Source organism: Flavobacterium pectinovorum (assembly GCF_900142715.1).
Classification (GTDB): domain Bacteria; phylum Bacteroidota; class Bacteroidia; order Flavobacteriales; family Flavobacteriaceae; genus Flavobacterium; species Flavobacterium pectinovorum.
The window spans coordinates 57,672-115,048 of sequence record NZ_FRBX01000002.1 but is presented as its reverse complement, the minus strand read 5'-3'; the positions used below and the strand labels follow the sequence as shown (position 1 = coordinate 115,048).

At 33.9% G+C, this 57,377-nt stretch carries 59 protein-coding genes (2 of these 59 cut by a window edge); 24 read left to right on the top strand and 35 right to left on the bottom strand.

Annotated features, from left to right (window positions below):
* The 7 genes from BUE22_RS07105 to BUE22_RS07075 form a co-directional block, all read left to right on the top strand.
* On the top strand, positions 1-992 hold the 3' portion of the coding sequence (locus BUE22_RS07105; RefSeq protein ID WP_073394377.1) for a lycopene cyclase family protein. Its footprint begins 169 nt before the window's first position; 992 of the gene's 1,161 nt are visible here — the last part of the coding sequence; the start codon falls outside the window, past its left edge; its stop codon occupies positions 990-992.
* Positions 993-1,248: 256 nt separating this feature from the next.
* Positions 1,249-1,674 carry an ArsR/SmtB family transcription factor gene (locus tag BUE22_RS07100; RefSeq protein WP_159438468.1) on the top strand — a complete coding sequence of 142 codons (426 nt, stop codon included), beginning with the start codon at positions 1,249-1,251 and terminating at the stop codon, positions 1,672-1,674.
* Positions 1,675-1,839: 165 nt separating this feature from the next.
* Positions 1,840-2,250 (top strand): BrxA/BrxB family bacilliredoxin, encoded by a 411-nt coding sequence (locus BUE22_RS07095; RefSeq protein WP_029271207.1) that lies wholly within the window; start codon positions 1,840-1,842, stop codon positions 2,248-2,250.
* A 214-nt stretch (positions 2,251-2,464) separates the two neighbouring features.
* Complete coding sequence (trhO, locus tag BUE22_RS07090; RefSeq protein ID WP_073395006.1) at positions 2,465-3,823, top strand: oxygen-dependent tRNA uridine(34) hydroxylase TrhO; 1,359 nt, start codon at positions 2,465-2,467, stop codon at positions 3,821-3,823.
* 51 nt (positions 3,824-3,874) lie between these two features.
* Complete coding sequence (tnpA, locus tag BUE22_RS07085) at positions 3,875-4,282, top strand: IS200/IS605 family transposase (RefSeq protein ID WP_317043535.1); 408 nt, start codon at positions 3,875-3,877, stop codon at positions 4,280-4,282.
* A gap of 654 nt (positions 4,283-4,936) precedes the next feature.
* On the top strand, positions 4,937-6,178 hold the full coding sequence (locus BUE22_RS07080) for a peptidase U32 family protein (RefSeq protein WP_073394375.1): 1,242 nt from the start codon (positions 4,937-4,939) through the stop codon (positions 6,176-6,178).
* The gene (locus BUE22_RS07075) at positions 6,178-6,408 is read left to right on the top strand and encodes a ferredoxin (protein WP_042563582.1); all 231 of its coding nucleotides are present in this window, start codon (positions 6,178-6,180) and stop codon (positions 6,406-6,408) included. Before BUE22_RS07080 ends, BUE22_RS07075 begins: the two co-directional genes overlap by 1 nt.
* A 48-nt stretch (positions 6,409-6,456) precedes the next feature.
* Here the strand turns inward: BUE22_RS07075 and BUE22_RS07070 are convergent, their stop codons facing one another.
* From BUE22_RS07070 to BUE22_RS07060, 3 genes are all read right to left on the bottom strand, one after another.
* Positions 6,457-7,875 (bottom strand): hypothetical protein, encoded by a 1,419-nt coding sequence (locus BUE22_RS07070; RefSeq protein WP_073394374.1) that lies wholly within the window; start codon positions 7,873-7,875, stop codon positions 6,457-6,459.
* Positions 7,876-7,988: 113 nt separating this feature from the next.
* Entirely contained in the window at positions 7,989-9,326 is a 1,338-nt protein-coding gene (locus tag BUE22_RS07065) for an ankyrin repeat domain-containing protein (protein ID WP_243396773.1), read from the bottom strand.
* A gap of 32 nt (positions 9,327-9,358) precedes the next feature.
* Positions 9,359-10,534, bottom strand: coding sequence for an ankyrin repeat domain-containing protein (locus BUE22_RS07060; protein WP_073394372.1), 1,176 nt, complete (start codon positions 10,532-10,534; stop codon positions 9,359-9,361).
* A gap of 362 nt (positions 10,535-10,896) precedes the next feature.
* On the opposite strand from BUE22_RS07060, the gene BUE22_RS07055 reads away from it, so the two are divergent.
* The 6 genes from BUE22_RS07055 (at position 10,897) to BUE22_RS07030 (ending at position 19,986) form a co-directional block, all read left to right on the top strand.
* Positions 10,897-12,234 (top strand): PSP1 domain-containing protein, encoded by a 1,338-nt coding sequence (locus BUE22_RS07055; protein WP_073394371.1) that lies wholly within the window; start codon positions 10,897-10,899, stop codon positions 12,232-12,234.
* Complete coding sequence (locus tag BUE22_RS07050; protein WP_042563576.1) at positions 12,218-12,697, top strand: gliding motility lipoprotein GldH; 480 nt, start codon at positions 12,218-12,220, stop codon at positions 12,695-12,697. The genes BUE22_RS07055 and BUE22_RS07050 overlap by 17 nt, the downstream gene beginning before the upstream one ends.
* Positions 12,698-12,707: 10 nt before the next feature.
* Entirely contained in the window at positions 12,708-15,011 is a 2,304-nt protein-coding gene (locus tag BUE22_RS07045; RefSeq protein WP_073394370.1) for a penicillin-binding protein 1A, read from the top strand.
* A 262-nt stretch (positions 15,012-15,273) separates the two neighbouring features.
* Positions 15,274-15,975 carry a CoA transferase subunit A gene (locus BUE22_RS07040; RefSeq protein ID WP_073394369.1) on the top strand — a complete coding sequence of 234 codons (702 nt, stop codon included), beginning with the start codon at positions 15,274-15,276 and terminating at the stop codon, positions 15,973-15,975.
* 222 nt (positions 15,976-16,197) lie between these two features.
* Positions 16,198-16,851 carry a 3-oxoacid CoA-transferase subunit B gene (locus BUE22_RS07035; protein ID WP_073394368.1) on the top strand — a complete coding sequence of 218 codons (654 nt, stop codon included), beginning with the start codon at positions 16,198-16,200 and terminating at the stop codon, positions 16,849-16,851.
* A gap of 363 nt (positions 16,852-17,214) precedes the next feature.
* Positions 17,215-19,986, top strand: coding sequence for a M4 family metallopeptidase (locus BUE22_RS07030; protein WP_073394367.1), 2,772 nt, complete (start codon positions 17,215-17,217; stop codon positions 19,984-19,986).
* Between the two features lie 143 nt (positions 19,987-20,129).
* Here BUE22_RS07030 and BUE22_RS07025 read toward each other — a convergent pair whose 3' ends face one another.
* Both BUE22_RS07025 and BUE22_RS07020 read right to left on the bottom strand, forming a co-directional pair.
* On the bottom strand, positions 20,130-20,654 hold the full coding sequence (locus tag BUE22_RS07025) for a DUF6646 family protein (protein WP_073394366.1): 525 nt from the start codon (positions 20,652-20,654) through the stop codon (positions 20,130-20,132).
* A 47-nt stretch (positions 20,655-20,701) separates the two neighbouring features.
* A complete protein-coding gene (locus BUE22_RS07020) occupies positions 20,702-21,436 on the bottom strand; it encodes a metallophosphoesterase family protein (protein ID WP_073394365.1) in 735 nt (244 codons plus the stop codon).
* A 140-nt stretch (positions 21,437-21,576) separates the two neighbouring features.
* Between BUE22_RS07020 and dinB the strand changes: the two genes are divergently transcribed.
* Positions 21,577-22,659, top strand: coding sequence for a DNA polymerase IV (gene dinB / locus BUE22_RS07015; RefSeq protein WP_073394364.1), 1,083 nt, complete (start codon positions 21,577-21,579; stop codon positions 22,657-22,659).
* Between the two features lie 97 nt (positions 22,660-22,756).
* The gene (locus BUE22_RS07010; RefSeq protein WP_073394363.1) at positions 22,757-23,257 is read left to right on the top strand and encodes a PAS domain-containing protein; all 501 of its coding nucleotides are present in this window, start codon (positions 22,757-22,759) and stop codon (positions 23,255-23,257) included.
* Positions 23,258-23,370: 113 nt separating this feature from the next.
* Here the strand turns inward: BUE22_RS07010 and BUE22_RS07005 are convergent, their stop codons facing one another.
* From BUE22_RS07005 to BUE22_RS23870, 11 genes are all read right to left on the bottom strand, one after another.
* Positions 23,371-24,975, bottom strand: coding sequence for a fumarate hydratase (locus BUE22_RS07005; RefSeq protein ID WP_042563567.1), 1,605 nt, complete (start codon positions 24,973-24,975; stop codon positions 23,371-23,373).
* A gap of 70 nt (positions 24,976-25,045) precedes the next feature.
* The gene (locus BUE22_RS07000; RefSeq protein WP_073394362.1) at positions 25,046-25,780 is read right to left on the bottom strand and encodes a hypothetical protein; all 735 of its coding nucleotides are present in this window, start codon (positions 25,778-25,780) and stop codon (positions 25,046-25,048) included.
* A gap of 326 nt (positions 25,781-26,106) precedes the next feature.
* On the bottom strand, positions 26,107-26,568 hold the full coding sequence (gene tnpA, locus BUE22_RS06995; RefSeq protein ID WP_073394361.1) for an IS200/IS605 family transposase: 462 nt from the start codon (positions 26,566-26,568) through the stop codon (positions 26,107-26,109).
* A 287-nt stretch (positions 26,569-26,855) separates the two neighbouring features.
* Positions 26,856-28,295, bottom strand: coding sequence for a nucleoside recognition domain-containing protein (locus BUE22_RS06990; protein WP_073394360.1), 1,440 nt, complete (start codon positions 28,293-28,295; stop codon positions 26,856-26,858).
* A gap of 241 nt (positions 28,296-28,536) precedes the next feature.
* Positions 28,537-29,610, bottom strand: a complete 1,074-nt coding sequence (locus BUE22_RS06985) for a winged helix DNA-binding domain-containing protein (RefSeq protein ID WP_073394359.1) — start codon at positions 29,608-29,610, stop codon at positions 28,537-28,539.
* A 55-nt stretch (positions 29,611-29,665) separates the two neighbouring features.
* Complete coding sequence (locus BUE22_RS06980) at positions 29,666-30,379, bottom strand: 3'-5' exonuclease (RefSeq protein ID WP_073394358.1); 714 nt, start codon at positions 30,377-30,379, stop codon at positions 29,666-29,668.
* Between the two features lie 129 nt (positions 30,380-30,508).
* Positions 30,509-30,985, bottom strand: coding sequence for a methylated-DNA--[protein]-cysteine S-methyltransferase (locus BUE22_RS06975; protein WP_073394357.1), 477 nt, complete (start codon positions 30,983-30,985; stop codon positions 30,509-30,511).
* Positions 30,986-31,215: 230 nt separating this feature from the next.
* Complete coding sequence (locus tag BUE22_RS06970; protein WP_073394356.1) at positions 31,216-32,040, bottom strand: SDR family oxidoreductase; 825 nt, start codon at positions 32,038-32,040, stop codon at positions 31,216-31,218.
* A gap of 116 nt (positions 32,041-32,156) precedes the next feature.
* Complete coding sequence (locus BUE22_RS06965; protein WP_073394355.1) at positions 32,157-32,606, bottom strand: GNAT family N-acetyltransferase; 450 nt, start codon at positions 32,604-32,606, stop codon at positions 32,157-32,159.
* Complete coding sequence (locus BUE22_RS06960) at positions 32,603-33,343, bottom strand: LysR substrate-binding domain-containing protein (protein ID WP_243396772.1); 741 nt, start codon at positions 33,341-33,343, stop codon at positions 32,603-32,605. Before BUE22_RS06960 ends, BUE22_RS06965 begins: the two co-directional genes overlap by 4 nt.
* Positions 33,340-33,492, bottom strand: coding sequence for a LysR family transcriptional regulator (locus tag BUE22_RS23870; RefSeq protein ID WP_243396771.1), 153 nt, complete (start codon positions 33,490-33,492; stop codon positions 33,340-33,342). The genes BUE22_RS06960 and BUE22_RS23870 overlap by 4 nt, the downstream gene beginning before the upstream one ends.
* Positions 33,493-33,636: 144 nt before the next feature.
* On the opposite strand from BUE22_RS23870, the gene BUE22_RS06955 reads away from it, so the two are divergent.
* On the top strand, positions 33,637-34,032 hold the full coding sequence (locus BUE22_RS06955; protein ID WP_042563557.1) for a rhodanese-like domain-containing protein: 396 nt from the start codon (positions 33,637-33,639) through the stop codon (positions 34,030-34,032).
* Positions 34,033-34,091: 59 nt separating this feature from the next.
* Here BUE22_RS06955 and BUE22_RS06950 read toward each other — a convergent pair whose 3' ends face one another.
* From BUE22_RS06950 to BUE22_RS06940, 3 genes are read right to left on the bottom strand one after another with little or no spacing between them, the layout of a single operon-like run.
* Positions 34,092-36,485 carry a M28 family peptidase gene (locus tag BUE22_RS06950; RefSeq protein WP_073394354.1) on the bottom strand — a complete coding sequence of 798 codons (2,394 nt, stop codon included), beginning with the start codon at positions 36,483-36,485 and terminating at the stop codon, positions 34,092-34,094.
* 12 nt (positions 36,486-36,497) lie between these two features.
* Positions 36,498-36,845, bottom strand: coding sequence for a hypothetical protein (locus BUE22_RS06945; RefSeq protein ID WP_042563555.1), 348 nt, complete (start codon positions 36,843-36,845; stop codon positions 36,498-36,500).
* Entirely contained in the window at positions 36,842-38,371 is a 1,530-nt protein-coding gene (locus tag BUE22_RS06940; protein WP_073394353.1) for a bifunctional GNAT family N-acetyltransferase/carbon-nitrogen hydrolase family protein, read from the bottom strand. Before BUE22_RS06940 ends, BUE22_RS06945 begins: the two co-directional genes overlap by 4 nt.
* A 175-nt stretch (positions 38,372-38,546) precedes the next feature.
* Here BUE22_RS06940 and BUE22_RS06935 point away from each other — a divergent pair, with 175 nt between their 5' ends.
* Positions 38,547-38,876: a single-stranded DNA-binding protein gene (locus tag BUE22_RS06935; protein WP_042563553.1), complete on the top strand. Its 330-nt coding sequence runs from the start codon at positions 38,547-38,549 to the stop codon at positions 38,874-38,876.
* 77 nt (positions 38,877-38,953) lie between these two features.
* Here BUE22_RS06935 and BUE22_RS06930 read toward each other — a convergent pair whose 3' ends face one another.
* The 10 genes from BUE22_RS06930 to metG form a co-directional block, all read right to left on the bottom strand.
* Positions 38,954-39,646, bottom strand: coding sequence for a DUF2461 domain-containing protein (locus tag BUE22_RS06930; protein ID WP_073394352.1), 693 nt, complete (start codon positions 39,644-39,646; stop codon positions 38,954-38,956).
* 78 nt (positions 39,647-39,724) lie between these two features.
* Positions 39,725-39,910, bottom strand: coding sequence for a hypothetical protein (locus BUE22_RS06925; protein WP_042563551.1), 186 nt, complete (start codon positions 39,908-39,910; stop codon positions 39,725-39,727).
* A gap of 81 nt (positions 39,911-39,991) precedes the next feature.
* Positions 39,992-40,510 carry a ferritin gene (locus BUE22_RS06920; protein WP_042563550.1) on the bottom strand — a complete coding sequence of 173 codons (519 nt, stop codon included), beginning with the start codon at positions 40,508-40,510 and terminating at the stop codon, positions 39,992-39,994.
* A gap of 94 nt (positions 40,511-40,604) precedes the next feature.
* Positions 40,605-42,032, bottom strand: coding sequence for a hypothetical protein (locus BUE22_RS06915; RefSeq protein WP_073395005.1), 1,428 nt, complete (start codon positions 42,030-42,032; stop codon positions 40,605-40,607).
* 168 nt (positions 42,033-42,200) lie between these two features.
* Positions 42,201-43,346 (bottom strand): OmpA family protein, encoded by a 1,146-nt coding sequence (locus BUE22_RS06910; RefSeq protein ID WP_073394351.1) that lies wholly within the window; start codon positions 43,344-43,346, stop codon positions 42,201-42,203.
* Between the two features lie 106 nt (positions 43,347-43,452).
* On the bottom strand, positions 43,453-44,082 hold the full coding sequence (locus BUE22_RS06905; RefSeq protein WP_073394350.1) for a chloramphenicol acetyltransferase: 630 nt from the start codon (positions 44,080-44,082) through the stop codon (positions 43,453-43,455).
* Positions 44,082-44,789: an HAD family hydrolase gene (locus tag BUE22_RS06900; protein WP_073394349.1), complete on the bottom strand. Its 708-nt coding sequence runs from the start codon at positions 44,787-44,789 to the stop codon at positions 44,082-44,084. The genes BUE22_RS06905 and BUE22_RS06900 overlap by 1 nt, the downstream gene beginning before the upstream one ends.
* A 234-nt stretch (positions 44,790-45,023) precedes the next feature.
* Positions 45,024-45,911, bottom strand: coding sequence for a DMT family transporter (locus tag BUE22_RS06895; RefSeq protein WP_073394348.1), 888 nt, complete (start codon positions 45,909-45,911; stop codon positions 45,024-45,026).
* A 271-nt stretch (positions 45,912-46,182) separates the two neighbouring features.
* Positions 46,183-46,458, bottom strand: a complete 276-nt coding sequence (locus BUE22_RS06890) for a hypothetical protein (RefSeq protein WP_073394347.1) — start codon at positions 46,456-46,458, stop codon at positions 46,183-46,185.
* Positions 46,459-46,770: 312 nt separating this feature from the next.
* A complete protein-coding gene (gene metG, locus BUE22_RS06885) occupies positions 46,771-48,828 on the bottom strand; it encodes a methionine--tRNA ligase (protein ID WP_073394346.1) in 2,058 nt (685 codons plus the stop codon).
* Positions 48,829-49,313: 485 nt separating this feature from the next.
* On the opposite strand from metG, the gene BUE22_RS06880 reads away from it, so the two are divergent.
* The gene (locus BUE22_RS06880; RefSeq protein WP_073394345.1) at positions 49,314-49,541 is read left to right on the top strand and encodes a CDGSH iron-sulfur domain-containing protein; all 228 of its coding nucleotides are present in this window, start codon (positions 49,314-49,316) and stop codon (positions 49,539-49,541) included.
* 160 nt (positions 49,542-49,701) lie between these two features.
* Positions 49,702-50,832, top strand: coding sequence for a DinB family protein (locus tag BUE22_RS06875; protein WP_073394344.1), 1,131 nt, complete (start codon positions 49,702-49,704; stop codon positions 50,830-50,832).
* A gap of 38 nt (positions 50,833-50,870) precedes the next feature.
* Here BUE22_RS06875 and BUE22_RS06870 read toward each other — a convergent pair whose 3' ends face one another.
* The 4 genes from BUE22_RS06870 to BUE22_RS06855 all read right to left on the bottom strand — a co-directional run bounded on the left by BUE22_RS06870 (position 50,871) and on the right by BUE22_RS06855 (position 53,282).
* Complete coding sequence (locus BUE22_RS06870; RefSeq protein ID WP_073394343.1) at positions 50,871-51,773, bottom strand: PhzF family phenazine biosynthesis protein; 903 nt, start codon at positions 51,771-51,773, stop codon at positions 50,871-50,873.
* 129 nt (positions 51,774-51,902) lie between these two features.
* Positions 51,903-52,184: a hypothetical protein gene (locus tag BUE22_RS06865; protein WP_073394342.1), complete on the bottom strand. Its 282-nt coding sequence runs from the start codon at positions 52,182-52,184 to the stop codon at positions 51,903-51,905.
* A 14-nt stretch (positions 52,185-52,198) separates the two neighbouring features.
* On the bottom strand, positions 52,199-52,645 hold the full coding sequence (locus BUE22_RS06860; RefSeq protein ID WP_042563539.1) for a protease complex subunit PrcB family protein: 447 nt from the start codon (positions 52,643-52,645) through the stop codon (positions 52,199-52,201).
* A gap of 184 nt (positions 52,646-52,829) precedes the next feature.
* Positions 52,830-53,282 (bottom strand): hypothetical protein, encoded by a 453-nt coding sequence (locus BUE22_RS06855; RefSeq protein ID WP_073394341.1) that lies wholly within the window; start codon positions 53,280-53,282, stop codon positions 52,830-52,832.
* 250 nt (positions 53,283-53,532) lie between these two features.
* On the opposite strand from BUE22_RS06855, the gene BUE22_RS23695 reads away from it, so the two are divergent.
* The 4 genes from BUE22_RS23695 (at position 53,533) to BUE22_RS06840 (ending at position 55,515) form a co-directional block, all read left to right on the top strand.
* Positions 53,533-53,709, top strand: a complete 177-nt coding sequence (locus BUE22_RS23695) for a hypothetical protein (RefSeq protein WP_159438467.1) — start codon at positions 53,533-53,535, stop codon at positions 53,707-53,709.
* A 71-nt stretch (positions 53,710-53,780) separates the two neighbouring features.
* Positions 53,781-54,323 (top strand): DMP19 family protein, encoded by a 543-nt coding sequence (locus BUE22_RS06850; RefSeq protein WP_073394340.1) that lies wholly within the window; start codon positions 53,781-53,783, stop codon positions 54,321-54,323.
* A gap of 151 nt (positions 54,324-54,474) precedes the next feature.
* Positions 54,475-55,041, top strand: coding sequence for a hypothetical protein (locus BUE22_RS06845; RefSeq protein WP_073394339.1), 567 nt, complete (start codon positions 54,475-54,477; stop codon positions 55,039-55,041).
* Between the two features lie 93 nt (positions 55,042-55,134).
* Positions 55,135-55,515, top strand: a complete 381-nt coding sequence (locus BUE22_RS06840; RefSeq protein WP_073394338.1) for a PKD domain-containing protein — start codon at positions 55,135-55,137, stop codon at positions 55,513-55,515.
* Between the two features lie 33 nt (positions 55,516-55,548).
* Here BUE22_RS06840 and BUE22_RS06835 read toward each other — a convergent pair whose 3' ends face one another.
* Both BUE22_RS06835 and BUE22_RS06830 read right to left on the bottom strand, forming a co-directional pair.
* The gene (locus tag BUE22_RS06835; protein ID WP_073394337.1) at positions 55,549-56,103 is read right to left on the bottom strand and encodes a cysteine hydrolase family protein; all 555 of its coding nucleotides are present in this window, start codon (positions 56,101-56,103) and stop codon (positions 55,549-55,551) included.
* 25 nt (positions 56,104-56,128) lie between these two features.
* Positions 56,129-56,734, bottom strand: a complete 606-nt coding sequence (locus BUE22_RS06830) for a DapH/DapD/GlmU-related protein (protein WP_073394336.1) — start codon at positions 56,732-56,734, stop codon at positions 56,129-56,131.
* 255 nt (positions 56,735-56,989) lie between these two features.
* On the opposite strand from BUE22_RS06830, the gene serS reads away from it, so the two are divergent.
* Positions 56,990-57,377, top strand: the start of a protein-coding gene (gene serS, locus BUE22_RS06825) for a serine--tRNA ligase (protein WP_073394335.1). It continues 884 nt past the right edge of the window; the window shows 388 of its 1,272 coding nt (coding positions 1-388); the start codon lies at positions 56,990-56,992; its stop codon lies beyond the right edge, outside the window.

Sequence of the window (57,377 nt, the reverse complement as noted above, 5' to 3'; positions counted from 1 at the left end):
AAAAAGAAGAATCTGTATGGAATTCTGTCATCTCAAAAAAATGGGATTTGGCGTTATTTGCCAATGAGAATTTTAAACGTGATTTGGCGTTGAAGCCTTATCAATACAATCAAATTCGAGGTTTAGATTTTTATAATTTTGTTTTTGACAAACTTTCGAAACAATCCAATATTGTTTTTTCGCAAGAGAAAGTAACCGATATCAACGAACTTGAAACGCACGTTTTTATTGGAACAGAAGAAAATAGATACACTTGTAATTATCTCTTCAATAGCATTTACACTAAAGCTTTTGCTTTAACTCAAAGTAAATATCCGGTTTTGCAACAGCATTTTGTGGGTTGGTTTGTGAAAACTGAAGCTGAAATCTTCAATCCAAAACAAGCGACTTTCATGGATTTTTCGGTAGAGCAAAAAGGCAATACACGCTTTATGTACGTTTTGCCAACTTCTAAAACAGAAGCTTTGGTTGAATATACTTTGTTTTCAGAGAATCTGCTTTCAAAAGAAGAATATGAAAAAGAAATTCGGCTTTATCTACAAAAACTTGGGGCTCAACAATATGAAATTTCAGAAAAGGAGCAGGGAAGTATTCCAATGACATGTTATCCTTTTTGGGAGAAAAACACCAAACGCGTTCTGAATATTGGAACGGCCGGAGGCTGGACAAAAGCAAGTACGGGTTATACTTTTAAAAACTCTGATAAAAAATCAACCCAATTAGTAGCATTTCTTCAAGATAAAAATCTCAAAATGTCTTCCTTTCATAAAAAAAACCGCTTTTGGTTTTATGATTTATTGCTTTTGGATATTTTGTATCGTCATAACGAATTGGGAAGTGCTATTTTTTCTTCTTTATTCAGAAAAGGAAATCCTGCTTTGATTTTTAAATTTCTTGATGAAGAAACAAACTTAGCAGAAGATTTTAAGGTTATTTTAAAATGTCCTAAGATTCCATTTATTAAGGCTTTGTTTCGGGTAATATTTGCTTAGAATTTTTGTTTCACGCAGATTTAAGCAGATTTGTTTTGATTTTTTATGGAATAACTTTAAATGAATCTGTGGGCATCTGCTTAAATCTTCCAAATCTGCGTGCAACTTCTTTGCCTCTGTAAAAATGCCCTATTCTTTTATTTTAAGAACTTCTACAGGCGACTAAAGACTCATTTAACATCTAATTTTGCAGATGAAAACAATGTAAATCTAGCTTAATCGCTCATTTACGATAATGAATTTAATTGGCAAATTTATGGGAATTACAAAACACTTAAATTTTGATATAGAAACAAAGGCAATAGGAAAAATTTGCAAAGCACTTGGACATCCAACGCGAATTCAAATTATGACCCTTTTGTGGAAAAGAAACAATAGAACTTGTGGTGAAATTGTTGAACTGATTCCATTAGCACAATCAACAATTTCCAAGCATTTACTGGAATTAAAAAAAGCAAATCTGGTAAGTATAAAAAATGAAGGGAAGAAAACAATCTATTCTATCGACGTTGACAATATAGAAATACTTAAAAAATATTTGACCAGTTACCTTTCAACTATTGAAATTGCAGAACAAAATAAAGCAACTGTTTTAACTACACGACACAGAATAAGCAGAAACAGCCATTTGAAAGAACACAATTATCAATTTGCTCATAAAAAGATAAAAGAGGCAATTTAGATTTTACTAGTAGAATTATTGAAAAAACACTGCATGTATTTATATCATTTTGTTTGATTTAAATCTCATATCGAACTATAACAAAACTTTATACTTCAAATTTACTAGTTGCGAGTAATCTTTGTAACTTTGCAAGATCAAAAGTAAAATTTAAAAGATAAAAATATGTATCCAGAAGAAATGGTAAAACCAATGCAAGCTGAACTTACTGCTGCAGGTTTTCAAGATTTACATAGTGCTGACGCTGTAGATAATGCTATCAAAGCTGAAGGTACCACTTTAGTTGTTGTAAACTCTGTTTGTGGTTGTGCTGCAAGAAACGCACGTCCGGGAGCAAAAATGAGTTTAGAAGGAGCTAAAAAACCAGATCACTTAATTACTGTATTTGCAGGTGTAGATAAAGAAGCTGTTGATGCTGCAAGACAACATATGTTTCCTTTTCCTCCATCTTCGCCATCTATGGCTTTGTTCAAAAACGGAGAATTGGTTCACATGTTAGAGCGTCACCACATCGAAGGTCGCCCGGCAGAATTAATCGCTGAGAATTTGCAAGATGCGTTTAACGAGTATTGTTAATTAGGTTCAAAGAAGCAAAGGTACAGAGGTACAAAGATTTTAAAAAGCACTATTATTTTAGTGCTTTTTTATTTTTACTAAGTTTTGTTAAAGCTTAGAATCTTAGCAACTCAGTATCTCAGAACCTTTGTTCCTTTGAGACTTTGCTTCTTTGAACCTTTTTTGTACTTTTGCACCTCAAAAAATAATTTCTAAACTTAAAACTGTTTATAGCATGCAACTGTACAACACTTTGAGCGCAGAAGAAAGAGCCATCATGATTGATGATGCCGGTAAACAACGACTAACGTTGTCTTTCTATGCGTATGCCAAAATTCAAGATCCCAAAAAATTTCGCGACGATTTATTTTTAGCCTGGAATAAGCTCGATGCTTTAGGCCGAATTTATGTTGCCAATGAAGGAATAAATGCTCAAATGAGTATTCCTGAAGAAAATTTAGAAGCTTTTAGAGCAACTCTTGAAGTTTATGATTTCATGAAAGGCATACGATTAAATGAAGCCGTAGAACATGATGATCATTCCTTTTTAAAACTTACCATTAAAGTTCGCGATAAAATTGTTGCTGACGGTTTAAACGACGAAACTTTTGACGTTACCGATATAGGCGTTCACTTGAAAGCCAAAGAATTCAACGATATCCTTGATGATCCAAACACAATTGTAGTAGATTTTAGAAATCACTATGAAAGTGAAGTGGGGCATTTTAAAGGCGCGATTACTCCCGATGTTGAAACTTTTAGAGAGAGTTTACCAATAATCAACGAACAACTTCAAAATCATAAAGAAGATAAAAACCTTGTAATGTATTGTACAGGCGGAATTCGCTGTGAAAAAGCAAGTGCATATTTTAAACATCAGGGATTTAAAAATGTGTATCAATTAGAAGGTGGAATTATCAATTACGCCAAACAAATTGAGGCCGAAGGTTTAGAAAGCAAATTCATCGGAAAAAACTTTGTATTCGATAATCGTCTTGGCGAAAGAATTACCGATGATATTATCTCACAATGCCACCAATGCGGAAAACCTTGTGATAATCATACTAATTGCGAAAACGACGGATGCCATTTATTGTTTATTCAATGTGATGAATGTAAAACGGCAATGGAAAACTGCTGTTCTACAGAATGTCTAGACATTATTCATATGCCTTTGGTAGATCAAGTTCGTTTGAGAACCGGAAAACAGGTTGGAAACAAAGTGTTTAGAAAAGGAAAATCTGAGAATCTAAAATTCAAACATTCAGGTGAGTTACCAAATACTGCCTTGGCTTCATCCGAAAAGCCGGCTGATATTCGTCAAAAAATAAAAATCAAAAAAGTACTTCTTGGAAAAGCCGAACATTACTATGTAAAAGCGCAGGTTGGACAATTTACTATCGAAAATCAAGAACTAAACATTGGCGATAAAATCTTAATTTCCGGACCTACTACAGGTAATCAGGAATTGGTTTTAGAAAAAATGATCGTTGACGGCGCAGAAACTACGACTGCTAAAATTGGAGATAAAGTTACTTTTGAGATACCATTTCGCATTCGTTTGTCAGATAAATTGTATAAAATTGTAAATTAGCAAAAATTTTATGCTAATTTATTTATGTCACAGTCTTTTACCAAATTATGAATTCATGTAATTTGGGCAACAAAAAATCGTCAGGAATTAATTGATTATTCAATTGACAAAAAATTGTACGATTTCATTCATGAAGAGTTAATTCATCTAGGTTGCCCTGTTAGAATCATAAATGGAATGCCAGATCATGTGCATGTTTTATTTTTACAAAATCCACAAAAAACAATCTCAGACATTGTAAAGCAAATAAAAGGAAGTTCTTCTCATTTTATAAATAGAGGAGAATTTATCCTTGAAAAATTTGCTTGGCAAACAGGCTATGCGGCTTTTTCAGTCAGTGAATCTCAGTTAGATATCGTTTACCATTACATAAAAAATCAAAAGAAACATCATCTAAAGAAAAATGGACAAGATGAATTTGATGAATTTGTAAAATTACATGGATTGGGGAATAAATGAATGTTTAATAATCCGTCTCCCGTGTTTAAAACCACGGTCTATATTGAAATACCACACACAAAAGACAAAACATAGCCTGCGGTTTTAACCGCAGGGACGTAATGTATATCTACAACGATATTATTATTCCGAAAGGTTGATCGACATCGATACGTTTCCCGTGGTTGAAACCACGGTCTATATTGAAATACCACACGCAAAAGGGAAAATATAGCCTGCAGTTTTAACCGCAGGGACGTAATGTATATCTACAACGATATTAAATCCCGAAAGATTGATGGGCATCTATACATCTCCCGTGGTTGAAACCACGGTCTATATTGAAATACCACACGCAAAAGGGAAAATATAGCCTGCGGTTTTAACCGCAGGACGTAATGTATATCTACAACGATATTAAATCCCGAAAGATTGATGGGCATCGATACATCTCCCGTGGTTTCAACCACGGGCTATATTGAAAATACCACACACAAAAGCAAAATATAGCCTGCGGTTTCAACCGCAGGACGCAAAGAATATTTACAACGATACTAAATCTGGAAGGTTGATCGCGATCGATACGTTTCCCGTGGTTGAAACCACGCTATATTTAAAAAATACACACAAAAAGCATTGCCTGTGGTTTAGCCATTGAGCACAATACAAATAAAAATGACAACAAACAACAAAATCGAACTTATGGCTCCTGCGGGTAGCTTTGAGTCTCTTCAGGCTGCACTAGATAATGGCGCAGATTCTATCTATTTTGGTGTAGAACAACTTAACATGCGTGCGCGTTCGACAGTAAATTTCACTATGGATGATTTGCAGGAAATAGCTAATCGTTGTGAGGCTAAAAATGTTCGAAGTTATCTGACTTTAAACACCATTATTTACGATCATGATTTATCGGTGGTAAAAACACTTTTGAACAAAGCCAAAGAAGCCAATATTACTGCGGTTATTGCATCAGACCAAGCGGTTATCGCAATGGCAAAAAGTATTTCGATGGAAGTTCATATTTCTACACAACTGAATGTAACCAATATCGAAACTATAAAATTCTACAGTTTATTTGCAGACACAATGGTTTTAAGTCGCGAGTTGAGTTTGCGTCAGGTAAAGAAAATTACGGACCAAATTGAAAAAGAGCAGATAAAAGGACCGAACGGGAATTTGGTAGAAATTGAAATTTTTGGACACGGTGCATTATGTATGGCGGTTTCGGGAAAATGCTATTTGAGTTTGCATTCGCATAATTCATCAGCAAATCGTGGCGCTTGTAAGCAAAATTGCCGTAAAAAATATACCGTTATCGATCAGGAAACTGGTTTTGAAATTGAATTGGATAACGAATATATGATGTCGCCAAAAGATTTATGCACAATTGATTTTCTGGATCAGGTAATTGATTCCGGAATTCAGGTGCTGAAAATTGAAGGCCGTGGCCGTGCGCCGGAATATGTAGCAACGGTTATCAAAACGTATCGCGAAGCAATTGATTCTTATTATGACAAATCATTCTCTAAAGAAAAAATCAAAATTTGGATGGAAGCTTTGAATACGGTTTACAATCGCGGATTCTGGTCAGGATATTATTTGGGTCAGGAACTAGGCGAGTGGAGCGATATTCCGGGATCTGCAGCAACGCAAAAGAAGGTTTATGTTGGAAAAGGAACACATTATTTCCCAAAAGCAGAAGTTGGACAATTTAAAATTGAAGCTTATGATATAAAAATTGGGGACAAAATCCTGGTAACAGGACCAAGTACAGGTGCTCAGGAAATGATTATTGATGAAATGTTTGTGGGTGATATTACTGCTGAAAAAGCAACAAAAGGAGATGATTGTACTTTAAAACTTCCGTTCCGAATCAGAATGTCTGATAAATTATATAAAATTGTTGAAGCATAATGGTTATCGTAACTTTACAAAGAGACAAATGCATTGGCTGTAATTACTGTGTCGAAATGGATCCGGTACATTTTCAAATGTCCAAAAAAGACGGAAAATCAGTTTTGATTCATTCTGTAAATGCAAAAGGATTTTTTACCTTAAAGTCTCCCAATCACACCATTGTTGAAAGTTGTGAGTTGGCAGCAAAAGCTTGCCCGGTGAAGATTATTACGGTCAAGGAGACTTAGAAATGATATAGAAAAGAAAAGAGCCGCAACTTGCGGCTCTTTTTATGTTTAAACTTCTTCAATACTTTCCTCGATTTTATCCCATTCTTCGGCTGTCCAAAATAAGGCAATGTGAAGATTGTATAGGCCGATAGCGCCATAAATTAATGCACAAGTATAGTACAAACCAGTCGGCATATCTTGGTATAAAAAGTATATCGCCATTATGCCCAACAGTCCAAAAGCAATCCAAATACCAATTTTAAAATATAATATAAAAATATACAGTAAAATAACGGCTAAGATCAGATAAATTAAGTTTTCGCGGCTTAATCCGATTGCAATAAACTTGTAGATGCCATATACAGTTGCAAAAAATAAAATGAACAACTGAAGAAAAGATCGATTTTGCTGTTCTTTATCTTCCATTTCAAGATATTCAACATTACTTAATGGGATGCTCTTGCGGAAAAAAAGAAATAATGGAATCAAATTAATTACTGGGATAAAACTTAAAAAATAGATCCATAAGGGTCTTCTTCGTAATGCAGTTAATTGTAAAAGCAATAGCTGTGAAAACAGTAAGTATACAAATGCAACTTGAAAAATAATGCGAAAAAACTCAAATATACTATAGAAAATAATTTCAAATCTAGAATTCATATCTCCAAACCAATGTTGGGAGAAGTTTTCTGTGAAGTTCAAATGAAGAGCAAATAAAGAAGTAAATAGAATTATAAAGTGCGCCGTGAACTTTTTGTTTGTTATAAATGAAGCAGATGGCATTTTTATAAAATTCTTAAAAGAGAATCCGGCATCTGATAAAAATAGAAAATAGAAAAAAGATAGTGGGATAAAAACATTTGAAACCGCAGTTCCATAAGAATAAACAGGTATAAGTAAATCGTTATTCAGCATTAATGATCCAAGTTTTTGATATATTGGACTGATGCTTACTATGGCAATAATTCCAATCAAATATCCTATTAAGCTTATTTTTTTTTCATAAAGTATTTTTCCTCTTAATGCACCGTATAAAGCATATGTTGGGAAAAAACCCATGATGAAATAAATAGTAGACAATGATTTTGGAGTTCCTGATCCATAAAAATTGGAATAAACATTGATTACGTACAAAGTTGCATATGGTAAGCAGATTAAGAGAACAAACTTAATTTTATCATATTTTTTTTCATAGACTGTTTCCCAGCAAAGCATTATTATTGTAATTAATATGCCGATAAATCCATTAAGGATTTCTGCCCATATCGGTAATTCCTTAGCACTATTAAGAGGGTCAAATAATTCAAGCATTCCATAACCTCCCGGTCTTGAAATGTAAAAATTATTTGTGATAAACTGCCTGATGATAAAAAGAAAGGCAACAATAGCAAGAGGGTATAGAATATTTTTAAACTTTGAAAAATTAAAATGGTTAAAGTAGTTTGTTTCTTCGTTTAGTTCGTTTAATACAATTTGGTTGTTCATTAAGCTAAGGTTTGGTTTGGGACGGTTTTGGTTTTATGCTAAATCATAAATTATTGTAAACTTAACAAATTTTAGTACTTCTGGAATAAAAAAAGTAAAACCCTATTTGATTATTAACCTTTTAAAATTTTACTTTTTTCAGTATCAAATTCTTCTGAAGTTAATATTCCGGCATCTAAAAGTTCTTTCAAATCTAACAATGCTTTTTTCTTTCCTTCCATAGAATTTGAAACATCAGTTTTTTGAGGTTCTTGTTGGTGAATTGGAGTAACAACAGTTCCCGAAGGAGCATATTTTAGAATCATTTCGGTAATTTCATTAAAACCTTTCACATTCGAATAATCAATCGCTTTTTGTTCTTTTACGTTTACAATTGAGGCATCGGCTTTGTTATCAAGTAAATATTTTACCACATCTTTCTTTCCGTTTGCGGCACTGTAATGTAAAGGCGTGTTCCCGGATTCATCCTGAATATTGATGTTTGCTCCAGCTTCAATTAGTAATTTTACCATGCTCAAATTACCTTTTTTGGTAGCCACATGCAAAAGACTTTCTCCGCCATAATTATAAGTTGTGTTTAATGTAAAGCTAGATTCGTTAGAAATATTGGTAGCGCTAACAATCCAATCCAGATAATCATTCATTGAAGAAGTATCGCTGGCCAAAGGTTTGCTGTAGTTTACATCAACTCCATTTTCTAAAAACAAAGAAACAATTTCCTTTTGATTATTTGCGCAAGCGTACCAAATAGGCGAATATCCATTATTATTGGATACAAAAACATCGGCTCCTCTTTCAACTAAAAGCTTAGCAAGCATTCTGTTGGTTTCGTAACAGGCAATTAAAAGTGCGTTTTCGCCGGCATGATTTGCATGATTAATAGCTGCACCATTATCAAGAAGCAGTGTCACCATCGGGATCAATTTTGTATAACAAGCATAAAGTAAAGGTGTATTTCCTTGTTTGTCGGTTACATTTATATCGGCACCTTTGTCCAAAAGCAATTGAATAATTTCTCGGTTTAATTTTGCGGATGCCAGTAAAAGAGGAGTTTCACCATTGTTATTCAGTAAATTAACATCAATTCCTGCTTCAAGCAACTTTGTTGCAATTTCAATTTGAGCAGTCTGAACGACTAAATGCAAAAGGCTATTTCCGTATTTATCGTTTTTGGTAATTTCCGCACCATTTTCTAAAAGATACAAAGCAGTTTGTTTCTGTTTTTGCAAACAGGCAAAATATAACGGTGTTTCTCCCTGATGGTCTTCATAATTAATATCGGCGCCATCTTCGGTCAATATTTTTACAATATCCAAATATCCTCTGTGCGCGGCATAGTGTAATGCGGTTCTTCCTCTTTCGTCTGTATACTTTACATCGACTTCTTTATTTTGAAGAAGTAACTCGGCTATTTTTCTGTTGCCGTTTTCACAGGCAATTATAAATGACATTGACATGTATATGTTTTTTAGTAAATGATTATTTATTGTTTCATTAAAAGTTCAACCGTTTTAATTTTCAAATTATCGCCAGAAGCCAGCATTAAAGCTGTTTCATCTTTATCATTGGTGATCGTAATATCAGCGCCCTGATCTAGTAATAATTTTACTTTTCTATAGGTTTCCTTTGCCATTTCGGCATCATAATTAACATTATAGGCACAAACTTTATGCAAAATCGTGTTTCCTTGATTGTCTTGTTCGTTAATATCTAAAGAAACATTTTCTAAAACTGATTTCAGGATATCTGACTTCTTTTCCACAATAAAATCAATTCCGGATTTTGGCTGTCCGTAATGTTGAGCACAGAAATTCACATCGGCACCATCAGCTAACAATCTTTCAAGAAATGTAATATCTGTTGGCGAACCAGAAACAGAATTGATAAAATTAGTCAATAAAGTTCGTCCGTCTTTGTTTACAATATTAAAATCAGGTGAAGAAACAGCTGCTAAAGCATCGTACATATCATACGAAAACTGTTCAGCCACAGCATAATAAAAAGCAGTATTGTTGAGGTTGTCGGTTTCGTTAGGATCGGCGCCGTTTTCAAGCAAGAACGATAGAATATCTTTTCTGGCTCTTTTAACAGCGCACATTAACGGAGTTGTCCCAACAATATTTTTTTCGTTAATGTCAACACCGTTGTCTGTAAGTATAGAAATGTATTCTTTTGTTTTCTCTGTTTCCAAACCATAAGTATTTATAACAGAGTAGATGAGGTTTTCTTCGGCATTGTTTTTATACTGCGTATTTGCTCCAAAATTATCAATAAGGGTTTTTATGATTTTTGGAGGAGCACTTTTTTCCAGAAAATATCTTAGCAAAGTCTGATCGCTGATTTCATCATTAAGATTGTCCATTTTTGACATCAAAGCTTCGAAAAATGAAAGCGATTCGTCATCATCTTTTAAATATCTGGTCAAAGGAGCAAAAATTGATTTGTCAAAACTGTCCAGTTCGTAAATATCGGTTTCAATAAATCCGGCATTTATTAATTTTTCGATGAAATCAATCTCTTTGGCTTCAATAATTTTGGCTGCGATTTGAGAAAAATTGTTTTTAAGATATTGTTCGTTAAATTTTTCTCCGTTATTTAGGCATTCTCTGGCCTCGTCAAATTTTCCCTGAAAAAGGAAACTTTCAATCTGGTTTTGCATTTGTAGTGGTATTTAAAATGAAGAATTAAGTTTGATTTTAAATCAGAATTGATAATTTAGGCGTTCCCGAATTATGTTGTAAGATAAAAACATAAAATTGATAAATATATTTCAGGATAAAAATTAAAAAGGATTTTTTTATATAATAAAATTGACGGAGTGAGCTTTTTTTGAAGAATATTTTCTAAAATTGATAGATAGAGAAGAAAATTAAAATGATTTTGATACTAAAAAAGGGCAGGTTTTTTATTTAACAACCCTTTAGAAGTAATCCATAAAAAGCAAACTAAAAAAAATACTATCTTTACCGATCAAACGTTTATGAACTTAAGCTGCGTTTCTGCAGCACTACATATATAATTATGGCATGTACAAGTTGTTCAACCTCAGATGGTGGCGCACCAAAGGGTTGTAAAAATAATGGGACTTGCGGCACCGATAGCTGCAATAAATTGACTGTTTTTGACTGGCTTGCGAACATGAGTCCGTCTAATGGAGAGGCGATTTTTGATTGTGTTGAGGTTCGTTTTAAAAACGGACGCAAGGAATTTTTTAGAAATTCAGAGAAATTAACTTTAAGTATTGGTGATATTGTAGCAACTGTTGCATCGCCAGGACATGATATTGGGATTGTTACTTTGACAGGAGAATTGGTAAAAATTCAAATGAAGAAAAAAGGTGTTAATCACGAAAGTAACGAAGTGCCTAAAATTTATCGAAAAGCATCTCAAAAAGACATCGACATTTGGTCTGTAGCCCGTGATCGCGAAGAACCAATGAAAGTTCGTGCGCGTGAATTGGCAATTCAGCATAAATTAGAGATGAAGATTTCTGATATCGAATTTCAGGGAGATGGGTCAAAAGCTACTTTTTACTACACAGCAAATGACAGAGTCGATTTTAGACTTTTGATTAAAGATTTTGCTAAAGAATTTAGTACAAGAGTTGAAATGAAACAAGTAGGTTTCCGTCAGGAAGCGGCTCGTTTGGGTGGAATTGGTTCTTGCGGACGTGAACTTTGCTGTTCAACCTGGTTAACAGATTTTAGAAGTGTCAATACTTCGGCGGCGCGTTACCAACAGCTTTCGCTAAATCCCCAAAAATTAGCCGGACAATGCGGAAAATTAAAGTGTTGTTTAAACTACGAACTAGATACATACATGGATGCCTTGAAGGATTTTCCGGATTACGATACTAAATTAGTTACCGAAAAAGGAGATGCAATTTGCCAAAAACAAGATATTTTTAAAGGCTTGATGTGGTTTGCTTACACCAATAATTTTGCAAACTGGCATGTTTTGAAAATTGATCAGGTAAAAGAAATTATCGCTGAAAATAAACTGAAAAACAAAGTTTCTTCTCTTGAAGATTTTGCTATTGAAGTAGTTTCAGAACCTGAAAAAGATTTTAATAACGCAATGGGTCAGGAAAGTTTGACTCGTTTTGATCAGCCAAAAAGAAAGAAAAAGCCAAATCGCAAACGCAAACCTAACGCTGAAGGCACTGTAGTGGCTACTCCTGCTAAACCGCAACAAAGTAACAATAACAGCAATAAGCCTGCGGGAGGAGGAAATCCGAACAAAAACAAACAGAATAATAACAATAAACCAAATAATTCGAATAAGCCCAAATCGAATGATAACAAACCAGCTGAACCGAGAAAACCTATAATTATTACTAAAAATGAGAATAAAAAATAGCGGAATTCTTCTTTTGGCAGCAATACTTCTTTTTTCTTGTGATAAAAAAAGAGTATTCGATGAGTACAAATCTGTTGGAAGCGCCTGGCACAAAGACAGTATTGTAACCTTTGATCTGCCTGTTTTAGATTCTACCAAAAAATACAATTTATTTGTAAATTTGAGAGATAACAACAATTATCCTTTCAAAAATTTGTTTTTAATTGTTGCTATTGAAACACCAAATGGTTTTACCAAAGTCGATACTTTAGAATACGAAATGGCTAAACCAGATGGAACCTTGTTAGGAAATGGTTTTACTGATATAAAAGAAAGTAAACTGTATTACAAAGAGGATGTTAAGTTTAGAGGAAAATACAAAGTACACATCAAACAAGCTGTTCGTGAATCGGGAAAAATTCCTGGTGTTGAAGCTTTAGAAGGTATTACAGACGTAGGTTTTAGAATAGAACAAAAAGATTAGATAAATAGTTATGGCCACCAAAAAAAACAATCAACCTAATAGTACTAAAGATATTAACTACTATAAAAAGAAATTCTGGAGATTTTTTGTCTACTTTTTATTAGGCATTCTGGCTTTCTTTTTATTTGCTTCGTGGGGGCTTTTCGGATCGATGCCTTCTTTTGAAGATTTAGAAAACCCGGATTCTAACTTAGCAACAGAAATTATTTCTTCTGATGGAGTTGTAATTGGAAAGTATTTTAAAACCAACAGATCGCAGCTTAAATATTCGGATTTACCAAAAAGCCTAGTTGAAGCGTTAGTTGCCACCGAAGATGCTCGTTTTTACGAACATTCCGGAATTGACGGACGTGGAACTTTAAGAGCCGTTTTTACTTTAGGAACAAATGGTGGAGCGAGTACACTAACACAACAATTAGCTAAACAATTATTTCATGGTGAAGGTTCTAAGTTCTTGCCATTTAGAATTGTACAAAAAATAAAAGAATGGATTATTGCCATTCGTCTTGAAAGACAATACACGAAAAACGAAATTTTGGCCATGTATTGCAATGTTTACGACTTCGGAAATTATTCTGTTGGAGTAAGTTCTGCAGCACAGACCTATTTTTCGAAAGATCCAAAGGACTTGACAATGGACGAATCGGCTATTTTAGTCGGAATGTTCAAGAATTCAGGTTTATACAATCCGGTTCGTAATCCGCAAGGAGTAAAAAACCGTCGTAATGTTGTTCTTGGACAAATGGAGAAAGCTAAAATGATTTCTACAGCAGAAAAAGAAAGATTACAAGCTTTACCAATTGCCTTGAAATTCAAATTAGAAAGCCACCGTGAAGGTACAGCAACTTATTTCAGAGAATATCTTCGTGATTACATGAAAAAATGGATGGCTGAAAACAAAAAACCAGATGGTTCTGATTATGATATCTACAAAGATGGTTTAAAAATCTATACCACTATCGATTCAAGAATGCAGCAATATGCTGAAGAAGCAGTTTCTGCACACATGAAAAATTTGCAACAGCAGTTTACTATTGAACAGAAAAACAATAAAAATGCGCCTTTCGTAAATATTACACAAGCAGAAACAGACAGAATCATGATGCAGGCAATGAAAAACTCAACTCGTTGGGCAATCATGAAAGATCTGGACAAAAGCGAAGACGATATTATTGCTTCATTCAAAGTAAAAACACAAATGCGCATTTTTACCTGGAAAGGAGAACGCGATACTATTATGACGCCGCTGGATTCTATTCGTTATTACAAACACTTTTTACAATCTGGTTTAATGGCGATGGAGCCACAAACCGGAAATATCAAAGCGTGGGTTGGTGGAATCAACTACAAATATTTCCAATACGATCACGTTGGGCAGGGAGCAAGACAAGTAGGTTCTACATTTAAACCTTTCGTTTATGCAACTGCTATTGAAGAATTAAATATGTCTCCTTGTGATTCCATTTTAGATGGGCCTTTTATGATTCATAAAGGACGCCACCATGTTACAGAAGATTGGGAGCCAAGAAACTCTGACAACAGATACCGCGGAATGGTAACTTTAAAACAAGGTTTAGCAAATTCGATCAATACCGTTTCTGCTAAATTAATAGATCGTGTTGGTCCAGAAGCCGTTGTGGAATTAACACATAAATTAGGTGTTAAAACCGAAATTCCCGCTCAGCCTTCTATTGCTTTAGGAGCTGTAGATATTACGGTTGAAGATATGGTTGCGGCTTACAGCACATTTGCAAATCAGGGAGTGTATGTAAAACCACAATTTTTAAGTCGTATCGAGAATAAAAGCGGTGAGGTTATTTATGAGCCAATTCCGGAATCACACGACGTTTTAAATAAAGACATCGCTTTTGCAGTAATCAAATTATTGCAGGGAGTTACAGAAACCGGTTCTGGTGCACGTTTACGTACGCAAGGCGGTGGAAGCGGAGATAATCGTTGGACAGGATATCCATACATGTTCAAAAATCCGATTGCGGGTAAAACAGGAACAACACAAAATCAATCAGATGGTTGGTTTATGGGAATGGTTCCAAACTTAGTAACAGGTGTTTGGGTTGGATGCGAAGATCGTTCGGCACGTTTTAAAAGTTTGACTTACGGACAAGGTGCAACAGCAGCTTTACCGGTTTGGGCTTACTTCATGAAATTGTGTTATGCCGATAAGAATTTACAAATTTCTAAATCAGAATTTGAGCGTCCGGCAAACCTTTCTATCAAAGTAGATTGTTACAGCGCACCAAAAGTAAAAGATACAACTACAACAGAACAAAATACAGACGAATTCGAATTATAGTTTAAAGTTCGGTTGTAAATAAAGTTATCCTTTTGTGATCTTCTGAAATCAGTCGAAAACAAAAGGATTTTTTTTGAAATAAGTATAAAATTTTTTTATCGCAAAGTTCGCTAAGGTTTTATAAAGCTTTGCGAACTTTGCGTTTTTGTCTTTGTGAGCTTTGCGGTTAAACTAGCTATAGATTTATTTTTACGAAATCGTTATAATTTAATCTAAAAATGGTATTTTTATCAAAATTATACAGTAATAAAGTCAGTTTGTTATGATAACAAAAAAAGTGGATAGCGTGCAGGATGCTATAAAAGGAATTGAAAGCGGAATGACCATTATGTTTGGTGGTTTTGGTTTATGCGGAATTCCTGAAAATACTATTGCTGCTTTAGTAAACACATCAATTTCAGATTTAACTTGTATTTCGAATAATGCAGGAGTTGATGATTTTGGTTTAGGATTGCTTTTGCAGAAGAAACAAATCAAAAAAATGATTTCCTCGTACGTGGGTGAAAATGCAGAATTCGAACGTCAGATGCTTTCCGGTGAATTAGAAGTGGAGTTAACGCCACAAGGAACCCTTGCAGAACGTTGTCGTGCGGCCCAAGCGGGAATTCCAGCTTTCTTTACACCGGCAGGTTACGGAACCGAAGTAGCAGAAGGTAAAGAAGTTCGTGAGTTCAATGGAAAAATGCATATTATGGAAGAAGCTTTCAAAGCTGATTTTGCCATTGTAAAAGCATGGAAAGGTGACGAAGCTGGAAATCTTATTTTTAAAGGAACTGCCCGAAACTTTAATGCGTGTATGGCCGGAGCCGGAAAAATTACCATTGCCGAAGTTGAAGAACTGGTTCCTGTTGGAACTTTAGATCCAAATCAAATTCACATTCCGGGAATTATGGTACAACGCATTTTTCAGGGAGAAAAATTTGAGAAAAGAATTGAGCAACTTACTGTAAGACAGAGGAATTAGATAATTAGATAATTTGTCAATTAGATAATGAATTAGATAACGCAAAATTGTTGCGTTAAATAAATTTGATAATTGATATGTTATTGATTTTTATAAAATTACCTTAAATTACATAAAGTAAAATATTAGATAATTAGAAAATGTGATAATTAGAATTAATTAGATTGTTCAATGTTTAGGCATTATCTAATTATCTAATTTCCAAATTGACACATTGAGTTTATGTTAACAAAAGAAGATATAGCAAAACGAATTGCTAAAGAAGTAAAAGACAGATATTTTGTTAATCTGGGTATTGGGATTCCCACTTTGGTTGCAAATTATGTGAGAGAAGATATAGCAGTTGAGTTTCAGAGTGAAAACGGTGTTCTTGGCATGGGGCCTTTTCCTTTTGCAGGAGAAGAAGATGCTGATATTATCAATGCTGGAAAACAAACGATTACTACGCTTCCGGGAGCAAGTTTCTTTGATTCGGCCTTTAGTTTCGGAATGATTCGAAGTCAAAAAGTTGATTTAACTATTCTTGGCGCAATGGAAGTTTCTGAAAACGGAGATATTGCCAACTGGAAAATTCCGGGTAAAATGGTGAAAGGAATGGGAGGCGCAATGGATTTGGTGGCTTCTGCCGAAAATATCATTGTTGCAATGATGCACGTTAATAAAGCTGGAGAATCTAAAATTCTTAAAAAATGCACTTTGCCATTAACAGGCGTAGGATGCGTTAAAAAGGTTGTAACAGAGCTCGCAGTTCTCGAAGTGACTAAAAACGGTTTTAAGCTCTTAGAACGAGCGCCAGGTGTTTCTGTTGAGCGTATCATTGCATCAACCGAAGCAGAATTAATTATAGAAGGCGAAATTCCGGAAATGAACATTTAATTTTTTTCTTTAAAACATATCCCTTTAAGGGCTGGCGTTTATGCCAGCCCTTTTTTTGTTGAATAAAATCAAAGCTATGTCAGGTTTTATTTCTTATATAATGATGTTTCTGTACTACTTTTTTTATATAAAAATTTAAATACCAACGAATTATCGATTTTAGGCTTTCTATTTTGAGAAATTCTTACCCTTTGTTAAATAAAAGTGAATTTAAAGTAAAAAGTGTTGCATTTTATCGATTAACGGCAAATTTCATCGACTATCTAACAAAATTAAAATACTTTTATCCTAAATTAAAGTATTTACTTACGATAAATGTTTTATTTGTAATCATTTAACCAAATTTTAAAAACCCCTTAAATTATGAGAAAAAAATTACCAGGAATCATGGCGACCGCCGTTGTTTTTACTTTTACAATCTCTTCATTTGCTCAGACAGATAAGCAAATAAGTCAGAAAAATGTTTCTGAAAACGGACAACCAAGTTTAATTACCTTTAATGAGAAATCAACTTACAAAGGCTCAGATGCTCAAAAAGTCTTTAAGGAGCAACTTGGTTTAAAAGACTCTCAATCTTTTGCAAAAATCAAAACCCAATCTGACAAACAAGGTTACACTCATGAAAAATTTCAATTGTATGAACAGGGAATCAAAGTTGAATTTGCCAATTATACCCTGCATTCAAAAGATGGAAAATTAGTATCGATGAATGGTGAATTCTACGATATTGAAAATGTTAAAACTACACCCAAACTTTCTTCTCAGGAAGCTTTCAACAGAGCACTTAGCTACACACATGCAACAGAATATCTTTGGGAAAAACCACAAGATGCTATAGCAATGGATTATGAAAAACCAAAAGGAGAACTTGTTTTGTTGCCTGCAATGGAAGAACAAGGTGAAATACGCACAACTGATAAAGTTCGTTTGGCTTACAAGTTTGACATTTATGCTACAAAACCTTTAAGCCGCGGAGATCTTTATATTGATGCTGAAACCGGAAAAGCATTGTTTTATAATGCAACTATAAAACATTTAAACGATAATGTACATGCAAGGAAATCTTCTTCGGCAAATGCAGATAAAAATATATCGGCTTCAAAAATGGCAATTGTTGCTGCCAATGCCGCGACTCGTTACAGCGGAACGCAGACAATACAAACTACTTTAAGCGGATCATCTTATATTTTATCAGATACATCTCGTGGTTTAGGCGTTCAAACTTATAATTCTGCAAGAACAGCTACTTACCCAACAACAAATTTTTCTGATGCCGATAATAACTGGACGGCAGCAGAATATAACAACACCAATAAAGACAATGGCGCTCTTGATGCACATTGGGGTGCAGAAAAAACATATGATTACTGGTCAACAGTACACAGTAGAAACAGTTTTGATGATGCCGGTGCTAAAATCAAAAGTTATGTACACTATAATTTAGTTGCTGCAGGATATTCAAGCAACAATAATGCCTTTTGGAACGGAAGCGTAATGACTTACGGAGACGGAACAGGAACAGGAGGATTTGATATTTTAACTTCTCTGGATGTTGCCGGACACGAAATTGGTCACGCTGTATGTACTTACACAGCAAACTTAGCCTACCAAAAAGAATCGGGAGCAATGAATGAAGCATTCTCTGATATTTGGGCAGCTTGTATTGAATATCATTCAGCCCCTACAAAATCAATCTGGTTGGTTGGTGAAGATATCGAAAGAAGAAGCGGACACGTTGCTTTGCGTTCTATGAGCGATCCAAATGCTGAGGGACAACCGGATACTTACGGCGGAACGTATTGGATAAACGTAAATTGTACTCCAACAAACAACAATGACCAATGTGGGGTACATACAAATTCGGGTGTTTTAAATCACTGGTTTTACATTTTATCTGTTGGTAAAACAGGAACTAATGATCTTGGAAACGCTTACAACGTAACAGGAATTACTCTTGATAAAGCTGAGAAAATTGCTTTTCGTTTAGAGAGCGAATATTTAGGAGCCAACTCTACTTATGCTAATGCAAGAACTTTTGGAATACAATCTGCTATTGAATTATATGGTGCAGGTTCTGCCGAAGTTATTGCAACAACAAACGCGTTTTACGCTGTAGGTGTTGGTGCGGCATATTCTGGCTCAACAGATACTGTAGCTCCTTCGGCTCCAACTTCTTTGGCAGCTTCAGGAACAACAGGCACAACAACCAATTTAACCTGGACAGCTTCTACAGACAATGTTGCAGTAACAGGCTACGATATTTATCAGGGAACAACTCTTAAAGGATCATCTGCAACAACATCTTACACAGTAACAGGATTAACAGCTTCAACGGCTTATACTTTTAGTGTAAAAGCGAAAGATGCTGCCGGAAATGTTTCAGCTTCAAGCAGTACGGTAAATGTTACTACTACCACTGCTGGTATAACATATTGTGCATCTCAGGGAAATAGTACTGCAGATGAAAGAATTAGTAAAGTTGTTTTTGGTACGATCAATAATACTTCGACAGGAACAACAGGCTACGAAAACTATACTGCAATTTCTACAAATGCAGCAAGAGGAACAGCTTATACAATTACAATTACACCGGTTTGGACGTCTACGACTTACAATGAAGGGTATGCAGTATTTATAGATTACAATCAGGATGGAGATTTCTCAGATTCTGGTGAAACGGTTTGGACAAAAGCAGCTTCAAAAACAACTCCGGTTACAGGATCAATTACAATTCCTGCAACAGCAACTCTTGGAACAACAAGATTGAGAGTTTCTATGAAATACAATGCAATTCCAACATCTTGTGAGGCTTTCTCTTACGGACAAGTTGAAGATTATTCTATAAACATTACAGCTTCTGGAGCAGTTGTTGAAGAAAGTATTACCGGAATAGCAGAAACTGTTGAAACTGCACGTTTTGCTTTATATCCAAATCCGGTTGAAAGCGAATTAAATATTTCAATTTCAGAAAGTAATGGATACACTTATAGAATTACAAACACATTGGGACAACAGCTAAGTTCAGGAGAACTTTATGGAAATCCAATTGATGTAAGTAAATTGGCTACCGGAATTTACTTAATTGAATTAAATAACGGAAGTAAAAAAATCGTGAAGAAATTCGCAAAAAAATAAAAAATTGTAATTTAAAAAAGGAAAGCCCCGTAATGGGGCTTTTTTTTGTCAAAAGGTATTGAAAGCAAAATCAAATAATTTGCCGGAAATAAAAAAAGCGTTCATGATGAACGCTTTCTAATATAATTTGCTTTGGAAGAATCTTATAAATTAAAAGAAGCTCCTAAACTAAAAGTTGCCTGGTTGTTTAAATGATCGAATACGTCATTATCATTACCGTATTTTGCAATTGGGAATCCGATTTCTGTGAAAACACCAAATCCGTCAGTAAAAAAGTAACGACCACCAACGTGTCCGCCAAAATTGTGTAATCCTAAACTTAAACCTGGGTAAACATCTAATTGCTCAACACCAATTACGCTGCTTAAATTTGCATTAATTCTTGCTTTTGCATCAAAACGATCCTGAAATTCTGGTTTGTAATCATTTGCGTACACTACACCACCATATGTACCATTAAAATTATCAACTCCTAGTAAATAAGTTGTAACAAATCCGAAAGAGAAATTTTCTCCTAAACCGAAATCAATAGATCCCTGAATTCCTGATCCACCATCTTGTAAATTAGCACCAACGTTAACTTTCATGTCACCTTTTCCAGAGAAAGCCTGTTGGGCATTAGTGAATCCGAATGACGCTAAAAACAAAAGTGTAATAAATTTTTTCATAAACTTAAATATTAATTATTTGGATTGCAAATTTAGTTTTTTACACTTCAATTCCTACCTTTTTCATTAAAATACAATTCATTTAATGGGTCACTTTGCCAGAACTCCTTGGTATCCACGTTCATAATAGTTAGAGGGCCTTTAAAAGCAGCACCAGTATCAACATTCCAAACGCAGGCTTTGTTTATTGGAACCGTTTGACCAATTCTGGTTACGGGCGTATGACCAATATAAATCTCTTTGTATATCGTAAAACGTTTTGGATAAAATAAATCGTCGGGTTTTAAATTGGGGTCTAATGAAAGGGCTGATTCCCAAAGTGTTCTGTCCCAATAAAATAATTTAGGAAAGTACTCCCAGACTACGCCATTTAAGTTGGTAAAGCCTGCATGAACAAATAATCGGTTTTGATCATCAAGATAATAATCCTGCAATGCTTCAAAAAAAGCAATATGTGTTTTCTTTTTTTCTTCAGAAAGTTTAGAATATCCTTCAACAGTAGCTCTTCCGCCATGTTTGTACCACATTTCTTCATCAAATTCTTCATTTCGATTTTCCAGCCAGTCCAAGGCCAGTTGATCATGATTTCCTCTAATGCAAATGCAGTTTTGTTTGCTTTTAAGAGCAATCAAATATTCGATTACTTCTGCAGACTGACTCCAGCCATCTACATAATCACCTAAAAATATAAGAGTATCTTGTGTGGTAACCTGAGCTTTTATCAGCACTTGTTCAAGAGCGAGTAATCCGCCGTGTATGTCGCCTATAACAAATGTTCGCATTGTTTAATTTTTCATCTGGAAGAACAAAAATATAAAGAATAATTGGTTTGAACTCATCGAATTTATATTCTTTAAAAATTGATATTATTTATAACTGTTTTGAGCACTTTTTTATTGCTTTTCCTTTTTAAATTTGTAGCATGTCTGAAATGCCTACATATCGAAAAATTATCCATATTGATATGGATGCTTTTTATGCTTCTGTGGAGCAAATGGACAATCCTGCTTTACGCGGAAAAGCCATTGCTGTTGGAGGTTCAGAAAATAGAGGAGTAGTGGCGGCGGCAAGTTACGAAGCCCGAAAATTTGGTGTTAGAAGTGCCATTAGTGGAGTTCTGGCCAAAAAATATTGCCCTGAAATCATTTTTGTGCGTCCGCGTTTTGATAGATACAAAGAAATATCGGGTAAAATTCATAAAATTTTTCATGAATATACAGATTTGGTTGAGCCCCTTTCGCTCGATGAAGCTTATCTTGATGTAACTCAAAATAAAAAGGGAAATCCAAGTGCGAGTTTATTGGCTCAGGAAATCCGGTCAAGAATCCTCAGTGAAGTCGGACTTACAGCTTCGGCAGGAATTTCGGTCAATAAGTTCGTAGCCAAAATTGCCAGCGACATTAATAAACCAAACGGGCAAAAAACAGTAAATCCGGATGAGATTATACCTTTTTTGGAAGAATTGCCAATCCGTAAGTTTTATGGTGTCGGAAAAGTAACCACCGAAAAAATGTATCAGTTGGGAATTTTTACCGGAGCTGATTTAAAAACAAAACCGGTAGAATTTCTGGAGAAACACTTTGGCAAATCAGGTGGTTTTTATTATAATGTTGTGCGCGGAATTCATAATAGTGAAGTCAAACCTTCACGAATTACCAAATCTGTCGCAGCAGAACATACTTTTGATGTCAATTTATCTTCTGAGATTTTTATGTTGGAACAACTCGAAAGAATCGCCACATCATTAGAAAAAAGATTGAAAAGACATAATATTTCCGGTAAAACCGTGACACTTAAAATAAAATACAGCGATTTTACCCAACAAACCCGAAGCAAAACTTTGCCTTATTTTATTTCAGATAAAAGTTTGATTCTCGAAACGGTAGAAGAATTATTGTATCAGGAACGAATGAAAGATTCTGTTAGATTACTCGGAATTTCATTAAGTAATTTGAATACCGAGGAGAAAAAGGCGGTTGTTGTTCAGCTTAAATTTTCTTTTTAATAGTTATAAATTGAAGGAAATGAGGTTTTCCATATTTAGAATCAAGATTTTCATTTTACCTTTATAGAAAAGTTACTTTACGAATAAATCATTTGAGATGAAAAGAGATAATTCTGATGAAATTTCAAGCCGCCATTCAGTTCCTATCTTAGCATGGGATTTTCATTATGAATATATAAATGAACTGAAAGCTATTTTTACTGATTTAAAGAAAGTCGGTAAGATTTCAAGTGAATTTCATTGGAATGAAAAGAACCTGAAAATTAAGGAAAGAATTAAAGAGGAGATAATTGTGGTTACAGATATAAATCTGAAGATTGTTTTTGCCTCAACGGGAATTAAAAGAATGACCGGGTATACGGAAGAAGAGATTTTGGGAAAAACACCAAAAATGTTTCAAGGCCCCAAAACATGCAATGTCGTTTTAAAAGAAATTAGAGAAGCTATAAAACTTCAGATGCCATTTGAAAAAATAGTTGAAAATTATAAAAAAAACGGTCATAGTTACAAATGCAAAATAAATGGAGTTCCTATTTTTAACCTAAAAGGAGAACTATCGCATTTCATTGCTTTTGAAAGTGAAGATAAAAGTGCTTAATTTTTAGCCACAAAGGCACAAAGGCACATTATTATAAGAAACAAAAAAACCGCCCAAATAGGCGGTTTTTGCATATATAAAACTTGGTGTCTTAGTGTCTTTGTGGCAAACATCTACAGATTTTCAAAAAAGTCATTTCCTTTATCATCTGTAATAATAAAAGCAGGGAAATCTTTAACGGTAATTTTACGAACCGCTTCCATTCCTAATTCTTCAAAATCAACAACTTCAACTTTTAGGATATTATCTTGTGCTAAAATTGCCGCTGGGCCTCCAATTGAACCCAGGTAAAATCCGCCATATTTATTGCAGGCATCTGTAACTTGTTTGGTACGGTTTCCTTTTGCGAGCATAATCATACTTCCGCCATGTTTTTGAAACTCATCTACATAAACATCCATACGTCCGGCTGTTGTTGGTCCAAAACTTCCGGAAGCCATTCCTTCAGGTGTTTTTGCTGGTCCGGCGTAATAAACAGGGTGGTTTTTAAAATATTCCGGCATTGGTTTTCCGGCTTCTAAAAGTTCCATAATTTTTGCATGCGCGATATCACGTGCAACAATTACAGTTCCGTTTAATTTTAAACGGGTTTTGATAGGATATTGACTTAATTTAGCCAAAATATCAGCCATTGGCATATCCAGGTCAATTTCTACGGGAGCTTCTAAATGTGGAGCTGTTTCCGGTAAAAATTGTTTTGGATTTACTTCTAACTGTTCAACATAAATTCCGTCTTTCGTAATTTTCCCTTTGATATTTCTATCTGCTGAACAAGAAACGCCCAACCCAACCGGACAAGAAGCTGCGTGACGTGGCAAACGGATCACACGAACATCATGTGTAAAATATTTTCCTCCAAATTGAGCGCCAATAGCACTTTCCTGGCAAATTTGCTGTACGCGGTTTTCCCATTCTAAATCGCGGAAAGCCTGACCAGCCATATTTCCGGTAGTTGGCAAATGATCGTAGTATCCTGCAGATGCTTTTTTAACAGCACTTAGATTTGCTTCCGCAGAAGTTCCCCCAATTACTAAAGCCAAATGATAAGGAGGGCAAGCAGAAGTTCCTAAATCTTTAATCTTTGTGCGAATGAAAGCATCCATAGATTTATCATTCAATAAAGATTTTGTTTGCTGATACAAGTATGTTTTATTCGCAGATCCACCACCTTTTGCCATAAATAAGAACTCGTATGAATTTCCTTTTTTAGCATAAATGTCAATTTGCGCCGGAAGATTCGATCCTGAATTTTTTTCTTCAAACATCGAAATTGGAACAATTTGAGAATATCTTAGATTACGTTTTTGGTATGTATTGAAAATTCCTCTGCTCAACCATTCTGCATCATCAACGCCTGTAAAAATGCTTTCGCCTTTTTTGGCCATTACAATTGCCGTTCCTGTATCCTGGCAGCTTGGTAATTGTCCTTCGGCAGCTACAGAAGCATTTTGAAGTAAATTGTAAGCCACAAAACGATCATTGTCTGTCGCCTCTGGATCGTCAAGAATGTTTCTTAATTTTTGCAAATGTGTCGTTCTCAACATAAACGAAACATCTGTTAAGGCTTCTTCAGCCAATAACTCTAATCCTTTCGGATCAACAGTAAGAACTTCACGTTCTCCAAATTTTTCAACTTTCACAAAATCTGAAGTGATTTTGCGGTATTGCGTATCATCCTTTAAAATAGGATAAGGGTCTTGGTATATAAAATCAATCATTTCTTTGTTTTTGACAAAGTTAAAAATTATTTATCTAAGAAAGAATTTGAATAAGAGCCGTTTTGAGAGTTTATTTTATGTTGTGAAATTCATTAAAAGGCATTTTTTTCTCAAAATAAGATTTGTCTTTTGCAGAAAGTAACTGGCTTTTCCATTTATTTCCGCTTAAGCGAAAAACAATCGAGTCAGAATAAGTAACCATTCCCATGTCTTCGTCATTATCGTCAGGTTCAAACGAAACTCTTTTGCAGTAAAAAGATTCGGAATCTTTTTCGTTTGGAGTTGCAAATTCGACCCAGCTTCCCCAGCCACTGTCCGTCATAGAATACCATTGATAAACGAGTTGTAAATCATTGTTTTTTAAATGATAGAGATAATTGTTTTGATTATATCCGCAGGCTGGATATCCAAAAGAAACCTGAATAAATGAAGTGTTTTTGTTTGTAGCTGTTGCCAAGCCATAATCAGCTCCCCATTCTGATCCTTTTTGATAACCTTCGATTGTTACTTTTGAAGATGCTTTTTTCTCTTTGTTTTCATAAAAATCCAATCGGTATTTTACGATAACAATACTGTCTTTATCTACTTTTTGATCTAATAAATTTGCGAGAACGTAATTCCCTGAGGCATTTTCTTCTCCGTTAGAAATTGGAATGGTATCTGTTTTTATGAATTTTTCTGCAGAAGCAATTACAATTTCTGGTTTATTTTCTGAAGTGCTATTTTTTGTTTGAATTTGCGAAACCGGTTTTGGTTTCTGACAGCTTATTATTAGTGATAAAAGGAAAAGGTATTGTGGTTTCATGGTATTTTTGATTGGTCAATTATTTTTTAACGAATTAATTTCGATGTTTTATTATGTTTAAACTGGACTGAAGTCCAGCTCTACAAAATAAATCATTCCTACGGAATTTTACAACCTTCGTGAAAAAGAGTCGTCGGCTGAAATTAGGCTCTGTAAAATAAACTAATTCTCAGAATCTCTAAGAAAAGAGCCGTAGGCCTCGACGGATATTGTAGGGCTGGACTTTAGTCCAGTTTATAATAAGACCAATATTGTAGGGCCGAATTTTAATTCGGTTTTTTATAAAATCAATATTATAGATCCAGATTTTGATCAGGTTTTATAGATTAAATTAGATTTTTAAATACATATTTTTCTTCAAACGTAATTTTAAATTTATCTAAAAATGATAAATATTCGTCTTTGAAGTTTTGTGTTTTATGATGTTTCTCTTGGTTTTCGATATATTTATAAACCGAATCAATATGTGACTGACTATAAGAAAAAACACCATAGCCTTCCTGCCATTCAAATCTTGATTTTGTTAAGTTGTGATCATTAATATATTTTGATGATCTCCCTTTTACAATTTTCATTAATTCAGAAATAGAAACAGTTGGTTTTAAACCTAAAAAACAATGAACATGGTCTTCTGTTCCATTTACAATTATAGTTTTACAGCCTGTTTCATTTATTAAATTACCGATAACGCTAAGTAATTCCGATTTCCAATCCTTTTCTATAACTGCTTCTCTGTTTTTCACAGCAAAAACTGCCTGAATATAAACCTGATGATATGTGTTTGACATTTTAATATTTATTTACAACATTTAAATTTGGTTGTAATAATACGAAATATCTTATAAATAATTAATCTGTTTATTCATGTTTAAACTGGACTGAAGTCCGGCCCTACAAAATAAATCGTTCCTCCGGAACTTTAAGAAAAGGGCGTGGTCTCAACAAAATAATTATTCCACCAGAATTTGAGAAAAGAGCCGTAGGCCTCGACCAATATTGTAGGGCTGGACTTCAGTCCAGTTTAAAAATAATATAATATTGAATTTATTAGGTTAAACGACAAATTACGATTTGATTAAAAAAACCAGCTAGCCACAAAAATCGCAGTAATTACACAAATCACATCCACCAAAAGCATTGTGCCTAAAGCGTAACGGGTATTTTTTATATTAACAGAACCAAAATAAACCGCAATTACATAAAAAGTACTTTCTGCACTGCATTGAAAAATACTACTCAATCTTCCGGTTAAGGAATCTGCTCCAAAAGTATTCATCGAATCGATTAAAAATCCTCTTGAGCCTGCAGAGCTAAAAGGTCTAAGCATAGCTACCGGCAAAGCATCGGTAATTTGTTTGTTTACACCCATATTCGAAAAAATGAAGGCAATCCAATCGCTGATAATTTCAAATAAACCACTGTTTCTGAATAATGAAATAGCTACTAACATTCCCAAAACATATGGAAAAATAGTAACTCCCGTTTTAACACCATTATTTGCTCCTACTACGAATGCATCAAAAACGGTTGTTTCGGCTTCTTTAAATTTCTTTTCATGGATGAAAGAAAAAATCAATGTAAAACCTATTATAACAAGTAAAATTAGTGCCGATAGATTTGTTGTGAAAAAGTTTTTTCCAATCAAATCTAGATGGTTTACGTACATCAATAATCCAATAATGGCAGCAATTAATACCATTAAACCAATTACAAGAGAAGCACTTTTGAAATTAATTTTTTGTTTGATTCCAACAATTAAAAAAGCCGCAATTGTGCCAATAAACGAAGTAATGATACACGGAAGCATAACATCGGCAGGATTACTTGCGCCTGCCGCTGCACGATAACCAATAATTGAAGTCGCGATTAATGTTAAACCAGAAGCATGCAGACACATAAACATAATTTGTGCATCACTCGCTCTGTCTTTATCGGGATTTATTTCTTGTAAACTCTCCATCGCTTTTAGACCAAACGGAGTTGCGGCCGAATCTAATCCTAAGAAATTAGCAGCAAAGTTTAAAGTCATGTAGGAAATCGAAGGATGGTTTTTTGGAATACTTGGAAACACTTTTACAAAAACCGGACTTAGTCCTTTAGCTAATTTTCCAGAAGCTCCGGAAATAATTAAAAGTTCCATTAATCCACAGAAAAAGGCCAAATATGCAATAAGCGGTAAAATCAAATCAAGCAAAGTACTTTTACAGGTTGGCAATAAACCATCGGATTTTTGGATTCCGCTGTAAATTTTTACGGTTTTGTTTTTATAAACATACGTTGTATCGGCATTAAGCGTATCACGATTGATAATCATCGTTTGATCCGGCGCTTTTTTGATGCTGTCTTTGATAAAGGCAGGAAGTTGTTCAGCATATTTTTCTGAAACAAGAATTGGATCGTCTTTTTTTCCATTCAAAACAGAATCAATAGTATAAGTGTTGGCGGTAAACAAACTTACTATAATGAAGATAATCGACGAAATAAAAATGGTTAACCAAAATCTACTTAATACCATAACGCTGTTTTTTTTGTAAATGTAATTATTTCGAGATAATATGCACAAAGATTTTAGTGTCGAAACAGTTTTTTTGGATATATCGCCCCGATGGGGCTAAAAAGCTAAATGCTATTTTTTTTCTATAAATATTGCACTCCTAACGGAGTTGATTAAGCTCCATTGGAGCGTGATATTTATAGAAACAAAATATGTAAATCCTGATAGCTCCATCGGAGCGACATAAAACATTCTAATAAATTTATTCAATAACAATTTTGGTTTCCAGGTAATTTCCAAACGCTTTAATCCCTTCAAACAGAATTGCTTTTTTATGACTTTCGGTTTCATTAAAAAACTCAGTTTCTATTTTGGTGTGATCTTTTTTAATGGTTCTCTTCCAGGTTCCAATGACCTTGCTATTTTCCAAAATTATAGGTTTGAAGATACCATTATTGGTAAAAACTTTTGATTGATGATCTAATAAAATAGAAGCTTCTCTGGTTTTATATGAAATCAAAATCTCATCAAAAGCAGGAAGAAAATGTATGCTTTTCTTCAAGTTTAATGTTGTATTGTTTTGATTTACAAACCAATAAGTTTGGTCGTCAATAACAATAGAATTCAATTGCAATTGTATTGCATTAATGGTATTCTTGCAAATAGTAGGCGGAAAACCGGACCACCAGGAGAAATCAAGCAATGTTGCCGGGCCGTGACTTTCAAAATATCGTTTAGCCAATTTCGCCAAACCTTCTTCTTTGGTCAGTTTCGTTTTGGGTTTTGGGACACGTTCTTCGAGTAAAGCATAAGTCATTTGTTTGCCTTTCATTTTTCCGTTACAAACCAAACCATCCAATTCTGCATTCATCATGATGGCCGCATATAAAAAATCTTGTGCGGAACTTTTTTTAATGTTGAGTTCCTGCATAATTTCTTCCCGGGTTAAATGATTGTTTCCCGATAATATTTTTTCGATGGAGGAATTAATCTTATTCAGTTTTTGAATATCATAACCGTATTTTTTGGCAGATGAAATTACAATCTTTTTCACTTGTGGTCCGGAAACATCCAGCATCCAATGAATATCTTCGGCGGCAACAAAATGCCAGGTTGGCCGTAAAATATGAGTCCGAATGATTTTTGTAGAATTAATAGCTTCTTCAATCTCTTTTTCAGTAGCATTACAACGCGAACCAATCGCCCATTTTGCCATTCCATAATCCTGAGCCTGCATCGCGCCTAAGTGATGTACAATTTCCTGCGGAGAACATGAGTTTGTTTCTGAAAGTTTTTGAGAAACAAGTCTGTGATGCGATATTTCCTGATGTGTCATCTTCTAAAAGATTTAAACTTTGTAACTCTGTGACTTTGCAACTTTGTACCTTTGATTAAACATGAATAATTTCATCATCAATCAATAAATCTTCTCGACGCAAACGAAGGAAAATCTGCGCTACGGCAATTGTATCCTTCTCGCAATAGGTTACAATTCGATCAATATCTTTTTCTACATAAAACACATGCGCAACCTGACTTCCGTCAATATCTCCTTTTGGCGATGGTATGCCGAGAATCTTGGTAAGTAGTTTTAAAGAAGTAAAGTGTTTGTAATCGCCAAACTTCCATAACTCTAAAGTATCTAAATGTGGAATTTCCCAAGGTTTTTTACCGAACAAATTCAGTTTATCCGGAATTGCAATTTGGTTGATAATCATTCTGCGTGCCAAAAACGGAATATCGAATTCCTTCGCATTATGTCCGCACAATAAATGTTGAGGTTGATTGAAATGATTATTCAGCAAATTATTAAAATCCTTTAGAATCTTCTCTTCATCGCCAAAAAACGATGTTACGCGAAAATTTCGAATATCACCTTTAATCGTAAAATAACCGACAGAAATGCAAATGATCTTTCCGAATTCTGCCCAAATTCCGGCGCGATCGTAGAATTCTTCTGGAGTAAAATCTTCTTTTCTTTGATATTGAGTTTTTAAATCCCAAAGCGATTGCATTTCTGCGTCAAGCAAATTAAAGTTTTCTTCTTCAGGAACGGTTTCTATATCCAGAAATAAGATGTTGTTGAGGTTTGTTTTTTCGATCATGTTTTTAATTTAAACAGAGATTATACTAAATAACATATATTAATTTAGTTAAAGCTACTGCACGAAATTTATTATTTGTAAATATAAACCTATATTTTTAATTTGTGTAAATCTGTGAAATTTGTGTTTTTAAAACAAACTTTGCTGTGTAGTTGGGTTTTCGTGTTCCAAAAGCCATTTTTTGCGAGACAAACCTCCGGCGTAACCCGTTAAAGATCCATTTGTGCCAATAACGCGATGACAGGGCACAACAATCCAAAGCGGATTTTTACCATTTGCCGATGCAACAGCGCGAATTGCTTTTATATCACCCAGTTTTTTGGTTTGATCCATATAACTTATGGTTTTTCCGTATGGAATTTCTAATAGGGCTTTCCACACTTTTTGCTGAAATTCTGTTCCTTTAGGATTTAGTTTGAAATCGAAATCAGTTCTTTTTTTATCAAAGTATTCTTGTAATTGAGAAACAGCTTCTTTTAAAGCTTCAGGAATGACTTCAGAAACCTCATTTGTTCCCACATCTGAAACTGAAATTACAGCAATACCATCTTCATCTCCAACTATTTTGGTGATTCCTAAAGGTGAATTTATGTAAACTGTTTCCATATTTTACTATAAAGTTTTTTGACCGCAAAGGCGCAAAGTATTTCGCAAAGTTCGCAATTTTATTTAAACCATATAAGTATTTAAGTTTTGTTTTACCGCAGAGAACACAAAGTTTTTTCGCAAAGGTCTCAAAGTTTGTTATGTGTGAATGAATGGGTTTTGTTGCGTTTTACTTAGGAGGTCGCAAAGTTTTGCAGTTTGTTTATATGAACTTATATCACTTATATGGTTTAACAAACGTCAAGTTTAAAGTGATAGTTTAAACTATTTTCAACCTTTTCGCTTGAAATAATCTTTTTAATATTCGATTTTTCAACGCCAAATTTAGGCAACACCAAACCCTGTTCTTTTGCCTTCTGTGTATAATATTCTTCCCTTGTGGGATGAAAAGGAGCGACGGCATTGAAAACTTCATTCCATTTTGACTGATAAATGATTTCTTCAATAATGTTAATGCAGTCGTTTTGGTGAATTAAATTTACTGGCGCATCAGGGTTTTCGAGATTTTCCTTTCCTGCTAAAAATTTTACCGGATGACGATCTTCGCCAATTAATCCGCCGAAACGTAAAATGGTTGTTTCGAAGTTTTTATTTTTTTGCAAAAGAGTTTCTGCTAAAAGCAATTGTTTGCCACTTTCTGTTTCCGGATTTGGAGTTGTTTCTTCTGTGATTAAATCATTTTCATCTCCATAAACAGAAGTCGAACTTACAAAAAGTACCTTTTTTACGTTTGATTGCTCTATAAACGGAATCAAAGTTTTGATTTTTTCCACAAAAACCTTTCGTTGAGAATCTGAAGTATCAGAATTTGTTACGCGTAACTTTGGCGGAATATCAATAATTAAAATTTCGCTTTTGGCTAAAAACGGAATTACGGTCTCTGAAATACTTTCGCTTTCAAGCGTAACTAAAAATGGATTTATATCAGCATCCTTCAAAATTTGTAGCTTATTTTCAGATGTTGTCGATCCGTTTACAGAACGCCTTTTTGCGATTAAGCTTTTTGCCAAAGGCAATCCCAGCCAGCCACAGCCTAAAATACTTATTTGAGTCATTTTTTTGAAGGTTCAGAGTTGCAAAGGTACAAAGGTTCAAAGTTGAAAAACTTAAAATTGAAATTGATTCGTTTTTATCTTTGCGACTTTGCGAGATTAAAATTTGCGCACTTTTATTACAAATCTAAAAAGAAACAGATTTTTTCTTTTCCTTTTGCGCCAATTCGGTTGTAGAATTTTATAGCTCTTTCGTTAAATTGAGGTGTTCGCCATTGCATGTTAATGCAGTTTTTTGCTTTCCCAATTTCTTTTAGTTTGTTGATTAATACCTCTCCAATACCGTAGTTTCTGGCTTCTTCTTCTAAAAATAAACAATCCATGTGTATAATAGCTGCAGCATCCCAGGTTGAATGCATAAAATTATAAGTTGCATAACCTACAATGTCATTTTCTGTAGCAACTACTAAACAAAAGTGATTTGGCTCTGAAGCAAATAAAATCTTTTTTAAACCTTCTTCTTTTCCTTCAGGAGAATAATCGGCTTTTTCGTATTCAGCATGTTTTTGGCATAAAATAACAAGTTTTGGTAAATCTGAAAGCTCGCAATTTCTTATAGAATATTTCATTGAATATTAATTTCGGTTTGTAAAAAGGTAATAAAATGATGAAAGTAGTCAGGATAAACCTCATTTTGCCTGATTGCTATAAAGTGTTTTCTTTTTAGGCCGCTTTTACCAATTTTAATGGCTTTTATGGGATTGTTTTTCAAATGTGGAAGCAATGCCCATTTTGCCATCGACATAACTCCCATATCGGCTTTTACCATTTCCAGAGAAGCTTCGGTTAATGGAATTGCTGTAATTTTTTTGGGAGTTACTTTGGCTGGAGCCAAAACAAACTGATGAATCGTAACGGTTTCCATTGGAAGGGAATGAATCAGTAAATGTTCGTCGATAAAATCTTCGGCAACAACGTATTTTTTATTTGCCCATGCATGGCTTTCAGAAACAGCCATAACAACTTCATCCTGAAAAAGTTCCAGATATTTGATGTTGTTATCATTGATCTGGTCGCTGATAATGGCAATATCAATTGTGTTATCCAGTAATTTTTGCAGGGGAATATGTGTGGCTTCAGTAACAATCTTCAATTCAACATTTGGATACAGCAAATGAAATTGCTTTAAAACCGAAGGCAGCCAGTGGTAACTTGAAAAACATTCGGTACTAATCCTGATTTCGCCGTGCTCTCCAAAAACCATTTGTTTGATTTGAGATTCGGTTTGTGAAAGTTTGTCGAGAATTTCATTAGCAATCCCGTACATTTTTTCACCCGCTTTGGTTAAAACCAGTTTTCTATTCATTCTAAAAAAATAGGCGTACCCAATTGGTATTCGGCTTCTTTAAGTTGGTGACTTAACGCCGATTGGGTTAAATGAAGTTTTTCAATTGCTTTGGTGATACTTCCTTCTTCAACAATCGCTTTTATCAATCGTAAATGCCGTATTTCCATTTTTAGAGAATTAGTATACAAAGTAACAAAATTTTAATCTGGCTTTTGTATGAAAAAAAGTAATGAAATGGATGAATTCTTTTCGTTTTTATGGAATATAATGTTGGACTACTTTTGAAAAAACTAATCATTAAAACTAAAAAAATGGAAACACAAATTAAACATTATGAAAATAAACTGGCCTTTGAAATGGATCCTTCGGATTTGTTTGATGCTTTAAATAATGGAGAAAAAGTAGTCGTTATTGATGCCAGAAAGTCTTTTGGATATCAGGCAGAACATATTCCGACAGCAATTAATATTCCGCATCGCGAAATGACAATCGAAAGTACAAAACATCTCGATAAAGAAGTTTTGTATGTAACCTATTGTGACGGAATTGGCTGTAATGCATCAACAAAAGGCGCATTGAATATGGCAAAACTTGGTTTTAAAGTAAAAGAATTAATTGGCGGAATAGAGTGGTGGAAGGTTGACGGTTATGCAACAGAAGGAACAAATGGTAAAGCAGCAGGCTTAAAAATTGAATGTGCTTGTTAAATAAAAAAAGGCAAACTTAAATTTAAGTTTGCCTTTTTTATAGTTATTTATATTTTGTTTTATTCAGGCTTAACAACCTGTTTTAGGGTATCTATTGCAGTTATGGTGCTGTCTTTTATCGGTGCGGTTTCAATAGGAACGTTTAGAGGTGCTGTATATCTTTTAATTTTTTGCTGAATTAAAATAGCATCGTTCAATACAAAAGGCGTTGGCATCATCCAGTCGCTTCTTGGTTTTATATTCAACAGCGGATTGGTCATTAAATCAAAAGAACTCTCAATTAAATCCATATCAAACAGAGATGATTTATTGATGTAGAAATCCATAACCAAAGGCTCATTGCCAACAACATAGTAGCATAGAATTTTCATGTCATCTCGTTCTAAACGATTTCCTTTTTGACCGGAAGTTGAAACTCCATTGGCCTTAAAATTATAAAAAGTCATTTTTGGATTGGCGTAAATATCGTAACGATTGACTTTTCTGTTTGGCGTTATTTTTATTTTTAAATACCTGTTGTTGCCCACTACGCTGTCTTTTAAGAACTCAATAGTTGGTTTTGAAATGGCAATATTTGGCGCAATCGCGCTATAAGTAAAAGTAGAATTGTATTTGCTGGCTAATGGCAAACCGTTTAAACCTACCGCTTTTTGATTTTTTTCTCCTAAATAAGTTTTAGTCCATTCATCAAGATTTACATCATAAGTTGTCCAGACTGCCGAATCTGTATTGGCATTGTAAACATACACCAAACTGTTAGATTTTGCTTTTCCGTACTCATATCCTGAGTTATAACCGGCATAAACGAAGAAAGCGATCGAGGTAATAAAAAATAATATCGCCCAGACACCTTTTCTAAAAAAAGAACCAAATATGGGAAGTAATAATCCGAAAAGTAAAACAGTTAGTATTGCACTCCCAAAAAGTATTTTCAAACCTAAACCAATCGGGAACATGATGATAAAAGGCGCCACAATTGCCAATGCGGGAATACTAAATAATAAATTTAGACCTAAGCTATAATGTTGCGTGATTACAAATATTCCGAATAAAAGGATTCCAAAATAAACAGGAATAATAAGGAAACCTGCCCCGGTTAAACTATTGGCTAAAAAAAGATTGATAATAATCCAAAGCAATAAAGGCGCTACAAAATGGTTCATTGTAATTTTTGCTTCCGAAAAACGGTTATAGAAAGCAAAACAAATGGCAATAGTAAGTGTTACAAAAGCCCCAATGTAAGCATGTCCGTTATAAGTAAAACCGTTTAGCAAATCTGAATATTGCGGATAAGCCTCTAATATTATTTTCCAGCCCAGAAAAGTTACCAAACCGGCAATGACTATAGAACCAATTAAAGGAACAAAACCCCTGAAAATTTCTCTGAAAGTAATAACGCGTTTTGCTTTTCCTATAAAAATAAAAAGAATTAGTAATCCTAAAGCAATTAAGGACATTGGAAATACCCATGCAAATGGATAATTTATGAATCCGAAAGGAACACTAAAATATACGTTGTCTTCTGTAGTTTGAGTAGAGTTTAAATCAATATTTGAGAAGTATTTTAATAAGGGCATTAAGTAAGTCCCCTGATGAGATAAAGTTGTTTTGTTTAAATGCTGGATATCATCTTGTTGCGTATGATAATTGTAATGGCCGTCGATAAAAGCAAAATTAAAACCCTGAATGTTTCCCTGTTCTCTAAAAACAGTCAGATCAGTATCGTTTGGCAGCATTTTATAAATACTATACATGAGCGAATTTGAAACGGGATATTTTGCTTTTGCATTTGCAAATTCTTTTACAAGAGCCTGATTTCCTTTGTTAGTTTCCATCAGCATATAACTTGGTCCTGAAGAACCCCGGGCTTCAAAATTTAAAACCAGACCAACATCTTTTGCCCACGGATGCTGATTTACAAAAAGTGCGGCACCGTTTAAACCTAATTCTTCAGCATCTGAAAAAAGAATAATTATGTCGTTTTTCTGTGGATTTTTAGAATATAAAAAAGCACGGATTCCTTCCAGAATTGTCGCAACTCCTGATGCATCATCACTTGCTCCTTTTGAAAAAGAATGCGGAGCACTGTCATAATGAGAAAGTAATAAAAGTGCTTTTGAGTTGTTGGTTCCTTTTATGCGGGCCAGAATATTTTTGGATTTTACCAAAAGCCCTTTATCATTTAGTGTAAATCCTTCCTGAATCGAAGTTTCTAAACCAATTCGGTTCAATTCTAATTTAAGATAATTAGCAACAAGTTCATGATTTGTTGAACCAACATAATGTGGTTTTTGAGCAATAATTTTAACCTGATTGAAAGCTCTTTCTGTAGAAAATTCAGCAAGGGCTTCTTCGTTTTTAGAAACCCATTGAGGCATCATTGTGGTGTATATAATACCTAAAATTGCTAAAACGCATACAAAAGCAAGTATTGAAGTCGGGTTTTTTCTCATATTGAATATATACTAAATTTCTTTTTTAACGAGCATAAAATAATCATTTTCCAAAGAGCGATATCCCTGGTCGTACAGGAAATAATAGGTATTTCCGGTTTTAGTCTGCAAAATATTTGTAAAGAAATCAAAATCAAAACCCTTATTAATCATTTTATCTCTTGTTGCTTTTGATTTCCCTTCTGTGTTTAGCTCGGACAAAATACGGTAATTTTTGCGTAACTTATTGTTTACATTCCGCATGAAATTATTACTATCCTTATTTATTTTATTATTATAGGCATTTCGGCAATTGTCTGAACAAAATTTCTTGTCTTCGCGACCTACAATTTTTTCTGAACATTCAAGACAGGTTTTCATTGATCGATTTTTTTAATTTCGTATAAATCATGCCTTCTGTCTTTCAAAATTCGAACGCTGCCGTGCTCGTGAAGCTGTTTTAGTAAATTTAAATCAACGTCAACAATTAGGGTCATTTCAGTATTTGGAGTTGCTTCGGCTTTGATTCCGTTACTTGGAAAAGCAAAATCTGAAGGCGTAAAAACAGAGGCCTGCGCATATTGAATATCCATATTATTTACTTTTGGCAAATTACCAACACAGCCGGCAATGGCAACATAACATTCATTTTCTATGGCACGCGCTTGCGAACAATGTTTTACTCGCGTGTAGGCGTTTTGAGTATCTGTTAAAAATGGGACAAACAAAATATTCATTCCTTCATTGGCCATAATTCTTGAAAGCTCCGGAAACTCAACATCATAACAAATTAAAATTCCAATTTTGCCACAATCAGTATCGAACGTCTTAAAGTGCGATCCGCCTTTCATTCCCCAATGTTGCACTTCGTTTGGCGTAACGTGAATTTTGGTATACATTTCTGAAGTTCCGTCCCTTTTACATAAAAACCCAACGTTGTATAAATTACCGTTATCGAGGTAAGGCATACTTCCAGTAATAATATTGATGTTGTATGAAATAGCAAATTCCTGAAAACGTTTTCTTATTGGATCAGAATAACGGGCAAGTTCCCGAATAGCTTCTGCTTCAGACAAATGATTGTAATCTGCCATTAAAGGGGCAATGAAAAGCTCTGGAAATAAAGCAAAATCGGCACCATAGCCAGAAACAACATCAATGAAAAATTCTGATTGCTCAAAAAATTCTTCAACATTGTTAAGCTGACGCATTTGCCATTGAATTAATCCCAAACGGATAACACTTTTTTCAAGATTAATCAATTTCGGACTTTCGTCGTAATAAACATTATTCCATTCTAAAAGAACCGCAAACTCCTTTGATTCTTCATCGCCTTCAAGGTAATTTTTGATGATTCGCAAAACGTGAAAATCATTACTCAGCTGAAAGGAAAGTACTGGATCGTGTAATTCTTTGTGTTTTACTTTATCGATATAAACTTTCGGAGTAAATTTTTTAGCGTGTTGACTGTAGTTAGGAATTCTTCCTGCAAAAACAATGGCTTTTAAGTTTAATTGTTCGCAAAGTTCCTTTCTTGCATCGTATAAACGACGCCCCAAACGCAAACCGCGATAATGTGGGTGGATAAAAACGTCTATACCGTACAAAATTTCCCCATCCGGATTATGGGTTGAAAAGGTATAGTCGCCAATAATTTGTTTGTAATTGTGTCTTTTGTCAACTAGTTTTTCATCGACAATTAAAGATAGGGCAGAGCCTACAACTATGCCGTCAACTAAAATAACTAATTGACCTTCAGGAAATATTGAGAGTAATTTTTTTATATCATCAGATCTCCAGTAGGAATTGGCCATTTCCGGATACGATTCTACCATTGAATTTTTCAATTGTTTATAATCGTCCAATTCTAAATTTCTTAACTCAACTTTATTGATTTGCGCCTGCATATAGTAAGATTTCTGTGAAATATACAAAAAAATATTTCCACTTACAAACGCTTACAAATAGTTACAACCGAAAGTAAATACTTTGTAACCGAATAAATTTTGCATGTCGTTACATCTTTGCATCGTTGAATTTGATAAACGAATTCTTTATATGAACATTTAAATAATATACGCCATGAATGCAATGAAAAACAGAGTACAATTAATTGGTAACGTAGGAAACGATCCGGAAATTAAAACATTAGAAAACGGTAGAAAGTTGGCTCACGTAACTATTGCCACAAACGACAAATACACAAATGATAAAGGTGAAAAAGTAGAACAAACCGAATGGCATCGTGTAACTGCCTGGGGAAAAACGGCCGAGATTATCGAGAAGTATGTTGTAAAAGGCAAAGAAGTTGCAATTGAAGGAAAACTGACCCACAGAAGTTATGACAAAAACGGAGAAAAGCGCTATGTGACCGAAGTTGTTGTAAGTGAGATTTTGTTGCTTAGTAAATAACGTTTAACAAATTCGATATTTAAACCCGACAGGTTTTATCCCGAGACTTCGGGACTGTCGGGTTTTTTGCGTGTAAGCTATAAAATAGAACCGCCGTTTATATCCGTAGTAAGTACTTCGCTCATATAATCGAAAAAAGGTCTCATGTTTTGACATGTTTCTAAAGCTTGCTCTAAAAATTTTGGACTCAAAACTTCATCATCTGTAAAACGTTTTATGATCAAAAACTGTTTGTAACGCAATAAATCAATTGCTTCATGATCGGCATCAAAACCTTTTGGAGAAGTTTTAAGCTGTTCGCCCTGTAAAGTTCCAAAAGTGCTGACAAAGGTTTTTGATTTTAATATTTTTCGAAATGGTTCGGGATCGTGGGCAAATTCGCTTCTTATGCGTTTTAAATCTGTGGCATTTGGCCCCCAGAATCCGCCTGCAAAAAAACTGTTTCCTTTTTCCAGATGAAAATAATAGCCGCCACGTCTGGCATTTGTTGCACGGGTAAAGCTGCCTCCCCAAAAAGTTTTAAAAGGCGTTTTGTCTTTCGAAAAACGAATATCGCGATAAATTCGGTATACACTTTTTTTGCCCGAAGCAGTTTCTAATACATCAGTTTTAGAAAGTTCCTGAAGCAAAGCTCCGGCAAAATTCTCAATATGGTTTAATTCGTTTAAGTAATTGGGTTTATTTGCTTCAAACCAGGGTTTGTTATTGTTTTCTTTAAGTTGAGTTAAAAAATCAAGACTGGATTTTGGTATAGTAATCGGGTTTTCCATAATTAAAATTTGAGACTTTAAGATGACTGCAATTTAAAGCTAAAAACCCACCAATTGGTGGGTTTTTTATAATATAGTTTAAGCAGTCTTTTTTAATAAATCAAACATAGGACAGCGTGAGCAGCGTTTGTTCTCGCTCTTTTTATATTTCTCACAACAAGATGACTTACAGTTTTCTAACTTTTTAAGTTTTTCAAGGATATCTTTTTTCTTCTTTTTCTTTTTATCCTTTTTCTTGTCTTTATCTTTTTCTTTCTTGCTCAATTTGTCTCTGTATTATTAAACAGTGACAAATATAAAAGAATAAAAGTTATTTTTAAGTATTCTAAATAAACTTTAACTTTTTTATTTTGGATTAATAGCGATTGAGCTTGTAACCGTTAATTGCTGAATATCACGATCAAATAAGTAAAGTCCGCCTTTATCATCACCAATTAAGTTGATTTTATCTAGAATAGATTTAGCTGTGGCTTCTTCCTCAATTTGTTCTGCTACGTACCATTGTAAGAAATTGTGAGTTGCATAATCTTTTTCTTCAAAAGTGATGTGTACCAATTCGTTGATAGACTCTGAAACAAAAATTTCGTGGTTATAAAGTGCCTCAAACATTTCCTTAAAAGTAGAATAAGAAGTTTTAGGTGCTTTTAGGTCTGTAATCTGTGCATGTCCGCCACGTTCGTTAACGTACTTTACCAGTTTTAACATGTGCGCGCGTTCTTCGTCTGATTGTGTGTACATAAATTGAGCAATTCCCTCTAATCCGTGTACTTCAGCCCAACAAGCCATAGAAAGGTAAGTTTGCGAAGATTCTGCCTCTATGCGAATTTGCTTGTTTAGAGCCGTTTCAATATTTTTTGATAGCATAATATGTGTCTTTTTGGTAAAGTTAAAAAAAATAATCCAAAACGATTTTTTGAAAGTGCCAAACCAAAGACATTTTGATTAATTCTCAATAAGTTTAAGGTTTTTCTAAAGGAAAATCCCTGGAAAAAATGGCCTTATTGATAATCGGATTTGTGATTTCCGGCTCCATAAATCCATCAGTAAACTTGCGCATCACATACTGTTTTGTTGCATTGTCGTAATATCCTAAAATAGAATAATCTTTAAATTTAAATATATTTTGAAAAGCGATTCTTTTCTGAGTGCTCAAAAAGTAGTAAATGTTATCAATTGCCAAAGGCAGCTGAGGTTCTTGTATAAATTCAAGATTATTATTCAGTATACTTTCAAAATAAACCGTTCTGGCGTGATCGATTTGTGGAAAATCGCCATTATAATAAAAACTGGAATAATCTTCTTCTTTTGGAGATCCGCCTATTGTAAGCAGTGTGTTTCTTTGGTTTTTAAAAGCAGATAATCCAACATTTAAGAAATACAATTGGCTTAAAAACTGACTTGTTTTCCTTAATTCTGAAGGTTTTCGCCCATCTGTTTGTACAAATAATGGGGAATTTTTAAATTTAATCGTGTCATTCTTCAACACTTTAATTTCTTTTAATGTACTTCCAGAGTTAAAATCTTTTACATCAATTGCAAATCCATACTTGTTCAAACTTATTTGATATAGTTTATTATCGTTAAGAAATGAATTGCTTTTGTTTGCATTGTCAATACCTGGTTGTATAAAAGATTTTTCGCTGATTGTATGTTTTTCAATATCCAAATCAAAAACCTGTGTTTTTTTTGGATTATAATCGAAAGTTAAAATCAGATGATCACCAAATAAATAGGCTTTGCTCTTTTTTGAACTTTTATCCAAAGGCACAAATTCTTTTACGTCAATTTTTTCGATAGGATCTTCATCAACAATTCGGTTAAAAGTGACAAATTGAGTGTTTTTATTCTGAAACTTATAAGTAGAGAAATCAAATACTTTTTCTTCTGCTGTTCCGTTTTTAAATGTGTAAAGAGTTAAAGCCTGTACATTTCTTTCTTTTGAAAGAATATAAAAGGCATTGTTTTCCTGAAAAAAGTTTAAAATATCATGTGTTGAAAACGGAAAACTAAACTGAAGCATCTTCTGCGTTTTAGTTTCTAAATAATACTTTACAATGATTATATTTTTAAAATCTTCCAGAGCCCAATATAAATTTGGATTTCCATCTTCTCCAAAACTATAGCCAACTAACGATCTGTTTTCCAGATTTGTTTTCGGAAAAGTAAATTGTTCATTTAAAAATAAGGCACTATTGTATTTTAAAATGGTAACATTTTCTGTTGTTGCTGCAAAAACAAAAACATCATGCGTTTGTGTATTCTCTACATTGAGAACCTGATTTTCTTCAGTTGTTTTTTTTAAATCTAAAGGAAAAGAAGCTAGGACTGTTTGACCAAACAGAACTGATTTAGAGATTAGTAGCGATAGAAGTAAAAGTTTTTTCATAAATTTTTGTGAGACAAAAATCATTCCAATTTTAATTGGTTGCTTCGGGATTTTCTCTCTATAAAGTTTTAAAACGATATATAAAGATAGATCAATTGTGGTAATTTTAAACATAAAAAAAGCCCTAAAGAAATTTTCTTTAGGGCTTAAATATTTTTAATGAAAGAATTATTTCACTTTGAAAGTAACTCTTCTTGCTAATCTATTTGCTTCTTCATAATCTTTTTGAATAGATGTGTCAGCTCCCGCCGAAACAACATTTAATCTTGAAGATGAAATGCCTGCTTTTTCAAAAATGGTTTTTACATTATTAGCTCTTAAGCTTGATAATTTTTCATTGTACTCCACACTGCCAACCTGATCAGCGTATCCAATAATATCAAGTGATGTAGAAGGATTTTTTCTCAAATAAGTTAAAACAACATCAATTGCAGCAGTTGAATTTTCTATTGGAGTAGATTTATTAAAGTCAAAGTAAACGCTGTAATATTTGTCATTGATCATTTCTTTCATAGGATCTTTGTCGCTTACAATTGTCGTAGTTATTGGTTTTTCTACAATAACTTGTGGTTTTTGCTCCGGAATTTTATTTACCAAAGCTTCAAGATCAGCTATTTTGTTTTCTAATGCTGTAAGATCAGCATTATCAGAAACCACAACCCAGTCAGCATGCTGATTTTGTTTTCCTAAGTAAATATTTAAACCTACAGTTCCGTTAAAAATAATTCCAGAGAATCCTCTTTCCACATTATCACGATAAACTCCATCAAATGTTGCGTCCTGGCTAGCATTCAAAATGGTAGAAAAATCACCTGTTAACGCTAATCTGTCCGTTAATCTAACCTGTGCTGTAACACCTGCGATGAAATTGACCATTTTATCATTAAAAGGCATGTTTTTGTTTTCTAACACACTCATCCCAAAACCAGTATGACCTAACAGACCAATTGTTTTGGTCCAGGTTTCAAAATTCATGATTCGGCCTAAATTGGCTACAGCTTGCAAATCAGCTCTATAATAATTTGACTTGAAGCTTGCTGAATTTTTACCATCTGTAAAACTATCGTATCCGATATCAGCTTTTAAACCAAATTTGTTGTTGAACATATACCTCGCTCCCAGATCAACTACAAAAGGACTCGGAATATTAGTATAATACTGTTTCGCTGAAAACGGACGCTGTGGTTTGTTAAGACCGCCAGCTACCTCTATAGACCATTTGTTATAGTTAGTTTCATTGCTTTTTGTTTCCGTTTGTGCATGTAGGTTTATTAAACCTATTGTTAATGCAACAATAGTTACAATTTTTTTCATTGTTGTTTGTGATTTAAAAATTTTCGCAAACCAACAATTATTTGTAGGAAAAATTATCCTTAAGAGGTCATTTTTACACTACAATAGGGCACAGAAGCATTTCTGTTTAATTATTCATCAAATCCTGAAATAAATCTACAAATTGTCCAACGTGCAAACCATCCATTAAACCGTGATGAACATGAACAGACATAGCAATTGTTCTTTTTCCGGTCTCTGAAGTAATCATTTTTCCAAAAGAAATTTTAGGGCAGCTATCCGGATAAGTATAACTTCTTGCGTGAGAAAGTGAAGTAAAATTCAACCACGGAATTGCCGAGAAATGTATGACATTATCGTCATCAAACGATCTTGTAAAAAGCCCTGTTGTGTTTTGAATACGCTCGATTTCTGTCAAAGCATTTTGTTTGAAAACCTCAAAATCCGGATTATATTCGATCAGTGAAAATCCAAAAGTACCATCTTCACGACCAATAGTTGCTGATGCATCAATGCGATCATTAATGTAAATTTTGTCATCGGAAATTCGGTATTTAAAATTTTCGATTGTATTTACAGCAACTAGTGTTTTATGCAAATAATAGATAAAAAAAGAACTGTTTAGGCTTTTCGCCATTTGATAGGCTTTTGTACAATCAATTTGTACAGTGGCGCCAAAAAAAGGTTCTTCCATTTTACTAAAATGGGCAAAATGTTCTTTTCTATTCCAATTTTCTAAATCTAAAAGTGTTTTCATTATAATAAATTATGGAGCACTTCAGAAATTTTCTCGAATGAACTAAAATGTTCGTGCTCTACTTTGTGATTGATTTTTTCATGTTCCCAAGTCGTATGAAAAGGAATGTGAACCGCATAACCGCCAATTTCTAAAACAGGCAATACATCTGATTTTAATGAATTTCCGATCATTAAAAATTCATTCGGCTGAATTTCTAAACGTCCAAGTAATTTTTCGTAATCTACAGTTTGCTTGTCTGACATTACCTCGATGTGGTGAAAATAATGTCCTAAACCAGAACGGTGTAATTTACTGTGCTGGTCTTTTAAGTCGCCTTTTGTCGCTACAACCAACTTGTATTTTCCGTGCAAAGATTGTAAAGTTTCTTCAATACCATCCAGAAGTTCGATAGGTTTTTCTAATAGTTCTTTTCCGTATTGAATGATTTTTGCAATGACTTCCACCGGAATTGTATTATTCGAAATATTCATCGCCGCTTCAATCATCGACAAAATATAACCTTTGATTCCGTAACCGTATAAAGGCAAATTGGCGATTTCAATTTTAAATAATTCCTGCGAAATTCCCTGATGAGAAAGATAATCTTCCATCAAAGCGCAAAATTTGTGCTCCGTTTCCTGAAAATAAGGTTCGTTTACAAATAAAGTATCATCAGCATCAAATGCAATTACTTTTAAGTTTGGTATTTTATTTTTATGTAACATAAAGATGTTTGTTTTTTTAGTTTCAGGTTTTCTTTGTTTCAGGTTTTTTCCGCCACGAATTCACGAATTTTCTCAAATTTTTAGCACAGATTAAATGATTTAAAGATTAAAAATAATCTGCTCAATCTGCAAAATCTGCGTGAAGCTATTTTTGCTTCAAATTCACGAATTATTTTAAAATCAATCTGCGTAAATCCGTTTAAACCCGTGTCATCCGCGTGCTATTTCTCATTCCTAATTCTTAGAAAACAGTCTTTTCAATGAAATAGTTTTATCGTAAAACGTAATTCTAATTCCGAAAAGCAAAATTATCCCGCCAAAAACCATTTGTAAAGTTATTTGTTCTTCCAAAAACAACCAAGCTAATATTGAAGTAATTACAGCCTGACTCAATAAACTCAACGAGACTCTCGTCGCGCGCATGTGTTGTGTCGCGTAACTTATAGAAAGCCAGGCGCACAATTGACAAATTACAGCCTGCAACAGCAAAACAAACCAGCCCGTGTTTGAAAATCCTGTAAAAGGTTCGTTCAAAGCAAGACATAATATTCCTAAATAAAGGCTTGAAGCCAATAAACTAATCGTCATAAACGATAAAACATCAACTTGCGAAAGTACATTTTTGCTCACCAAAAGATAAATCGAATATAAAATTCCGGATAAAACTGCGAACAAAAAGGCCTGATTAAAATTCAGTTCCATAAAAAAGCTAAAACCTACCAAAGTGATCATTCCAAATAAGGAAACTACAGTTCCGATCCAGAAATTAGTTGCAGGTCTTATTTTCAAAAAGAAGAAAGAACCAATTCCAACCCAAAGCGGAGATAAATTCGTCAGCAACGAAGCCTGAGTCGCGCTTGATTCCTGAATGGCGATATTCCAAACTGCAACATCTGAGGCAAATAAAATACCGCAAAGTGCTGCTAAAAGCAGAAATTTTGTATTCGGAATTTTAAAGTTCTTCGTTAAAAGTACATAAGGCAAAAGCAAAGTAACAGCAAAAAACATTCTGTAAAAAGCTGAAATTAATCCTGGCGCTAGTTTCAGTTTTACTAATATCGGGAAGATTGAAATACAAAGTATTCCGCCTATTAAGGCTAATCTTGGTTTGGTGATTTTCATATTATAGCAAATATCTTGATTTTTCCTTTTATTTAAAAAAGAAATATAAACACAAAGGAGAATTGTGCCGTTAGGCACGAAATATTGGTAGAAAAAACAGGTTTGAATTCGTTGGAGTGCCGTAGGTACGAAATTAGGTATAAATGTGGCGTACCTACGGCACGCTAAATTCTTACCAATTGATGTTTTCTACCAATATTTCGTGCCTAACGGCAAATTTCAAATTATGCTTAACAATAAAATTTAGGATCAAACTTGTTTTTGAGTGGTATTATGCATTCATGATTCTGGTGCAGGCATTTTTAATTTCCAAATCAGAAAAAGAACCAATTGTTTCGGCCAGCAATTTACTTGTTCTGATGGAACTTATCATTTTGATTCGAAGATCCTGTTGATCGCCCATTTCTGTTAGTAGAATTGTCTCGAAAATTTCGGACAAATGTTCCGGTTGATCCCTAAAATCATCTTCAAACCAAAGGTCTGATAGAAATTTTGCCATTGCACGCATTACATCAGGTTTTGATGTTTTTTCATTTTCTGTTTGCATATTAGAAAATATTAGATACACGAATACCACGCTTAAGGTGTGCAAACATTCCAAGGAATAATTTTAGGCGGTTTCCCGTTCCCTTCACCATGACGTGGTATACGCTTATGTTAACTTAATAAGTTTAGGATTTCTACTTGGTAATAATGTTTGCAAAACAAATGTACAATTAAAAACTAAATATGTAAGAAAAATACGCTTATTTTATCCTACAAGGTTTTTTTCAACCTTGTAGGTATGACAATATATTTAAAGACCTACAAGGTTGAAAAAAACCTTGCAGGACAACGAATACAAGAAATAATGAAAGGATTAATTTATCGTTTCTCCATTAGGAGCATCAGTATCAGGATTTACAAATACTAATTTTCCTTCGGTATTTGTTGTCATTAAGATCATTCCCTGACTTTCAACTCCGCGTAAAGCTCTTGGCGCTAAGTTGGCTAAAACCGTAACACGTTTACCAATAATTTCTTCTGGCGAAAAGCTTTCGGCAATTCCGGAAACTATCGTACGAACATCGATTCCAGTATCAATTTTTAGAACCAAAAGTTTGTTGGCTTTTGGCATTTTTTCTGCTTCAATGATGGTTCCTACGCGTAAATCCATTTTGGCAAAATCCTCATATTGAATTAATTCTTTTTGAGGTTCCACTTGTTTGTTTTCGGCAAGATTAGCTGTTTTTGTAGCTTCCAATTTATCTATTTGTTTTTGTATTTCTTCGTCTTCGATTTTTGCAAAAAGCAATTCAGCTTCACCAATTTGGTGCCCTTCCGGAATCAATTCTGAATTCTCAGCAACGTCATTCCATTTTAATTTGCCTTCATTTTTAAGAATTCTTGACAATTTAGCCGCAGTAAAAGGTAAAAACGGTTCAGCCAAAATGCTCAAAGCAGCAGCAATTTGCAACGCCACATACATTTGAGTTTTTACACGCTCCGGATTGTCTTTCATTACTTTCCAAGGTTCTTCGTCAGCAAGATATTTATTTCCTAAACGAGCAACATTCATCAATTCTCCCAAAGCTTCACGGAATCTGTAACGCTCCACCGAACTTGAAATCACAGCCGGATATGCTTTTAATTCAGCTAAAGCCGCTTCGTCAACTTCTGTAAATTCATTTGGTGTCGGAATAAAACCGTCGTAATATTTGTTTGTTAAAACAACTACACGATTAATGAAATTCCCGAAAATAGCAACCAATTCATTGTTATTTCTCGCCTGGAAATCTTTCCATGTAAAGTCGTTATCCTTAGTTTCTGGAGCGTTTGAAGTTAATGCATAACGCAAAACGTCTTGTTTCTCCGGAAATTCTTCTAAATATTCATGCAACCAAACTGCCCAGTTTTTAGAAGTCGAAAGTTTATTTCCTTCCAAATTCAAAAACTCATTTGCAGGTACATTGTCCGGCAAAATATAGCTTCCTTCGGCTTTAAGCATCGCAGGGAAAATGATACAGTGAAAAACAATATTGTCTTTCCCAATAAAGTGAACCAGTTTTGTGTCTTCGTCTTTCCAGTAAGGTTCCCAGTCTTTTCCTTCGCGCGCCGCCCATTCTTTTGTTGATGAAATGTACCCAATTGGCGCATCAAACCAAACGTATAATTTTTTCCCTTCAGCACCTTCAACCGGAACATCAATTCCCCAATCAAGGTCACGCGTTACCGCACGAGGTTCAAGTCCGCCATCAACCCATGATTTTACTTGTCCGTAAACATTAGGTTTCCAGTCGCTTTTATGTCCAACCAAAATCCATTCTGTTAAGAATTCAGTATATCTGTCAAGAGGTAAAAACCAGTGTTTTGTTGCTTTCAAAATTGGCGTTTCTCCCGTAATTGTCGATTTTGGGTTAATCAAATCCGTAGCATTCAAAGTCGATCCGCAATTTTCGCACTGATCTCCGTAAGCTCCATCGTTACCGCATCTAGGGCAAGTTCCCACAACAAAACGATCTGCCAAAAACTGATTTGCTTTTGCATCGTACAATTGCTCGGTTACTTCTTCAATAAAGTCACCGTTATCATATAGTTTTTTAAAGAATTCCTGAGCCGTATCATGATGAATTTTAGCCGAAGTTCGGGAATAATTATCAAACGAAATTCCGAAATCAGCAAATGATTTTCTGATAATTCCGTCATATTTATCAATAACTTCTTGTGGCGTAACTCCTTCTTTTTTGGCTTTCATCGAAATTGCAACCCCATGTTCATCGCTTCCGCAAATAAACGCAACGTCTTTTCCCTGCAAACGTAAGTATCTCGAATATATATCTGCAGGCACGTAAACCCCCGCCAAATGCCCAATGTGAATAGGTCCGTTGGTGTAAGGCAATGCCGCCGTAATAGTATATCTCTTTGGATTCTGTATCATAACTCAATTTTATTGAGTGCAAAAATAAGCAATAGAATTGAGATTTTGTTATTGCGCTGAGATTCGCGGAGAATTTTTAATCTCGCAAAGTCGCAGAGTTTAATTTGAAGCTAATGATTAATCGTACAGTTTGTTATTTCGAGGAACGAGAAATCTTCGCGAGCAGCTCGACAAAGATTGACGACATTCTTTGCGGAAATTCTTGCGTTATTTAGACTGGACTGAAGTCCAGCCCTACAAAATAAATCATTCCTTCGGAACTTTTTCGAGAGAGCCTTCAGCTCTGGGCATTATAGGGATGGATTTTAATCTATTCAAAAATAAACCTTTGCGACTTAGCGTCTTTGCGCGATTATTTCAGCCCAATCCATAAAAATCTCCGCGATAAAACCTCCATAAAATAGAACCAGTTTAAACTAGCATCTCAATTAAAATCTTCAGGATTTATTTTGCAACCTTTGCCCTGAAAAAACAAAGACAATTTTATGAGCAAGACAAAATTAATCATCAATAAAAACGGATCTATAAAAATAGAAGGCGAATTCGAAATCATGGATTCAGAAGGAACAGTTTACGGACTTCAAGGAAGATCGGCATTAGGGCTTTGTCGTTGCGGATTATCTGCAAACAAACCATTTTGTGATGGCGGACACCGTAATAATTTCGAACACGATTCAATTGCATTCGATTTACCACCAATAAAAACGAACTAAGAATTCTGTTTTTCTGGTTTGAATATAAAAAAGCTGCATGATTTCATGCAGCTTTTTTGTTGCGTTATAATTTCTTTTTTGAAAGAATTTTCAAGTAAATAATTTTTTTATACTCTTAAAAAACAATATATATTTACACAAAAATGTTAAACCTTCAAAAATGAAAAAAGTAGTATTATTTCTCTTTTTAAGCTTTGTTTCGGCACAAGCTCAACAAAGAGTTATTTCGAGCGTATGGATGGCTTTTCGTCAAACTATAGAGATTCAAACTCCGGTCAAAAAAAAGTTTAGAGTAATTGCTTCGGCAAAAGTAGATTCTAACGATCCAAAAGCCTGGGCAGGGATTTCCGCAAGAGTTTTTAACAAAAATGATGAAGATGGCTTCTCTGATAATATGTACGACAGACCCATAAAATCAAAAGAATGGCAATCGTATACTGTAGAAGGAACAATTGATGAAAACAGTAAAACATTGAATTTTGGAGGAGTTTGTGAAGCAAACGGAAAGTTTTATTTTGATAAATTTCAATTGTTTATCGAAAATGCAAAAGGAGTTTTTGAACCCGTAACCATTTTAAATTCAAGTTTTGAAACGCTTGCGACCAATACAGATATTCCAAATTGGAATTTAGGCAATTCTAAACAAAAAAATGTTAAGGTTAAGGAATTTACCATTTCTTCCGATAAATCAAGCGTAGATGGAAAACATTCATTATTACTTGAAGGAAAAGGGATAATAATCAAAGAAACCGGAAAAATAGGAAATGTTGAAGGCGCTTCTCCAAAAATTGCCGACATGATTTCGATGCTTGAAGACCTTAAAGATCGTGTTGAAGAAACGGTTAAAAATATGGATCAATACGAAATTGATTATTTGCATGATGAAAAAGCCAACCGAATTGGAGCGCTTGTAATGCATTTGGCTGCCGCCGAAAAATACTATCAGGTTTTTACTTTTGAAAATAGAGAATTTAATGAAGAAGAAAAGAAAAAATGGGAAACCGCTTTAAATCTTGATCAGGCTGCACGAGATGAATTTAAAGGGCAAGATATTCAATATTATCTCGATATTTATAACGAAGTGAGAGCAAAAACCATTTCAGAATTAAAGAAAAGAGACGACGCCTGGTTTGCTGAGATTCAGATGAAATACGATATTAGTAATCAGTATTGCTGGTTTCATGTTATGGAACATCAGTCGAGTCATTTAGGGCAAATTTTGTTTTTAAAGAAAAGAATTCCGCCTCAAAAAACACCGCAAAAAATGCTCGAACAAGAGATTAAGAAATAAAATTTTGGATATAAAAAAGCGGCATTCATGCCGCTTTTTTATATATAAAGTTCACCTTTCATCGTAATTATCGAAGAACCTCCAACCAGAATATCTTCTTCACGATTCATAACTTCAATCAGCGAAGGCTGTTTTAATTTTACACCTTGCAGAATTTTATATTCTTTGTCTGATTTAGTGAATTTCTTTTGAGTTAAAAAACCAATTAAAGGACCGGCAGCCGTTCCTGTAGCAGGATCTTCGTTGATTCCGATTATTGGGTTAAAAAATCTCGTTTCGACAATATGTTCCTGATTTTCATCAGCAGGAGTGAAACAATAAAAACCTTCAAATTTATATTCTTTTGAAATCTCTATTAAAAGTTGGTTATCCGGAATGCAACTATTAAGTATTTGACTGTTTTTTATAGGCACCATCGTATGCGCCACTTCTGTTTTGACAATTGTGGGTACAAAAGCATTTACATCTAGATCTTCGATTTTTAAACCAAGTGCTACGGCAATTCTATAAGTTGGAATTTCTTGCTTGATCACTGCCGATTTTTGATGCATTTGCACCACCGGATATTGCGTAACCGGATCAAAACTTACGGTTAAAGGTATTGGCGAATTTTTCATGATCACAAACGGATCGCTTTCATTTTGTTCTTCAAAAATGGGCATTTTTTTTAGCAAAGCACCACAAACCGCACCCAACAAGTTGTGTCCTGCGCCGTCGATTTCAATTCCGGTAGGCGTAAAGGAGCGAACCTTTAACGCTTTTTTCTTTGTAGAATAATAAATAAAAGAAGTTTCAGAATAACCAAATTCTTTTGAGATATTTTGATAAACGTCTAAGTCTAAATCACCATTTGTAAAAACAACCGACAACGGATTTCCCTTGTAACTTTTATTAGAGAATACATCTAAAACGTAGTATTGTAAGGTGGTTCTGTTTTCCATTATTTATCTTTTTTTTTGATTGGATCCTTTACTTTGAAAGTTAGTATTTTTTTGCCAATCAAAGTTACAACTAATACTGTTAAATATTTGCTACGTCTTGATTAGTAATATTTTAAATTTTAAAAAAGATTATAACATGTTTAGTATCAGTCTTAAAATCCATAAAAACAGCATAAATAACAAAATTGAAAACTGAACTTTATTTACTTTTTGGTTTCCAAACTTCTTAACGAGAAAGCGATCAAGCATCATAAATAGACAAAGCGGAATTAAACCCAGCAAAATATAAATTCCCATTAATCCATCTTGTGCAGAATTCCCAGTTATTAGAATTGTGGCATAAATCAAACCTGCAATAATAGAGATCATTCCTATTATAAAAAATGGTGTTAGATTTTTTAGAAAATTCATTTGGTCTTGGTTATTTATTTAAAAACCACTTTTTTTCCTGTTTTTAATATTTTAACAATATGAAAAGGTTGCGTTATGACGGCATTAATACCTCCTGGTTTTAATTGTTCAACAGTAACAAATATACTATTATTGTTTTGTGTAATTTTGGTAATGTCTATAGAATAACCACCATATTGACGCACTTCATCAATAACAACTATTACCTGATATTTTGTAAAATCAATAGTTGCATCAGGAAAATAAGAATTTGTATCGCTAAGAAAAGCCATTTTTCCGATTAAGCTGGTCCACGTTTGCTGATCTTTTATGACCAGATTTTCTTTTGGATTATCATAATTTCCGTTAAAACGATCTCCCTGAAGAATTACTGAATATTCTAAATCTCCGTTTTGTGAATCATCGTTGTCGCAGCTCGCAAACACAAATAAAATGCTTAAAATGGTAATAATCTGTTTCATGGTTTTTGGTTTTTAGTGATGAGAATTGGTTTCATACTCGTAGTAATCTCCTTGTAAACAGATGTTTGTTTTTTTGAAAGGTTGCGTTTGCTTTAGTTTTTTACCTGTTTCAATATTTTGAAAAGAAATTGTAAATTCACTCTATCGAATAGTTTTATTGTTGAGTTTTAGTGAAGTAGTATAATTATTCTTCATCATTATCTGAATTTTCAATTATGATTTTTTGATATTCTAAGATTTCCTGATAATTTAAGAAATGTGCCTCTTTGTTTTTTTCATATATATCAGGATTTTTATCAAAATCAAAACAAATTCTATCTCTTAGTCTTCTTAATTCAAATAACAAAAGATCATTACTTTTTCCCTTGTCTTTAAAGTTGAATAATCCTTCAATTGCCGCAAATACTGTAATTGCCGCACTAATTATTAAAACATAATTATCTGGATTAAAATTAATTGAATCTGAATTTGTTATTCTCCAACCAGTAATTACTGTAACGGTAGCACCTGCAATAAAAACAATAATTTTTGTTATACGGAAAAGAAAAATATTAATGTTTTTTTTGCTTTTAATGCTATCTATTCTTTTTTCAATGTCATAATATAACAGATCTTCTTTTAGTTTTGTGATTTTCATGCTTTTCAATTTTAATTATTTATAGTTCCTAAAGAATATTTTGTAATTAGTTTATTAATAGTTTAAAATACTATTTGAACTTTACATATTTTTAAAACGCCTGATATTTAACTAATTTATTTACAAACAAGTATATTAATAAATTAAGATTTTTTACCAAGTATTTATACGGAATTTTCAAAAAAGAATAAATACAAAATATACTTTCCAGTGTCATTATTTCTCCGAAATTTGCAAAACCAAGTAAAGAATGGAAATCATGGCAAAAGGACCCGAAAAAAACACGAAAAATAAGGCTTTGCATACCAAATTGCTCAACAGGAAAAAAGCTAAACTTCAAGAAGAAAAGAAGGAACGCGCCTTGCGATTAAAGGCTCTAGTGGCAAAAATGAATGAAAAGAAGAATTCAGAAGACGACGTTATATAAAATCAGATTGTATTTCTTTTCTGTTTTTATTTAATCGAAATTTGCAATTCAAAATATCAAAACAAAACATAATGGAGGAATTCGGTAGAATAATAGTTTCTGAAACGGCAATGAACAGTGAAAATCTTCAGGATGTGATTCACTCAAATATTTCGGTGATCAATTTAATGCGCGAAGAAGGTGTCGATGACGAATTTATTCACGAAGATGCTTTGATGAGTTATTATCTCGATTACTATTGGTCGCAATATGCCGAAGGAAACTTTGCTCAGTTTGTCTATAAATCAGGTTGGAATAAAGAACTAAACGAATTGATTGAAGAATGTTTGGCTTTAATTGGCGCCGAAAAACATTTAGAATTGTTTCAGCAACAAAGCAAGAAAGTCAAATTGATGAGCAGCGTAAAGCTGGCTAAATTTTTAAAAGGCAAATTAGAAGGTGTAAACCCAATTCGGGATTCATTGAACAACGATACTTTTTATGAATTAGAAGAAAACCTGGTTACGCTCAATGCTAATTTCCTGAAAAATCACCCAGATTTTGAAGTGCTTTCTGTTGATGATATGTTTGCAGCTTTGGAGGAATTTGTTGGGCATGAGATAAAGCGTGCTTAGTTTTTTTGCTGGAATTGCCACAAAGTCGCGAAGACGCAAAGAAATTTAAAACTTTCTGACTCCGTGACTTTTTGGCAAATTATCCTGCATAAATAATTGTTTTTCAATTAATTGATTTAATTTTAGTTCTTTATAAAATCGATATCATTTTATGGAAGAACTAACACACATCAAATCAATTATAGGAATTATTCTGGGATTGAGCTTAACGCATCTCATAAAAGGATCTGTGATTTTTATTCAGCATCCGGGACGAAAGAAAATTTATTTTGTACACTCGCTTTGGGTATTTTATGTTTTTTTGCTGATCATACATTTTTGGTGGTGGGAGTTTAATCTTAAACTGATTCAGGAATGGTATTTTGTCGATTACTTTTTCATCATCTGTTACATTCTCATTTATTACTTGTTGTGTGCGATTTTATATCCCGATGATTTGGTTGATTATAACGGATATGAAGATTATTTCTATTCGCGGAAAAATTGGTTTTTCTTGATATTAGCCATAAGTTTTATTGCCGATATGATTGATACGGCAATAAAAGGCGGCGACTATTTTCTGTACAATCAAGAGGAATATTATGTGCGTATTATAAGTCATGTTTTGCTTTGTTTGGTCGCCATAAAGGTTCACAATAAAACCTTTCATACTGTTTTGGTAGCGCTTTTTATAGTTTATGAGCTTTCTTATATTTTGCGATTATTTAATGTAGAGTAACCGATTATTTGATTTTATAATTGAAAAAATAATTTTTGATTTTATACATTTGTAAGAATAACAATCTGATTATAACTTAAAAACAAATAAATTATGAAAAATAAATTTACAATTATAGTTTTCGTAGTGGCATCACTACTAAGTTTTTCTTGCGGAAAAGACGATATCGAAAAGGGATTGGATTGCGTTGCAGAATCTATTTATGTGAAACTTCATAACAAAACAGACGAGACAAATATTAAAAAAATGGATTATTCTATTGAATATTCCGGAACTTATACTTTAAAATCTGTAAAGTGGAATTTTGGTGACGGAACTCCTGCACAAACAGTTACAGTAGGAAGCGGAACTACAACTTCTATTTCACACATATATGCAGCGGCAGGCACTTATACAGTAAAAGTTGATGTATCTATTCAAAACGGAAATTCAACTTGTACATCATCGCCAACCAGAAGTATTACAGTAAATTAGTAGCAGTTTGACAGAAGAATTCTTAATTGTAATTTACGAATTCTTCCACTCTTCGATTGTTAGAACATAGGCAGAACGAAGAAAAACTTTTGTTGTTAATACGCGATGTACTTCTTCATCGCGATCGGCACAACCATCAGACAAAACGGTGATTTTATAATCTTTATCGGCGGCTTCGGTTGTGGTCGATAAAACAATTCCGCTTGTGGCGTAACCTGTAAGTACAAGATGTTGAATGCCTTTCGATCTTAAAATAACTTCTAACGCACTTCCTGTAAAGGCACTTATTCTGCGCTTAATTACATGTATATCATTTTCTTGTGGAGCTAAAGCCGGGTGAACTTTGGTAAATTCTTCAAAATTAATATGGTTTATGTGCTCTCTCGTTGATGCAAAAGTTTTGTTGTTGGTACTAATTTCAGCTGCTCCGTTTTTAAAACCAAGTGTAGCATAAATAATCGGAATGTTTTTAGACCGGGCAATCGCAATTGCTTTTGCTACATTTTCTACAATTTGAGTAGCATCAGAAAGATTTGACAATATTGCGGGCTGCATATCCATTACAAGTAAAGCTGTATTTTGACTCATTTTTTGAATTTTGATGTATTAATAATTAAACAACTTGCTCAATGAGTTCAAGTCTTTTTACAATCGAATTTTTGATCAGGATTGTTCCCGGAGATAATACAGCATTGGCGCCAATTCTGGAATTATCGCCAATTAACGATCCAAATTTGTCCGAGTTTGTTTCGATAATTTCTGAATTATAAAGCACAGAAATTTTCTTAACGGCTCTTTCATTGTAATGATTTGCTGCAATCGAACCAGCTTCAAAATTGATGTTTCTGCCAACAATACTATTTCCGATATAATTAAAATGTGCAACGGCAGTTTCAGAAAAAACAACACTGCTTTTGATTTCACAGCCAGGACCAATTTTTACAGATTCATCCAGATAAACGCCTTCTCTAAAATAAGCATTCGCCCCAATGTAACAGTTTTTGCCAATAATAGCCGGTGTTTTTATAGTTACATTGTTTTCGATTATGGCAGTTTTATGAATCGCTATATTGTTTTCAATAACAAAATCATCACCAAGATCAGGAATCATTTTTTCGATTATATTTTTGAGATTGCTTGTAATAGTCCAGGGTTCTGATTGAGGAAGATCTTTGAAAGTAGTGGAGAAATTTTCTATAAAATCGTTGATATGGATCATTGTAATTTTTTAATTGCAATTTACTTAATTCTTTTTGTTTTAAATAAATTTCACAGAGATATACAAAGAATTTCACAGAGGTTCACGAAGTGATTTTTTTAAAAACTTCGTGAATCTCTGCGAAACCTTAGCGCATCTTCGCGGAATAACATTTAGAAATAACTTTTTCCCTTTAAACTTTGTCGTATTCTTAGCAAACATTTCATTAAATTTGCTTCCATTATAAAAAAATACAATAGTTATAAAAATCAAGCTATGTTACAAATCGCATTTATTAGAGAGAATCAGGAGAAAGTAATCAAGGCTTTAGCAAAACGTAATATCGATGCTAAAAGCGTTGTTGAAGAAGTGGTGCAATTAGACGAAACCCGTCGCGCAACACAAGTAGAATTAGACAATACTTTAGCCGAATCTAATAAATTGTCCAAAGATATAGGCGAATTAATGAAAGCGGGTGAGAAATCTAAAGCCGCAATATTAAAAGAAAAAACCGTTTCATTAAAAGAAAAAAGCAAAGAATTGGGCGAAAAAGCGGAAGCTTTGGCTGTCGAATTAACCAATAAATTATACACTTTACCAAATCTTCCGGCAGATATTGTTCCCGAAGGAAAAACTCCGGACGACAATTTGAATGTTTTTCAGG

What these genes read in the sequence shown, in the direction of transcription:
- BUE22_RS06860 (WP_042563539.1), bottom strand. Translation starts at nt 52,645, where the DNA reads ATGAAACAGATTATTACCATTTTAAGCATTTTATTTGTGTTTGCGAGC.
- BUE22_RS07070 (WP_073394374.1), bottom strand. Translation starts at nt 7,875, where the DNA reads ATGAACAACCAAATTGTATTAAACGAACTAAACGAAGAAACAAACTAC.
- BUE22_RS07020 (WP_073394365.1), bottom strand. Translation starts at nt 21,436, where the DNA reads ATGCGAACATTTGTTATAGGCGACATACACGGCGGATTACTCGCTCTT.
- BUE22_RS06890 (WP_073394347.1), bottom strand. Translation starts at nt 46,458, where the DNA reads ATGCAAACAGAAAATGAAAAAACATCAAAACCTGATGTAATGCGTGCA.
- BUE22_RS07055 (WP_073394371.1), top strand. Translation starts at nt 10,897, where the DNA reads ATGGCATGTACAAGTTGTTCAACCTCAGATGGTGGCGCACCAAAGGGT.
- BUE22_RS06965 (WP_073394355.1), bottom strand. Translation starts at nt 32,606, where the DNA reads ATGAAATATTCTATAAGAAATTGCGAGCTTTCAGATTTACCAAAACTT.
- BUE22_RS07040 (WP_073394369.1), top strand. Translation starts at nt 15,274, where the DNA reads ATGATAACAAAAAAAGTGGATAGCGTGCAGGATGCTATAAAAGGAATT.
- BUE22_RS06855 (WP_073394341.1), bottom strand. Translation starts at nt 53,282, where the DNA reads ATGAAAATCACAAAACTAAAAGAAGATCTGTTATATTATGACATTGAA.
- trhO (WP_073395006.1), top strand. Translation starts at nt 2,465, where the DNA reads ATGCAACTGTACAACACTTTGAGCGCAGAAGAAAGAGCCATCATGATT.
- BUE22_RS07025 (WP_073394366.1), bottom strand. Translation starts at nt 20,654, where the DNA reads ATGAAAAAATTTATTACACTTTTGTTTTTAGCGTCATTCGGATTCACT.
- BUE22_RS07075 (WP_042563582.1), top strand. Translation starts at nt 6,178, where the DNA reads ATGGTTATCGTAACTTTACAAAGAGACAAATGCATTGGCTGTAATTAC.
- dinB (WP_073394364.1), top strand. Translation starts at nt 21,577, where the DNA reads ATGTCTGAAATGCCTACATATCGAAAAATTATCCATATTGATATGGAT.
- BUE22_RS06940 (WP_073394353.1), bottom strand. Translation starts at nt 38,371, where the DNA reads ATGCAGGCGCAAATCAATAAAGTTGAGTTAAGAAATTTAGAATTGGAC.
- BUE22_RS07045 (WP_073394370.1), top strand. Translation starts at nt 12,708, where the DNA reads ATGGCCACCAAAAAAAACAATCAACCTAATAGTACTAAAGATATTAAC.
- BUE22_RS07095 (WP_029271207.1), top strand. Translation starts at nt 1,840, where the DNA reads ATGTATCCAGAAGAAATGGTAAAACCAATGCAAGCTGAACTTACTGCT.
- BUE22_RS23695 (WP_159438467.1), top strand. Translation starts at nt 53,533, where the DNA reads ATGGAAATCATGGCAAAAGGACCCGAAAAAAACACGAAAAATAAGGCT.
- BUE22_RS06870 (WP_073394343.1), bottom strand. Translation starts at nt 51,773, where the DNA reads ATGGAAAACAGAACCACCTTACAATACTACGTTTTAGATGTATTCTCT.
- BUE22_RS06985 (WP_073394359.1), bottom strand. Translation starts at nt 29,610, where the DNA reads ATGACACATCAGGAAATATCGCATCACAGACTTGTTTCTCAAAAACTT.
- BUE22_RS06960 (WP_243396772.1), bottom strand. Translation starts at nt 33,343, where the DNA reads ATGAATAGAAAACTGGTTTTAACCAAAGCGGGTGAAAAAATGTACGGG.
- BUE22_RS06945 (WP_042563555.1), bottom strand. Translation starts at nt 36,845, where the DNA reads ATGAAAACCTGTCTTGAATGTTCAGAAAAAATTGTAGGTCGCGAAGAC.
- BUE22_RS07050 (WP_042563576.1), top strand. Translation starts at nt 12,218, where the DNA reads ATGAGAATAAAAAATAGCGGAATTCTTCTTTTGGCAGCAATACTTCTT.
- BUE22_RS06895 (WP_073394348.1), bottom strand. Translation starts at nt 45,911, where the DNA reads ATGAAAATCACCAAACCAAGATTAGCCTTAATAGGCGGAATACTTTGT.
- BUE22_RS07065 (WP_243396773.1), bottom strand. Translation starts at nt 9,326, where the DNA reads ATGTCATTTATAATTGCCTGTGAAAACGGCAACAGAAAAATAGCCGAG.
- BUE22_RS06830 (WP_073394336.1), bottom strand. Translation starts at nt 56,734, where the DNA reads ATGATCCATATCAACGATTTTATAGAAAATTTCTCCACTACTTTCAAA.
- BUE22_RS06865 (WP_073394342.1), bottom strand. Translation starts at nt 52,184, where the DNA reads ATGAATTTTCTAAAAAATCTAACACCATTTTTTATAATAGGAATGATC.
- BUE22_RS06875 (WP_073394344.1), top strand. Translation starts at nt 49,702, where the DNA reads ATGAAAAAAGTAGTATTATTTCTCTTTTTAAGCTTTGTTTCGGCACAA.
- BUE22_RS06910 (WP_073394351.1), bottom strand. Translation starts at nt 43,346, where the DNA reads ATGAAAAAAATTGTAACTATTGTTGCATTAACAATAGGTTTAATAAAC.
- BUE22_RS06950 (WP_073394354.1), bottom strand. Translation starts at nt 36,485, where the DNA reads ATGAGAAAAAACCCGACTTCAATACTTGCTTTTGTATGCGTTTTAGCA.
- BUE22_RS06975 (WP_073394357.1), bottom strand. Translation starts at nt 30,985, where the DNA reads ATGGAAACAGTTTACATAAATTCACCTTTAGGAATCACCAAAATAGTT.
- BUE22_RS06845 (WP_073394339.1), top strand. Translation starts at nt 54,475, where the DNA reads ATGGAAGAACTAACACACATCAAATCAATTATAGGAATTATTCTGGGA.
- BUE22_RS06935 (WP_042563553.1), top strand. Translation starts at nt 38,547, where the DNA reads ATGAATGCAATGAAAAACAGAGTACAATTAATTGGTAACGTAGGAAAC.
- BUE22_RS07100 (WP_159438468.1), top strand. Translation starts at nt 1,249, where the DNA reads ATGGGAATTACAAAACACTTAAATTTTGATATAGAAACAAAGGCAATA.
- BUE22_RS06850 (WP_073394340.1), top strand. Translation starts at nt 53,781, where the DNA reads ATGGAGGAATTCGGTAGAATAATAGTTTCTGAAACGGCAATGAACAGT.
- BUE22_RS06955 (WP_042563557.1), top strand. Translation starts at nt 33,637, where the DNA reads ATGGAAACACAAATTAAACATTATGAAAATAAACTGGCCTTTGAAATG.
- BUE22_RS06905 (WP_073394350.1), bottom strand. Translation starts at nt 44,082, where the DNA reads ATGAAAACACTTTTAGATTTAGAAAATTGGAATAGAAAAGAACATTTT.
- BUE22_RS07005 (WP_042563567.1), bottom strand. Translation starts at nt 24,975, where the DNA reads ATGATTGATTTTATATACCAAGACCCTTATCCTATTTTAAAGGATGAT.
- BUE22_RS07000 (WP_073394362.1), bottom strand. Translation starts at nt 25,780, where the DNA reads ATGAAACCACAATACCTTTTCCTTTTATCACTAATAATAAGCTGTCAG.
- BUE22_RS06930 (WP_073394352.1), bottom strand. Translation starts at nt 39,646, where the DNA reads ATGGAAAACCCGATTACTATACCAAAATCCAGTCTTGATTTTTTAACT.
- BUE22_RS07010 (WP_073394363.1), top strand. Translation starts at nt 22,757, where the DNA reads ATGAAAAGAGATAATTCTGATGAAATTTCAAGCCGCCATTCAGTTCCT.
- BUE22_RS06915 (WP_073395005.1), bottom strand. Translation starts at nt 42,032, where the DNA reads ATGAAAAAACTTTTACTTCTATCGCTACTAATCTCTAAATCAGTTCTG.
- BUE22_RS06835 (WP_073394337.1), bottom strand. Translation starts at nt 56,103, where the DNA reads ATGAGTCAAAATACAGCTTTACTTGTAATGGATATGCAGCCCGCAATA.
- BUE22_RS07060 (WP_073394372.1), bottom strand. Translation starts at nt 10,534, where the DNA reads ATGCAAAACCAGATTGAAAGTTTCCTTTTTCAGGGAAAATTTGACGAG.
- BUE22_RS07030 (WP_073394367.1), top strand. Translation starts at nt 17,215, where the DNA reads ATGAGAAAAAAATTACCAGGAATCATGGCGACCGCCGTTGTTTTTACT.
- BUE22_RS06990 (WP_073394360.1), bottom strand. Translation starts at nt 28,295, where the DNA reads ATGGTATTAAGTAGATTTTGGTTAACCATTTTTATTTCGTCGATTATC.
- BUE22_RS07035 (WP_073394368.1), top strand. Translation starts at nt 16,198, where the DNA reads ATGTTAACAAAAGAAGATATAGCAAAACGAATTGCTAAAGAAGTAAAA.
- BUE22_RS06880 (WP_073394345.1), top strand. Translation starts at nt 49,314, where the DNA reads ATGAGCAAGACAAAATTAATCATCAATAAAAACGGATCTATAAAAATA.
- BUE22_RS06900 (WP_073394349.1), bottom strand. Translation starts at nt 44,789, where the DNA reads ATGTTACATAAAAATAAAATACCAAACTTAAAAGTAATTGCATTTGAT.
- metG (WP_073394346.1), bottom strand. Translation starts at nt 48,828, where the DNA reads ATGATACAGAATCCAAAGAGATATACTATTACGGCGGCATTGCCTTAC.
- BUE22_RS06840 (WP_073394338.1), top strand. Translation starts at nt 55,135, where the DNA reads ATGAAAAATAAATTTACAATTATAGTTTTCGTAGTGGCATCACTACTA.
- tnpA (WP_073394361.1), bottom strand. Translation starts at nt 26,568, where the DNA reads ATGTCAAACACATATCATCAGGTTTATATTCAGGCAGTTTTTGCTGTG.
- BUE22_RS23870 (WP_243396771.1), bottom strand. Translation starts at nt 33,492, where the DNA reads ATGGAAATACGGCATTTACGATTGATAAAAGCGATTGTTGAAGAAGGA.
- BUE22_RS06920 (WP_042563550.1), bottom strand. Translation starts at nt 40,510, where the DNA reads ATGCTATCAAAAAATATTGAAACGGCTCTAAACAAGCAAATTCGCATA.
- BUE22_RS06980 (WP_073394358.1), bottom strand. Translation starts at nt 30,379, where the DNA reads ATGATCGAAAAAACAAACCTCAACAACATCTTATTTCTGGATATAGAA.
- BUE22_RS07080 (WP_073394375.1), top strand. Translation starts at nt 4,937, where the DNA reads ATGACAACAAACAACAAAATCGAACTTATGGCTCCTGCGGGTAGCTTT.
- BUE22_RS06970 (WP_073394356.1), bottom strand. Translation starts at nt 32,040, where the DNA reads ATGACTCAAATAAGTATTTTAGGCTGTGGCTGGCTGGGATTGCCTTTG.